Consider the following 54463-nt stretch of genomic DNA (forward strand, 5'->3'; position numbering starts at 1 on the left):
AGAATGTAATCCTGCAACCGTCCAAAAAGCATTAAAAGTTCTTGAGAAACAGGGGGTGATTGTTAGTCTTGGAAGTAAAGAATTTTTTGTTATTGAAAGTGGGAAGAAAATAATTGAGTTAAGAAATCAGAATTTTAACAGGCTAACAAAAATATTGTTTGAAAAACTATATGCCCTAGGATTTTTGGATTCTGAGATTATCAAACTATTTGATAGAATAGAAACTTAAAAAATGAATAAAAATCAATTATGTGTGAAGAAGATAAAGATACTGACTATTTAGATTATTGATAAAATGGAGGAAACGAATATGGAAGAATCTAAACATCTAATGTTAGAAATACCAAAGAAACAAAATATTCCTCTTTTATATAATCTCTATAGTAGGTTATTGTTTCAGATGCAAGCTGAAATACGCAAGTGTAGATAAAGAAGTATTCTTATTCTTCCGTTTTAGAGGACTTCGTATGCCTAAGTGTAGAAGTCCTTCTTTTTTTGCCTGAAAAACAGTCGGTCAAAAGAAACGGAGTACTTCAAAATGAAAAAAGAATATTATCTATATGTAGGCGGACAAAAAGTCAAAGTCAGTGAGGATATATACAAAGCCTACTGGTGGAAAAGAGAACATGAAAGTATTTAGAGCAGGTGGACAGGAAAAACCACTTGCTCTTTTTTCCGTCCTTGGATCAGGATGGGCATTTTGCAGATAATATCATTGATGAAAGTGTTGATGTCGAAAAGATTGTGGAAACACAGATGATGATTGAGACCGTCAGAAATGCTATATCACCGGAAACCACATCATCTCTTAGTATAAAACTAATTTTACGAAGTATAAAGATAGAATTAAGATTTTTAAAAACTGGAGCTCTTTTAACATTATAAAGAGAATTTAAAATAATGTAATAAAGTTAGACAAATATCTTTTCATGATTACTTAGTCTCAACTTAAGTTCTAGTTAAAAAAATAGTTTCAACTTAAATTCCAGTTTTTTATTTGAACTGGAATTTACTTTGGAAATTAATACATCATTCACACAGCTCCAATAATCCATCATACATTTGACAAATTTCTTATTATGGTATATAATATTGATAATTTGAATAACACATCTTTAATGTGATCCAGAGAGGTCAGCAAAGATTTATTAATTGGAAAACCAAGTTTATTTATGCTGTCCTGCTCAATAGAGTAGGCTATTTTTTTGAGGTGAAGTATGAAAAAACGAATTCTTTTCGACGAAACAATGATTTCTAGAATGATTACTAGAATTGCTAATGAAATTATCGAACAAAACAAATTAGATGATATAGTTTTAGTAGGCATTCAAACTAGAGGGATTCATATCGCCAAAAGATTGAAACAAAAAATCAAAGAAATTGAAAATACTAATATTCCAGTAGAAACACTTGATATAAAATTCTATCGAGATGATCTAGAAAAAATAAGTGAAGAACCTGAAATAAAAGTTCCACGTTTTAAACTTGATTTGACAAACAAAGTTGTAATTATTGTAGATGATGTTCTTTATACAGGAAGAACCGTTAGAGCAGCGATAGATGCTATTATGGATGCTAGTCGTCCAAAAGCAATTCGCCTTGCGATTCTTGTAGACAGAGGACATAGAGAGCTGCCAATTAGAGCAGATCATATTGGAAAAAATATTCCTACTTCAAGAAAAGAAAATGTACAAGTTCATTTAAATGAAGTAGATGATGTTGAAGAAATATTATTAATTTAAATATAAAATCTTTTTAAGGTAGTCCAGAGAGGCTAACAAGGGATTGAATTTAAAGTTTATACTTTATTTGAGGATAGCTATATTTGAGTATAACTATGCCCAGATAAAAACTTGAATTTAATAGTTGATGAACAGTCATACCTTGTAGCCAAATGGATACAAGGTATTTTTTTATACAAAATGGAGGAAGCACTATGAGAAATATAGTAAAAATGTCGGATTTAACAAATGAAGAAGTTTATCAGCTGATAGAAAGAGCTTTAGAGTTGAAAAATGGTAAACAAGTAGAGCCAAGAGAAGACTTATATATAGCAAACTTATTCTTTGAAAACTCAACTAGAACGAAACATAGTTTTGAGGTGGCTGAGCACAAACATAGATTAAATGTTATAAACTTCGAGGCTGCAACATCATCAGTAAATAAAGGGGAAACTTTATACGATACTTGTAAAACATTAGAAATGTTAGGTTGTAACATGTTGGTTATTAGACATGGGCAAGATGCTTACTACAATGAACTGACTAACTTGAATATTCCGATTTTAAGCGGAGGAGATGGAAGTGGAGAACATCCAAGTCAATGTTTACTTGACTTAATGACGATGTACGAGAAGTTTGGAACGTTCGAAAATCTTAATGTAATCATCGCAGGGGATATTAAAAATTCTCGTGTGGCAAGAAGTAATTACAACATGCTTACAAGATTAGGAGCAAGAGTAAGATTTGTTTGTCCAGATATTTTCAAAGACGAGACGCTTGGAGAAGTAGTAGACTTCGATAAAGTAGTTGGAGAAGTTGATGTTTGTATGCTACTGAGAGTTCAACATGAAAGACATGATTCTAAAATGGGACTAAGTAAAGATGAATATCATAATAACTTTGGATTAACTAAAGAACGCTATGAAAGATTAAAAGAATCAGCAATAGTGATGCATCCAGCACCTGTTAATAGAGATATGGAAATAGCTTCGGAACTAGTTGAAGCACCTAAATCGGTAATTTTTGAACAGATGAAAAACGGAATATTCATGAGACAAGCTATGATAGAAAAAATAATTAAAGATAATAATTTATAAAGAGGAGAAGCATATGTTACTTTTAAAAAACGGTAAAATTTTAGAAAATGGTGTATTAGTAGAAAGAGATATTTTGGTTGAAGATAAGAAAATCGTAAAAATCTCTGAGAACATCGAAGAAAGTGGAGTTAAGGTACTAGACTTAGAAGGAAAATTTGTTTCACCAGGATTTATAGATGTTCACGTACACTGGAGAGAACCAGGATTTGAATACAAAGAAAACATTTATCATGCTTCAAGAGCAGCAGCACGTGGTGGATTCACTACAGCAATGCCAATGCCGAACTTAAATCCGGTACCAGACTGTTATGAGAATTTAAAATTACAATTAGACATTATCGAACGTGATTCAGTAATCAGAGCGATTCCTTTCGGAGCTATTACAAAAGGGGAAGAAGGGAAAGAATACGCTGATTTCGAAGAATTAGCCGAACATGTGTTTGCCTTTAGTGATGATGGTAGAGGAGTACAAGATGCTAACATGATGTATGAATCTATGATGGTTGCTGCTAAATTAAATAAAGCAATCGTAGCTCACTGTGAAGATAACTCATTAATCCGCGGTGGATGTATGCACTGTGGACGTAGAAGTCGTGAATTAGATTTACCAGGAATTCCTTCAGTATGTGAAAGTGTTCAGATTGCACGTGATGTTCTTTTAGCTGAAGCAGCAGGATGTCACTACCATGTTTGTCACGTATCTACTAAAGAATCAGTTAGGGTAGTAAGAGAAGCGAAGGCAGCAGGAATTAAAGTTACTTGTGAAGTATGTCCTCACCACCTAATTAGTGATGAAATGGATATTCCAGAAGATAACGGAATGTGGAAAATGAATCCACCTTTAAGAGCACGTGAAGATAGAAATGCTCTTATCGCGGGTCTATTAGATGGAACAATCGATGTAATAGCAACAGACCACGCGCCACATGCTACTCATGAAAAAGACTTATCTATGAGAAAAGCTGCATTTGGAATTGTTGGAAGTGAGACAGCATTCAGTCAACTTTATACGAAATTTGTAAAAACTGGAGTATTCTCACTAGACTTACTAGTTAAACTAATGACTGAAAAAGTTGCAGATACTTTCGACCTACCATATGGACGTTTAGAAGAAGGTGGTTTTGCAGATTTAGTAGTAATCGACTTAGAAAAATCACTTAAAATTGATCCGGAAAAATTCTTATCAAAAGGTAGAAACACACCTTATGTTGGAGAAGAAATTTATGGAATTCCAGTACTAACACTATGTGAAGGTCAAGTTGCATACAAAGATAGCGAAGTATTTGAAGTTTAAAAAATAAAAAACTTAGAAAGAGAGAACAAAGATGTACAGTTACGATAGACAACTAATTTTAGAAGATGGAACAGTATATAAAGGATATGGATTCGGTGCTAACAAAGCACTAGCAGGAGAGGTAGTATTTAACACAGGTATGACGGGTTATCAAGAAACACTTTCTGATCCATCATACAATGGACAAATAGTAACATTCACTTATCCATTAATCGGAAACTATGGAATTAATAGAGATGATTTTGAAACAATTAATCCAAGTATTAAAGGACTTATTGTTAGGGAAGTTTGTAAAAAACCTTCTAACTTTAGAACAGAATACAGTTTAGATGAAGTGCTAAAAGAACTTAACATTCCAGGGATTTCAGGAATCGATACACGTAGTTTAACAAGAAAAATAAGAGAACACGGTACAATCAAAGGAATAATTACTGACCTTTGCATGGATCCAGAAGAACAATTAGAAAATCTTAGAAAAACTGACTTACCAACGAACCAAATTGAACAAGTTTCAACGCAAAAAGCATTCTTATCTTCAGGAAATGGATATAGAGTAGTACTAGTAGACTTCGGTATGAAATCAGGAATACTAAGAGAACTTAATGAACGTAATTGTGACATCGTTGTTGTACCTCACAATGTAACTGCTGCGGAAATTTTCAGACTTAATCCAGATGGAATTATGTTAAGTAATGGACCTGGAGATCCAGAAGATGTACCAGAAACAATCGAGATGCTTAAAGAAGTTATGCCAAAAATTCCAGTTTTTGGAATTTGTATGGGACACCAACTTATTTCATTAGCATGTGGAGCAAAAACATATAAATTGAAATTTGGTCACCGTGGAGCTAACCACCCAGTTAAAAACTTAATCACTGGTAAAGTTGATATTACTTCGCAAAACCATGGTTTCAGTGTTGATATCGAATCATTAAAAGATACAGACTTAGAGCTTACACACCTATCTGTAAATGATAAAACATGTGAAGGGGTACGTCATAAAAAATACCCAGTATTTTCAGTACAATATCACCCAGAAGCATCACCAGGACCACACGATCCTAACTACTTATTCGATCAATTTATAGATAATATGAGAGAATTCAAAGAAAATAAATAGGAATTAACCTGAAAACTATCAAGTATCAATGCAAAATTAAGGAGAATAAAAATGCCAAAACGTAATGATATAAAAACAATACTAGTAATAGGATCTGGACCAATTACAATAGGTCAAGCAGCAGAGTTTGACTATGCTGGGACTCAAGCGTGTCTGTCTTTAAGAGAAGAAGGGTATGAAGTTATCTTAGTTAACTCTAACCCAGCGACAATAATGACAGATAAAGAAATTGCAGATAAAGTTTATATGGAACCTTTAACTCTTGAGTTTGTAAGTAAAATTATCAGAAAAGAAAGACCTGATGCATTACTTCCAACATTAGGAGGACAAGTGGGGTTAAACCTTGCGGTTGAACTTCACAAAAGTGGGATCTTAGATAAATACGGAGTTGAATTACTAGGAACGAAATTAAGTTCAATCGAACAAGCAGAGGATAGAGAATTATTCCGTAACCTAATGAATGAACTAAATGAACCAGTTCCAGAATCAGCAATTATTACAAATTTAGACGAAGCTAGGGATTTCGTTGCTGAAATAGGTTATCCAGTAATCGTTCGTCCTGCCTTCACTATGGGAGGAACAGGTGGTGGTATCTGTTACGATGAGAAAGATTTAGAAGAAATCGTAAGTAGTGGATTACACTATTCACCAGTTACTCAATGTTTACTAGAAAAATCTATCGCAGGATTTAAAGAAATTGAATACGAAGTAATGCGTGACTCTAACGATACAGCGATTGTTGTTTGTAACATGGAAAATATTGATCCTGTAGGGATTCACACAGGAGACTCAGTAGTAGTAGCACCTTCTCAAACATTAACAGATAGAGAATACCACATGTTACGTAATGTATCATTAAAAATTATTAGAGCTTTAAAAATTGAAGGAGGATGTAACGTGCAACTTGCACTTGATCCAAATTCATTCAAATACTATATTATCGAAGTTAATCCAAGGGTATCACGTTCATCAGCCTTAGCTTCAAAAGCAACAGGATATCCAATTGCGAAAATCGCAGCGAAAATTGCTGTAGGATTAACTCTTGATGAAATTATAAACCCAGTTACACAAAACTCATATGCTTGTTTCGAACCAACGCTTGACTATGTAGTAAGTAAAATTCCACGTTTCCCATTTGATAAATTTGAAAATGCGGATAGAAAATTAGGAACACAAATGAAAGCTACTGGTGAAGTAATGGCGATGGGTAGAACTTATGAAGAAAGTTTACTAAAAGCTATTCGTTCATTAGAATATGGAGTGCACCACCTAGGATTACCTAACGGAGATGATTTCACATTAGAAGAAATTATTGACAAGATTAAACAAGCTGGAGACGAAAGATTATTCTTTATTGGAGAAGCTTTAAGACGCGGACAAAGCACAAAAGATATTCACGATATTACAAAAATTGACATGTTCTTCCTAGAGAAAATGCAAAATATCATTGATATCGAACATGAGTTAAAAGACAATGTTGGAAATGTAGATTTACTAGAATATGCTAAGAAATACGGATTCTCTGATAAGGTAATTGCTCACAGATGGGGAATGACAGAAGATGATATCTACAACCTTCGTCAAGAAAATAAAATAACACCAGTATTCAAAATGGTTGATACATGTGCAGCTGAGTTCGTTTCAGAAACACCATACTTCTACTCAAGTTATGAACAAGAGGAAGAATCAATCGTTAGCGATAAGAAAAAAATTGTTGTACTGGGATCTGGTCCTATCCGAATCGGACAAGGTGTAGAGTTCGACTATGCTACAGTTCATGCGGTAATGGCGATTAAAGATGCAGGTTATGAGGCAATCATTGTTAATAACAACCCAGAAACAGTTTCTACAGACTTTACAATCTCTGATAAACTGTACTTCGAGCCATTAACTGAAGAAGATGTGATGGCGATAATTAATCACGAAAATCCACTAGGAGTTGTAGTGCAATTCGGTGGACAAACAGCGATTAACCTAGCAGCTAAATTAGAAAAACATGGCGTGAAAATTCTAGGTACAGCTTTAGAAGAAATCGATAATGCAGAAGATAGAGATAAATTTGAAGAATTATTACATAAACTAGACATTCCACAACCACTTGGGAAAACTGCATTCGATGTAGAAACAGCAGTTAAAAATGCAGAAGAAATTGGATACCCTGTATTAGTAAGACCTTCATACGTACTAGGTGGACGAGCTATGGAAATAGTTTATGAAGAAGCTGAATTACGTCGTTATATGAAGACAGCTGTAAAACTTACACCAGAACACCCAGTATTAACTGACAGATATTTAGTAGGTCGTGAGATAGAAGTAGATGCTATTAGTGATGGAGAAACAGTAATTATTCCAGGTATTATGGAACACATCGAAAGAGCAGGGGTTCACTCAGGAGACTCTATAGCAGTATATCCACCTCAAACACTGACAGAAGATGAAAAAGCTAAGTTAATAGAATATACAATTAAATTAGCAAAAGGATTAAACATCGTTGGATTATTAAATATTCAATATGTAATCAGTAAAGGGGAAGTATTCGTACTAGAAGTTAACCCACGAAGCTCAAGAACTGTACCATTCTTAAGTAAAATAACAGGAGTACCAATGGCAAAACTTGCTGCTGGAGCTATCATTGGAGAAACTCTAAAATCTAAAGGATATGAAACTGGATTATTACCAGAAGCACAGAATGTTTACACTAAAGTACCGGTATTTAGTTTCCAAAAACTAAAAGATGTTGATACTACTCTTGGGCCTGAGATGAAATCAACTGGAGAAGTAATGGGAAGTGATAGAACTCTAGAAAAATCACTATACAAAGGACTACTTGCAGCAGGAATCAAGGTAAGTGATCAAGGAAATATCTTATTCACAATTAGTGACGATGATAAAGAAGAAGCATTAAATATAGCAAAACGATTCTTCGACTTAGGATACAACTTATTAGCTACAGAAGGAACAGCTAAGTACCTAGATGAACACGGATTAAGAGTTACTCCAGTAGGAAAAATTAACCAAAGTGATTACAGTGTACTTGATGCTATATATAATGGAGATGTGGATGTAGTAGTAAATACTACTTCAAAAGATAAAGATGTAACAAAAGACGGATTCAAGATTCGCCGTGTAGCGAGTGAGCAAGAGGTTGTATGTTTAACATCATTAGATACAGCAGATGCGCTACTAAAAGTACTAGAATCAATTTCATTTGATATATTACCACTATAGGAGTAAAAGTATGGATTATGTAGAAATCTTGAAATATGGCAATAAAATTATTATCACTTTTAATATTGAACATAATAAACCATTTAATATTGGTGAAAGAATGAATGAACTTTGTGAAGATGCTTATATGAATGGGTATAACTGGGGGGCATTTTTCAATTATTATCTTGAGAAAAATTATCCAGAAATATTAGAGGGGATAAATTTTGATTCAGAAGCAGGGATGTTTACAGCTTACTGCGATTATTCACCAGAAAATGAAATTAAAGCAGAAAAGTTCAAAGAAATAATAAGAGACTTAGTAGAAAATGAAGAGAAATTATATGAAGTTATAAAAGTAGAAGCTGCTAATATAGAGTGGGATTAATAGCTATAAAAATTTAATGAAAAGGGGAGAAAGTTAACTTGATAGATTTGATTTTATAAAATCAATATGTAAAGTTATCTTCTCCTTTTTCATGAGAAGGAGTGTGTAGATGGATACTTATTTAGCAACAGTAGTTAGTAATGAACAAATTGCAGATAAAATATTTAGAATTGAATTACAAGGTGACGTAGTTGAAGAAATGAATACACCAGGACAATTCGTAAATATTAAAGTTAGCAATAGTTATGAGTTTTTATTAAGAAGACCTATTTCAATTTGTGAAATTAATAAAGAAAAAAATACATTTGTGATGATTTATAGAGCAGATGGAGCAGGTACTAAGAAAATATCTGAATTAGAAACAGGTAATTTAGTGGATGTATTAGGACCATTAGGAAAAGGATATGATGTTTATACGCTAGAAGAAGGACAAACTGCATTGCTAGTAGGTGGAGGGATTGGAGTTCCACCGTTATATGAACTGGCTAAGCAATTTAGAAAACAGGGGGTAAACACAGTACATATTTTAGGTTTTAATAATGTGAAAGATGTATTTTATGAAGAAAAATTTGCAGAGCTTGGTACAACTTATGTTGCTACAGCTGATGGAAGTTATGGAGAAAAAGGTTTTGTTACTGATGTTATAAAAAATTATGAAGTTGACTATGATAAGTATTATAGTTGTGGTCCATTTGCAATGTTAAAAGCATTAACTAAGATGGATGAAGAAAAGATGGGGTATATTTCTTTAGAAGAAAGAATGGCTTGTGGAGTAGGTGCATGCTACGCATGTGTTTGTGAGAAAATTGATGGTTCTATATCTCGAGTATGTTACGATGGCCCTGTTTATGATTCAAAAGAAATAGCATTATAGGAGGAATTTATGAGCGAAAGATTACGAGTGAAACTACCAGGATTAGATTTAAAAAATCCTGTAATGCCTGCATCAGGATGCTTTGCATTTGGTTTAGAATATGCTAACTTTTATGATTTAAGCAGACTTGGAGCAATCATGATTAAGGCAGCGACTAAAGAACCACGTTTTGGGAATCCTACACCACGTGTAGCGGAGACTTCCAGTGGGATGTTAAATGCAATAGGTCTACAAAATCCTGGGGTTCATGAGATATTAGAAACTAAATTAAAAGAATTAGAAAAATATGATGTTCCTATTATTGCTAATGTGGCAGGATGTGAAATAGATGATTATGTCTATGTAGCGGAGCACATAAGTAAAGCACCGAATGTTCATGCATTAGAGTTAAATATATCTTGTCCTAATGTTAAGCATGGAGGAATTCAGTTCGGAACAGATCCTGAAACAGCAAAAAACTTAACTAAAAAAGTAAAAGAGGTATCTAGTGTACCTGTTTATGTGAAACTTTCACCTAACGTTACCGATATCGTAGCGATGGCAAAAGCTGTCGAAGAAGGAGGAGCTGATGGTATTACAATGATAAATACCTTAGTAGGTGTAAGATTAGATAAAAAGACAGGAAAACCAATAATTGCGAACGTAACAGGTGGATTATCAGGACCAGCGGTGAAACCTGTAGCTATAAGAATGGTTTATCAGGTGAGCCAAGCTGTTAACATTCCTATTATAGGTATGGGAGGTATAATGGATGAGTGGGATGTGATTGACTTTATCTCAGCTGGAGCAAGTGCGGTAGCGGTAGGTACAGCAAATTTTGCAGATCCATATGCTTGCCCAAAAATTATCGATAAGTTAGAAGCGGCGCTTGATGAACTAGGTGTAGAACATATACTAGAACTTCGTGGTCGTGCATATAAATAAAAAGGAGAAATATTATGAATAAAGATGTAATAATAGCGTTAGATTTTCCTACTTTGGAAGACACTTTAAATTTTTTAGAAAAATTTGGTGAAGAAAAATTATTTGTAAAAGTGGGGATGGAATTATACCTGCAAAATGGACCTGTTGTTATTGAAAAAATTAAAGAATTAGGACATAAGATATTCTTAGATCTTAAACTACATGATATTCCTAATACAGTTTATGGTGCGACAAAAGGATTAGCAAAATTCAAAGTTGATATTCTTACAGTACATGCTGCAGGAGGTTATGAAATGCTTAAAGCAGCAAAACGAGGAATGGTTGAAGGCGGTAGTGTAGATACTAATGTAATAGCAATAACACAATTAACTTCTACATCAGAAGAAGCGATGAAAGACGAGCAACTAATTGCTGTATCTTTAGAAGAGAGCGTAATTAATTATGCTAAACTAGCTAAAAAAGCAGGACTTGATGGAGTAGTTTCATCAGTTTGGGAAGCAAGATTAATTAGAGAAAACTGTGGAGATGACTTCTTAAAAGTAACTCCAGGAATAAGATTAGAAACAGATGAAGTAGGAGATCAAAAACGTGTAGCAACTCCAGCTGTTGCTAACGAAGAAGGAAGTACACATATCGTGGTTGGTCGTTCTATAACTAAATCAGAAAATCCACTTGAAGTTTATAACTTAATTAAAAATCAATTCATAAAATAATATTAGATATACAGCTAACATAAAGGAGAAGAACATGGCATTAGAAAGAAAAATAGCAAAACACTTATTAGATATTGAAGCAGTAGCATTAAGACCAAATGATTATTTCACTTGGACATCTGGAATTAAATCACCAATTTACTGTGACAACAGAATTACAATGTCTTATCCAGCGATTCGTCGTGAAATAGCTACAGGTATGAGTGAAGTAATTAAAGCTAAATTCCCAGAAGTAGAAGTAGTAGCTGGTACTGCAACAGCAGGTATTCCTCACGCTGCATGGGTAAGTGAAGTACTGGATTTACCTATGATTTACGTTAGGGACTCAGCTAAAAAACACGGAAAAACAAATCAAATCGAAGGAAGATTACTAGAAGGACAAAAAGTTGTTATTATTGAAGATTTAATCTCAACTGGGTTATCTTCATTAAAAGTAGCCAAAGCTTTAGAAGAAGCTGGTGCAGTAGTCTTAGGAGTAGTGGCAATATTTAGTTATGAACTTAAGAAAGCACAAGATGCCTTTGCAGCAGATAAAGTAGAGTACTACACTTTAACTAACTACAACTACTTAATCGAAGAAGCGGTAGCAAGTGATTATATCAAACAAGAAGATGTAGAAAAACTTCTTGAGTGGAGAAATAATTTGTAAGAAAAGTTCTTAATCGAATTGAGATTAGTTTCAAAGAAATAAAGTAATAATAAAGATGTAGCTTAGAAGAAAGTTTTAGGATACATCTTTTTATATTGGCTATTTGTCAAGTACGATTGATTTAGAAATATAAGAAGGTTAATATAATTTATTTCCATCAAAAATTAGAATTTTTTAAAGAGATTTAAACAACTTGTGATTTCAAGAGAGAATATGAAACATTGATATAGTAATGTTTGTGTAATTTAATGTTACTATATTTTTTAGTACAACAACTATTTATCCAAGTATTTTATATAATTTTAAGTACTTCTAATTATCTTCTTAGTGTTTTTCTATTTTAAATATAATTCACTGGGGAACCCTAATGAATTCAATACCTTAGTAGCATGATTTTTATTGTCCATACTGTTATAAAATTTTTCTATCAGTAAAACTAATCGATCTTTTAAGTTAGTGTATTCGATAATGTTAAAAAAACATTTAAAAGTTAAAATTGTACTATATACTGTTTGTCTAGATTCTCTTTTGTCTTGATTATGTAATTCATTAATATATTTTATGTTATTTTTACATTTGAAATTAATTAATCTATTGTTATGAGCTACTACATTTCTAAGTTGTCTAATGTTTTCAAGTATAGAAGAAAATACAGCTACATCTAATCTAATAATTTTATCCTTAGAAGATAAGTTTTTATTTATATGATTTCTCACTATTGTATATTTCAATGTTGGAGTTAATGTATTATAAAAATATATACTTTGTCCTAAAGTTAAAAAGCTAGATAATACCCATAAAGGAACATCATTGTGGTTATTTATATAGTGTTTGATAGCATTAGCTTTTTTATCATTACTGTAAAAATTAATTATATTTGTGTATGTACTAATTACACTGAATGCAGAAGATAAGTTTTTCTTATCATAGTTCCTTACATTTAAAAATGCATATTCTTCTTGATACTTGTTACAATATTCATAAATTAACATAGCCTTAAATATACTTTCTATTTCAGTAAGATATTCAAATAATATTTTCTTTAGTTCTCTATCTAGATTTTGTACCATAAGGATATTTTCAAAATAAGTATTATCTTCATAGGTATTAAAACTATTTATCATAAATTTACTGTAATTATTAATAAGATTATAATAATTATTTTTTAATAATATTTCTCTTGCTTTTTCTTTATCTTTAAATTTTAAATTTCTTTTTTCTAATAAGTCAATTTGTTGATCTATTGTTCTAAAAGGTTTTCCCATATTTCTCACCTCTTTCATATAAAATAAAACACGGCTTACAAATAAATGTAAACCGTGCTTACGCTACTAGAAGTCCGCAGTACATTCTAGTGCTATACCTTATTTACATTTTAGCATTTTTTGTTAATATTTTCAAGATATTTTTATTGATAATTTAAAAACAGTTTCCATATTTTCTTGACACACTTTGATATAGAATAGCATGGGAGTGATTCAAAAATCGTGATTTTGGAGAAACAAGATTTTGTAGAGTTGCTATCGCACAGTTCATTAGATATCTAAAAAGTTTTTTCTAAAGCGAATTTAGATATCAATAAACCACTGCGTCTATGAGTATGAACTTTGTTAAATTTTAGGACTTTTTGGTCAGTTTCATTCTGATTAAAACTCTTTCTCGTTATGTTTATTATATTATATTTTTTAGTATAGTGTCTAGTTTTTAAGTGTGACTCTAAGTTAAATTAAAAGAAATAAAGTATATAAAGTAATAATAAAGATGTAGCTTAGAGGAAAGTTTTAAGATACATCCTTTTATATTATCACTTTAATTTGATAGCGATTATCAATGGCTTATGATATAATTATATTAATAATATAAGGTAGTGAGGTAATGAGAAATGGATAATATTATTGATGTGAGTATACCAGTTGCACAAGTTGTTGATAAACACCCAGAAGTATTGGATATTTTAGTAGATTTAGGGTTTAAGCCTTTGGCTAATCCTATTATGAGAAATACTGTAGGTAGAAAGACTTCACTTAGAATGGGTTCGAAATTGGCAGGAATTAAACTTGAAACAATTATTGCTACATTAGAAGCTAATGGATATGAAGTAGTAGGACTAGACTAATGGCTACAAAGAGAATTGAAGTTTTACGCGATATATTATTACGACTTCATAAAGGTGAGTCTGCCGAATCTGTTCAAGATGAATTCAATGAACATTTTTCTGGAGTATCTGCTATTGAAATATCTTTAATGGAGCATGAGCTTATGAATTCAGATTCTGGCGTAACTTTTGAAGATGTTATGAAGTTATGTAATGTACATGCTAATTTGTTTAAAGGTGCGATAAAAACTGTAGAAGTTGAAGATAGTGAGCATCCAGGACATCCAGTTCAAGTGTTTAAACAAGAGAATTTAGCTTTAAGAGCTGCGATTATTCGAGTACGCAGAATTTTAGACAATTATGCTAAGCTCGATGATGGTGATACAAAAGTAGCAGTTTTAAAAGGATTGCTTCGTCAGTTGCAATTATTAGGGCAATTTGATATTCATTATAAACGCAAAGAAGAACTTATGTTTCCTATAATGGAGAGATATGGACATGATGCACCACCTAAGGTTATGTGGGGTGTTGATGATGAAATAAGAGATTTGTTTAAACTAGCAAAAGAAGAAGCGGAAAAACTACCAAATGTAGAGATAGATGTAGTTAAAGAAAAGTTTGAAGTTTTTGTTAAAGAATTTGAGGAAATGATCTTTAAAGAAGAGTCGATTCTTCTTATGATATTATTAGAAACATTTACTCAAGATGATTGGTTGAGTATAGCTAAAGATAGTGATACATACGGTTATGCAATAATTCGACCTCAAGAAGAGTGGATACCTCACAGAGAAGATTTTGAAACTAAAATTACTAGTGATGACAGTGAGGTAATGGAAGTAAAAGAAGGGGAATTAACGAAAGTAATACAAACTCCTGAAGGAGAGTTCACTATTACTTACAAACCGAAAGAAGTTAAAAAAGAAACTTTCAATAGGGAAACACCTCAGAAAATAGGAAATGGTTATCTATCATTAAATCAAATTGATTTAATATTAAATTATCTGCCTATGGAAATTACCTTTGTTAATAAAGACGAAGTTTTTCAGTATTATAATAATCATTGTTCAGAAGAAGAGATGATTTTCAAACGCACGCCAGGACAAGTAGGAAGAAATGTTGAACTATGTCATCCACCTAAGTATCTAGAAAAAGTTAAAACTATAATGCAGAACTTGCGAGAAAGAAAAAAAGACAAGTATGAAATGTGGTTTAAATCAGAATCAAGAGGGAAGTTTGTTCATGTCACTTATGCAGGTGTTTATGATGAAAATGGTGAATTTCAAGGAGTATTAGAATATGTTCAAGATATAGCTCCTTATAGAGAAATAGACAGTGATTATTATAGGGGAATAGAATAATAAAGTAATTTAAAAAGAGAAAACTTATTTTTAAAGTATCTATAACGTTATATACAGACCTAAAATAATATAAAATATTTCAAAATAAATTAGAAGTTAAACCTGCAGGGTGGATGAAATTTTGGCTCTTTGTCAAGTGCGGTTGATTTAGAAAAATAGGGAGGAAGCTACGCTATATTAAGCAACCTAGATTTTTCACTATTTTTTCGTTTTAACTTTATTGTTTTCTTTTTAGCGAGATTTGAGTTATATTATAATGAAAAATCTTATAATAGAATAACTGAAAAGAAAAACAATTATTCTATGGAAACTAAATATATACTTATGGTATTTAAAATAAGAATAAATCTTAAAGAAACTAAGATAAGTAGTTCAATGTAATTGATTTATCTAATATATTAGATAAATATCAAAGGTAAATGTCAATATCAAATTATTTTTAAAAAAATTATAGATAGACACTATTCGTCCACCAGATATGGTAAAATATAATTGTTGAAAAAATCAATAAATAAAAATAGAGTGAGGTTAAAGTTATGTCAGAAAATAATAAAGAATCAAAACTTTTAAAAGATGTTATAAAAGAAGTATTTGAACATGAGTTACTAGAAAAAGGAAGGTCTAAAGATAGATTTGATGAAGTAATAAAGGATAAAAATATTTTTTTAGGGATATTTAGTCCTTGGCACCAGGATAAAGGTGAAGAGCTAATTCAAGGTTTTGTAAATAATGTCAAAGGTGATAATTCTACTAATGATTTTTCTTGGTTAGATATTTTAGATGATGATAAGAGATGGAAAGAATTTCCGGATGATAAGTTAAAAAAAGAAATAAAAGAAAATAAAAAGAAATATACGAATATGCGTTACCAAATTCCATCTCATTTCCATGGTGATATTGATAATGCAGTGCTCTTCTACTGTATGGAAAATCCTAGAGGGTATTTAGGTGATTATAAAGATAGTTATATTGATAAAGAATTTCAAGGCGAAACACTAAATGAATTTTATCTTTATTCAGCTAGTATACGTAATGAAAAAAGTAAAACATTAAAAGAAATAATTAGAGAACGATATCAATTAGAGAAAAGTTCAATAGAAAAAAATTTAGAGAAGGAAATTATTAACATCATTTATAGCCATGAAGAAAGTGCTTTAGGACGTGAAATTGAACATATTTATAAACAAGATAAAAACAACAAATATTATAATTTTGATTTTGAAAGTAAGGAAAGCAAAACTAAATTATTAAAAGATTATTACTATTTTAAAGAATATTATTCTCAGCTAATTCAGACAGATCAAAATTTAGACTTCAAAAAATTAAAGAATGAGAAAGAAGCTGTTAAAGAAATTGCTGATAAAATTTGTAATGTAGAAATTTATCCTTTCTCATGTGCTCAACCAAATTTAGGAGGAAATGGTATTGGAGGAAAAATTCTTCGCAATTCAGATTTATCTCGTTTGGGAGCTTACATTGTATTGAGAAGAATTTATAAGTATTTACAAGAGGTAGAAAAAGGTAAAAAAGATGCCCAAAAACCAGTTATTATTTTTCGTAAATATGACAGTGCATGGAAAGAACTGTTTAAAAAAATATTTGATGAAGTAAAAGATTTTGATAATAAGTTAGTTCTAGAATTGTTAGAAAAAGGTTTCTTTTATTGCCAACTAGCCCAACAGGGAGGGGGTATTACATCTGGTAATGTTATTTCAGTTCCTAATTATAAAATACTTTTATCTATGAAAAAAGATGCTTTTAAAGAAATTTCTGACCTATTACCACGAATTGATATTGATAAAATTAGTGTAAAAGAATCAGGTAATGAATGATGAATTCTCAAGAAAGACTAATAACAATTTTTCTTCGCCTACAATCTGGGAAACGATTATCTAAAGCACAATTAACTAGTGAGTTTTCTGTGAATCCAAAAACTATTCAACGTGATATAAGTACACTAAGGAGAATAATAGAAGAACAGCATCTTTCAAATTGTGAAATAGTATTTGATACTTCTGATAATACCTATCGTTTTTTAGGGGAGACTACTTTTAATAAAAAATATATCTTGATTATTTCAAAGATACTTTTAGAAAATAGAGCATTGAATAAATCAGAGATGAATTCGTTGCTAGAAAGCCTTTTAGCATTACTTTCGAGTGAAGAAATGAAAGAGGTTAAATCTATTATAGAAAATGAACATTTTAATTATAAATCATTGACAAATGAAAAAGATAGGATTGAAACTGTATGGTTTATATCTGAGGCAATTCGGAGTAAACAAATGTTAGAAATAGACTATAATGCTCCTCTAAAAGAAAAGAAAACTCATATTATTTTTCCGGTTTCTTTATACTACGATGCTCATTATTTTTATTTAGTTGCTTATCATCTAAAATATGAAAACTATACAACCTTTCGAATTGATAGAATAAGTAGTTATAGTAAATCTAATGAAAAAAAACCAAATATATCCTATGGGAAAATTTATAAAGATGGAGATGTTCGTAATCAAAAAGTTGATGCTTTTGAAGGTAGTAGGGTTAGAATTACTTTGATATATAAAGGGAATTCAGAAATTATTTTAGACAAATTTCCAAATCATACAATTCTTTCGGCAGAAAAAGATGAGATGAAGATTCAAATCGATACACAATATACTCCAGGACTCAAAAGATGGATTTTAGGGCAAGGTGGAGAGGTGACTGTATTAACTCCTCAAAAGTTAGTTGAAGAGTTGCAAGAAATACTTGAAAAAACATTAAAAAATTATAAAAAATAAACGAGGTAGACAAAATAAGTCTACCTCGTTTTTTATAATAGAGATATAAAAAGTGAAAGAAGGAAGATAGAATGAGAAAAGTAGAAATAGAAAAAACTTTTGAAATTGAATTATTAACTAATATGAATGAAGTAATAGAATTTCATAATAGACATTATGGAGGACAGATGATTGTATTATCTCTATCAGATATAAAAGAATTGGTTGAAGGAAAATTTTTTGCTTGGTCAACTGGGCAAGGGGAATATTCGGAAGTATTATATTTAGATGAAGAAGTGAAGGAAGTAATTAAGAAAATAGTATAAGGAGAATTTTCATGTCGAAAAAAAATATTATAGATTACAAAGTTAGCCGTCAACTAAAACTTGCATTAGAAGTACTAAATAATCGTATTCTTGAAAAAGAGTATAAAGTTATTGAAAGCCAAGATATTTTATTCAGCATACTAGATGTTTGTGATACAGGTATGGGTTATGCTTTAGGGTATTATTCTTTAACAAAAAGTAAATTGTTAAAGGAGTTTTCTAACGGGAAAGTTATTGATGGAAGAAATCGATCTTCTATAGAAGTTGATGAATTAAATATACTTTCTAGAAGAAGGACAATTAACGATATTATTGTTTCTTCACCAGTAGAAATCATTAAAGAACCGTCTTCTTCATATTACCTTACAGAATGTAATGCTTTTCCAATATCTGAACACTTGAAATCTATTTTTGACTTTGCAGAGGAGATGCGTTTACAAAATTCACCTGATGGTGTTATTGATTCATATTGGATACTAAATGGAATTTCTCAAGAAAGGGAAACAAATGCAAATCAACTTATTTATAAACAATATCTATTAACAGGAAACATTCACACAGAAGAATTTTTACTAGGTGTATTTAAAAATTCTAAGTTTTTATATAAGGATTTTTCTGATGGCAAGCTTGAGAGGGAAAAAGCTTCAAAAATAAAAAAAGAGTCTCAAATTTCTGTTAAGTTATCTAACCCAGATTATTCATTATTAAATGATATTGCTACCGATATAACTTTAAAAGCTAAAAACGGTGAATTGATGGATGTTATTGGACGAGATGAAGAAATTCGTAAAGTAGAGATGGTTCTCACACGTAGAGATAAAAACAACGTTGTTTTATTAGGAGATGGCGGTGTAGGTAAATCGGCAATAGTTGATGGGATAGCAATGCGTATTGCTAAAAATGAGATTGTATCACTTAAAGGGAAGAAAATTTTGCAATTTAGTCTAAACGATTTAAAAGCTAAAATTGGAGGAGTTAGTAGTGAAGGAATTATTAAATTCATTGAAGAGATGAAACGAGAAAAAGATGTAATTTTATTTATTGATGAGATTCATATGTTAGGAAGGGTTAAACATATAATGGATGCATTTAAACCTTTAATGGCACGTGGAGATTTTCGAATTATTGGTGCTACAACACCAATGGAATGGAAATTATATATCTCAAGTGATACTGCACTAGTCAGACGTTTTGAAAAAGTAATAGTAGATGAACCAAGTATTGAAGAAACTATCAATATTGTTAAAAATGTATCGTCAGTATATGAAAATTTTCATCGCGTAAATTTTGAGGAGGATACTATTGAGTTAGCGGTAAGATTAGCTAAGAAATATCTAAAGGGAGAGAAACTGCCAGATTCTGCCTTTACAGTAATCGATAATGCAGCGGCTTTAGCTCGAATTGAAGCGAATCAAGACATTGTTATGATTAGAGATTACAGAAATGAAGTAAATAAATTAAAGAAACAACTAAAAGAAGCGGAATCTATAGAATATAATGAAGCTGCTGTTGATGATATAAGAAAAAGACTTGAACTTAAAGTTAGAGATTTTCAAAAAGAACGCAATAATTTAACTTTTAATAATTATGAATTTAAAATTACAAAGGAAGATATAAAAAAAGCAGTAGAGCAAAAAGTCGGTGTTAAAATTAGAGAGCAAGATTTGAAAGTTGGTAAAGATGCAGATGAGGAAGAATTAAGTAGAATTTCTAATTTGAAGAGTATCTTAGCAACAAAAGTTATTGGACAAATGGAGGCTACAAATACCATAGCAGAGGCTGTTATTCGTTCAAAAACAGGATTTAGAAATCCTAAACGTCCTATTGGAGTTTTCTTATTTTTAGGTACTAGTGGAGTCGGAAAAACAGAAACAGCGAAAGTATTATCGGAAGAATTAACAGGTTCAGTTGATGATCTTATTCGTTTAGATATGTCGGAGTATCAACAAGAACATGAAGTAGCAAAATTAATAGGTGCTCCTCCTGGTTATGTAGGTTATAGAAATGGAGGTATTTTGACAAGGGCTGTAAAAAATAATCCAAAATCTGTTGTATTGTTAGATGAGATTGAAAAAGCACATCCTAGAATATATGATTTAATGTTACAAGTTTTTGATGATGGAATTTTAACAGATGGTATGGGTGAAAGAGTAGATTTTACAAATACAATTATTATATTAACTTCAAATTTAGGTTCAAATTTAATTAGAGAGGAGAAGAAAGTTGGCTTTACAAAATATGGAATGGAACAGATAATTCAAGAAAAAACCATGAGAGCAATTAAAAATTTTTTCCGTCCAGAATTATTAAATCGTATAGATGAAATCGTAACCTTTAAATCCTTCACAGAAGAGTCAATATTTAAAATTACTAGCTTATTACTTGAAAAAGAAGTAGAAATCATTAAGGAAAGTGGCTATGAATTGAAGTTTACGAAGGAGGCAGTTAGATTTCTTGTTAAAACAACTTATGATTCAGAAAAAGGAGCCCGAGCAATTCGGCGAGGAATTACTAAGCTAATAGAGACACCTTTATCAGAGTTGATTATCAATAATTGTATTAATAAAGGAGATAAGGTAGTTATAGATTCCGACGGATTTGAATTGTTATTTGAAGTTGTTAAGTAAAGGAGGATAATTATGGGACTTTCTTATGGACCAAAGTATACGTGGACAAATCACTTTGAAAAAAGAGCTCAAGAACGTTTTGGAGTAAATGAGGAACGACTATCAAAGTGGATTGGTAGACAAATCGGGAGTCTAACAGTTTATGATTCTAATGTAGAGCAACGACCTGAAGAAAGAAAATATATTTCTGACTATGGAGTTATTTTTGTATGTAATACAGTTGAACAAAAATTTATCACTTGTTATGAAGCGAAAGATATAATTTTAGAAGGGAAGAAGGTAACAATTCATGATTATAATGTAGATTTATTTAGGGATGAAGTAGAAAATCTAGCAAGAAAATATTGCTTAAAAGATGCTAAGGAAATGTTATGTAGTGTAGAGGATCATCTACATAAGTTTCAGGAAATTTCTCAAAAATTAATCTCAGGAAGATTGACAAATTATAACTATAATCTTATTACTAACTTAATTGATGAGTTTCATGTAATTAAGTCTGCAATGAGAGTTATAGAAACAAAACGTGGTGATTTTAAAATTTAATTTATACATTTGAGTTTTCTAATGGCTATTTTAAATCTGGTATTTGAAAAGAAATATACATTAGTTTGCTAATATGTTATAATTATAAAAAAATAAAATGGATGTAATCTTTTTAAGGAGAAAAAATTAATGAAGGATTTTAAAAGTATTTATCAAGAAGAATATGAAAAACTTAATAAACAACAGAAACAAGCAGTCGATTCAGTAGAAGGTCCAGTGATGGTTATTGCTGGTCCTGGTACAGGGAAAACCCAAATTCTTTCTCGTCGTGTTGCGAATATCTTAACTAATTACCACACAAATCCAGAAGAAATTGTTTGTTTAACATATACAGAAGCAGGTGCATCTGAAATGTTAGATCGACTAGAAGGATTGATTGGAGAAGATGGACGCAAAGTAAGAGTATCGACTATCCACGCTTTTTGTAGTGAGTTGATTTTAGCGAACTCTAAGTTATTTGGTGAAGAGTCTAAAATTATCACGACTGCAGCTAAGTATGAGATACTTAAAGAGATTATGGATGAGTATATTACAGAAGATAGTCCGTTTTATAAGAATTCTGGCAATCGTTATTCTTCTAAAGACCAGTTATTAGAACTTTTTACAAAAATAAAACGTGAGAATATAGATAAAGATGACTTTAAAATAAAGGTAGATGAATACTTTAAAATGATTGATTTATCTGTACCTGGAGAAGAATTGTATAAAAAATTCAAGTATGCTAAAAAGTTTAAAGAAAAAAAACCAGGTGATTTTAAAGCTGAGTATGATAAAGAACAACAAAGAATGAAAAAATTACTTGCTGGGGTTGAAATAGTTGATAAATATAAAAAAGAAATTGATAAGCATAATTATTTTGACTTTGATGATATGATTCTATGGGTCATTAAAAAATTAGAAGAAGATAATGATTTTCAAAGTAGTGTATCTAATTCTATAAAATATTTATTCGTTGATGAATTTCAGGATACTTCGATTGTTCAGAATAAACTTGTAGATTTATTAGTAAAAGGGAAATCTAGTCCAAATATTTTTGTTGTCGGAGATGATGATCAAAGTATTTATAGTTTTCAAGATGTTAGTGCAAATAATATTCGAGATTTTGATAAGAAGTATCATCCTAGAAAAATAGTTCTTGAAGAAAATTATAGATCTTCCCAGGCTATCATTGCTGCTTCAAGGCAACTAATCAGTTATAATTCAAGAGAAGAGAAAGTTCTTGTTGCGGCTGGTGATAACAAGTATTATAACTATCAATTACCTATCTTGAAATGTTATCCAGATTCAGAAGCTGAAATGTTTGGTGTACTGAGTGAGATTAAAGATCTCATTTATTCGGGTGTATCTCCTCATGAAATTGGAGTTATATACGGAAGAAATTCCTATGGAGAGGAGTTTGCAAAAATTCTTCGTGATAATGGTATTTTCGTTCAAATAAAAGAAAAACAGAATTTATTTGCGGATCCCTTCTTTAAAAAAGTATTATCTATTTTAAAATATATTTGCCAAAATTCGAGTGATGTTAGGCAGTTACGCAAAATTATATATTTTGATTTCTTTGAAGTAGAATTATCTGAAATTGCAACAATACGGAATCTTAAGAAGGATGAAAAAATTTCAATTCCTGTTATTGCAGAAATTGATAAAAAATTAGAAACTATTCGTAGCAAGGTTAGTAATTCAGAAATATATTTATCGCCCATGGATGTTCTAAGCTATTTATTGAAATCTTTAAAGATTGATGAATATATCATGAAATCTAAAGAAAAATATCACTTAGTTTCTGTTTTAAATGAACTTAATAAATTGATGTTAACTGAATGTCAAATCTATCCCAAATTGACTATAAAGGAATTTTTAAATAAAATATCAGCTCTGCAAGAAATGAAAATTAATCTTCCAATTGAAACTATTTCAGCCTCTCCAAGTAACTGTGTTCAATTAATGACTGCTCATGCTTCCAAAGGATTAGAGTTTGATCATGTATTTATGATGAAGTGTAATGATGGAAAGACAACTGAAAAATGGCCAGGAGGTGAAAATAAATCTGATAAGCTTACTTATCCACCAGGTTTAGTTTTGGAGGATGAGAATGAAAAAATTCTAAAAATAGAAGAAAATCGTCGCTTATTTTATGTTGCTATGACTCGGGCAAAGAAGGCTCTTCATCTCTCATACTCCAAGGATTTCCCTAAAACTCACTTTATTAATGATTTATCGGGTATTATTGATGAAGTTGAAGTAGCTGAGTTACCCAAAAAAACCCAATTTAAGGAAGAAGTAGTTATATCAAAATTGCCTAAGTATATTATTGACGAGATAATGGGCGGTTTTAGTCTAAGTGTTAGTACGTTAAATGCTTTTCTTAAATGCCCTTTGAGCTTTTATTTCAACAAGGGATTAAAAATGCAATCTGAAACGAACGAGGCTATGATCTTTGGCAGTATAATTCATGAAGTCTTGGAAAAAATATTTATATCTAAGGATGCTTCTCATAGTTCAGAATTAACAGAAAAAACGGTTCTATCTTTAAAGGAAGCTTTAAAATTATTTGAAACAATATTTGAAGAAAAATCATGGCAATTCACTTCAAATAGAATAAAGAGAGATAATTACGGTAGAGGTAGAAAGATAATTGAAAACCTTTATAATAAACCTGGGTATTTCAAAGAAAGTGTAATTGCAGTTGAACACGATATTAAGGGTGTTAAGTTAGGGGATATATTAGATAATTTAGAAGATTTATCTAATATGGAGTTAAATGGAAAAATTGATAAAATTGAGTGTGAGGATGATATAATCCGATTAATTGACTATAAGACAGGAAACGCAAAAAATGCTAAAGAAAAATTAGCAGAACCAAACGAAAAAGAACCGATTGGTGGAGATTATTGGCGTCAAGCAGTTTTTTATTATATACTTTTTACAAATTCTGGTTTTGATATATCAGATAAAAAAGTGGTAGTTAAGTATGTATTTATTGAGGATTCAGATACAGAAGAGGGATTTACTGAGACACCAGATATTTTAATTTCTAAAAGAGATATAGATTTAGTCTTGAAACTAGTAAAAGATGCTTTTATAAAATTAAAGAATGGTGATTTTAATAAGGGATGTGGAATTGTAAAAAAACAGAGTCAAGTTTATCCTTGTGAGCACTGTATTCGAGTATTAGATAATACATTTCCTAAATTTGATAATATCAAAGAATTTGAGGTTGCCACATATATAAAATCGCTAAATAAATACAAAAGTTTAAGTGTAAGTAAATTGAATAAGTTTTTAAATTGTCAGAAAAGTTTTTACTTTGATAATGTTCTCCAATTGACGATTCCAGCAGGTTTAGCTACTAACTCTAATGAAAAAAAATCGAAAAGCACTTCAAGAAACGTTTCGACTGGTCCTGTTTTTGGTATAGTTATTCATAAAACACTTGAAAAAATTTATAAAGATGACCTACAACTAGAAGAAGCACTTAATTACTACAATAATTCTCTACAACACCACCAAGAAGAAATTAGTGGTGTAGTGTCTGTAAACGAATTAAGAGAATATGGTCAACAACTACTTAAGAATCTTTACGAGAACTATATCCCTAATAGTTTAAAAGGTGAAAATGTTAGTTTAGAGAAAGAGATTAATGTTAGGTTAGAAGGAAATTACTTAATTAATGGTATTATAGATAAATTAGAATATGATAATGATATAATCAGAGTAGTAGATTATAAGACAGGTTCAGCAGAACGAGGATTAGAAGAACTTGTGTTTGGTCGTAGTTATTGGCGTCAAGCCGTATTTTATACTATTTTATTAGAGTACTCGACTGAAATAGATACAAAGAATAAAAAAATTGAAATCCAATATATATTTCTTGATGATACAACTGACGATAGAGGTTACTCAATCCATACAGTAAATGTTACAAAAAAAGATATGGATATAGTTCTTTCACAAATTCATAACTTTTGGAAACTTTTAAATGCAGCTGATTTTAAAGACGGCTGTAATAAAGATGGCTGTGACTATTGTCGTTTAGCTAAGTTTGTTGATTTTAAATTGCTGAAAGGAAACTTAGCTAAAAAACAGAAATAAAATAATAGGGTAATTATCTTGTTTTTATAAAAATAATTTTAAAACCAATTTGAATAGTAGAATGAGTAATAGCAGCTATACTTATAATAGTAATGTATAATTTATATTTCTTGAGTTTATATATTAATATTAACATATAAAATTTACAGGGTTTTATTCACAATCTTCAGAGAAACCTTATTTTTAAAGTATCTATAATGTTATATACAGACCTAAAATAATATAAAATACTTTAGATACTCTTTAAAATAAATTAGAAGTTAAACCTACAGGCTGGATAAAATTTTCTTTCTTGTAGGTTTTTCTATACAAAATATAGTCTAGTATAATTATCTATGGTATAATTAAAAAATATAATAAATAATGATAAGGGAAAGATATTTATGAACGAGAGAGAATTGAAGGTAGGATTCCTTACATTACAGCAACAGCGAACAATAATGGAATAGGGTATTTTATTTCTAATAAAAATACAACATTGCAAGAAAAATGTATATCGGTTAACCGTAATGGTTCGGTAGGATATTCGTTTTATCACTCATATTCTGCACTTTTTGGAAATGATACTAGAAAACTAATTCCAAAATACAGTGATGACTATGTGGCGAAATTTATCTCATTTATGATTTCTAGTCAAAAAGAAAAGTATGGGTATGGTTATAAGGTGGGAACAGCACGCTTGAAACGTCAGAAAATATTATTACCTATAAATAAAGATGAATCTATAAATTATGATTTTATGAAGAAATATATATTAATTCAAGAGATAATTTCTATATATTCAATTTTAGATTGTTATAGATAAAATTAGTATATGTACTAAATTAAACTAAAGAGCACTTTTCTAATTATAGAGTAGTGCTCTTTAGTTTATGAATATATTTTGTCGAATACATTTTTTCTTAATTTTCTTGTTGCAAGGATCAACAGTACAATTAATATTAGAGAATATATTATTCCTACTATATTTGCTGATGATGGCAGCATAGCAATTAAGAAAAATGTCACGACATTAAGTAGTACCAACAGGAAAATAGCTCCGAAAGCTAAAATAGTTAATAGTACCTGATTTATTGAACTGCGATTAGCTAGATCAGTGATAGTGTTCCAATTTAGATATAATTTTTTATAGTCGCTTGTATAACTATAGAATGAAAAGACAAGACTTGAAATAATATAAGATATTATTGTTACAATTGCTAATAAGATTGGTGTTTTAGTTATAAATAACATCATAATCAGAGCAAATAATCCAAAGCAAAGTTGTAAACAAGTGGCGATTGCTAATTTGATTTTTAGGTATTTTTTAAAATCTAATGGAAGAGATTTTAAAAAATAGTAATCTTGTTTTTCTAGTGATATTGCTATACTTGTAAAATTCATAGGATTAGAATTAATGTACAATGCTAATGTAAATCCTATAGTCATAGCCACTGGGTAGAATATAGGTGGTAGTGTAATACCTCCGTGTTTTCTAATTTCTATAATCGGAATTACAAATATACCAAGTGTAATTATAAGATTAGTAAATACAGTTGTGGAAATTGTACTGTTTAACAATAATTTTAAATTTCTCTTAATTAATTTAGAAAATAGTGTAGTTGATGTACTATTAGTATTTTCTTTGATTTTTACAGCTTTAGAACTAGATGTGTATGTATTACCAGATATTCTATATAAGTCTTTCATATATTTTCTTATTACAAATATATATGTAGTAAAGAAAGAAATAAGTGCTAAGATAATAACTACTATTAAGTAAGTATAAGTCTTAGAAATATCTAATACGAGTATATTTAAAAATAAATCTCCTGAATAATCAGAATCAAAACTTTTAAAAGTATGAGCAAAATTAAATATGTATCCTGTGAAGAATATCAACGCAATTAATATTGTAGCTGCATTAACTTTCCCTTTATTCTTCTTAAAATTTGGGATATAAGTAATAAATGAAAGTAGTGTCATAATAGAACATATTAAAGTAATGATAAATGCAAAACTATATACTAATACGAAGAAAAGTTTTTGAATTGAAAACTCTGCATTTAATCCAATAATTAAGTTTATAACTATTAAAGGAGTAAAATTACTAATAACTTGTGAAAGTAGAGTAAACAATTTACTAAAAAATATTTCAGATCCTGTAACAGGTAAGTGAATAATTGCTAATGTATCATCACTTTCGTAAAACATATTGATAAAATTATTTAAAATCTGAATAAACACTAATAATAAAATAAAGAAAAGTATATTTCGATATCCCGATCCAGAAAAGTTAAAACCACGAGAAAATATTGAAAATAAAAATAAAATATGTAAGAAATTGAAAAAATTAAGCATTAAAACATTTCTAAAAAGATTATGTCTTATATCGCTCTTTCCACTGAATTTTTTTCTGTATTTTATTCTTTGAGGTGAAAAACTATAAAGAAGATTCGTTAAGAATAACTCTTTTATTACACTAAATCTCATATTTAATCACCACCTAAAATATTTGAATTTGAATTTTTTACTATATTAAGATAAATTTCTTCTAAATTATCTCCCTCAAATTGTTCTTTAAGCTCGTTAAGTGTACCGATAAAAACTAGTTTTCCTTTGCTGAGGATACCTATTCTATCGCACAGATGTTCAGCGACCTCCAAGACATGAGTAGAGAATAAGACACTATTTCCTTTTGAAGCGTGCTCTTTCATTAAGTTTTTCAAGTCAAATGCAGCTTGTGGATCTAATCCAGTCATCGGTTCATCCATAATCCAGAATTTAGGTTCTGATAATAGGGCACCAATTACGAATACTTTTTGTCGCATACCGTGAGAAAAAGAACTAATTTCTTGATGTTCAACTCCTGCCATATTAAATAATTTGCAGTACCTATTAAGAATATCATCTCTTGTTTTATTATCAATTTCATATATGCTAGCGACTAAAGACCAATATTCAAAGGCTGATAATGTAAGAAACATATCAGGAGTATCGGGAACATAGCCAATTTGTTTTTTACATTCTAATCTATTATTTTTTAAAAGTAGGTCATTGAAGTAAATCTCTCCTGAAGTAGGTTCTAATATACTAACTAGAGATTTGATTGTAGTAGACTTACCAGCTCCATTATGCCCGATAAGTCCGAATATTTCTCCATCATTGATTGTAAAACTTAAATCATCAACAGCACACTTTGTATCAAATTTTACGGTAAGATTTTTAATGTTTATCATAAGTATCCCTCCAATGTTATCTATAGCTATATTATACTTGAAATCGATTTATTCAACAAGAGGGATGGATAAATTATTTCTATAAATTATGATAATAGAAATATATATAAAATATAATTTTGTAGTTCGTATGTGGAACACCTGGAAAAGTGAGCTAAAACTCTATATATGATACACCTGGAAGTGTTTATTTATAAGTTAAAAATGATACACCTGGATAAGTGTGAAAATAGAATGTGATAATGACAAGTAAAAAAGATATAAAAAAATTTTAAAAAAGTGTTGACAAGAAAAAATAAAAGTGGTATTATTTAGTACGTGAGTGTTACGGCACTCTGTGTAAAGCCACTAAGGCTTATAAAAAATTTAAAAATGTGATACACCTGGATAGGTGATTCACAAATAAACAGGGAAGGAGGAAATCAGGAAAATGCCAACTATTAACCAATTAGTTCGTAAACCTCGTAAATCAAAAGTATCGAAATCAGATTCACCAGCACTTAACAAAGGTTACAACTCTCAAAGAAAGAAAGAAACTAACATTTCTTCACCACAAAAACGTGGAGTTTGTACTCGTGTTGGGACTATGACACCTAAAAAACCTAACTCAGCTTTACGTAAATATGCACGTGTTCGTTTATCAAACCAAATCGAAGTAACAGCATATATCCCAGGTATCGGACACAACCTACAAGAACACAGTGTTGTACTTATTCGTGGAGGACGTGTAAAAGACTTACCAGGGGTACGTTACCACATCATCCGTGGAGCTTTAGATACTGCAGGAGTTAACGACCGTAAACAAGGACGTTCACTATACGGTGCTAAAAGACCAAAAGAGAAAAAATAATAAAAGATAAAATTTGATAAAAAGAATTCGTGAAAGGAGGCAGACACTATGCCACGTAAAGGTCCAGTTGCAAAACGTGACGTTTTGCCAGATCCAATTTATAACTCAAAATTAGTTACAAAATTGATTAACAAATTAATGCTAGATGGGAAACGCGGTACAGCACAAAGAATTTTATATTCTGCGTTTGATTTAATTAAAGAAAAATCAGGACGTGATGCTATGGAAGTTTTCGAAGAAGCATTAAACAACATTATGCCTGTGCTTGAAGTTCGTGCTCGTCGTGTTGGTGGTTCTAACTACCAAGTACCAGTAGAAGTACGTGCTGAAAGAAGAACTACATTAGGTCTACGTTGGTTAGTTAACTATTCTCGTTTAAGAGGAGAAAAAACTATGGAACAACGTTTAGCTAATGAAATTTTAGACGCAGCAAATAACACTGGTTCAGCTGTTAAGAAACGTGAAGATACTCACAAAATGGCTGAAGCTAACAAAGCATTTGCTCACTATCGTTGGTAATTATAGGGTGAATATCAAGCTATTTCATAGCTTGAGTTTTTCACTATAAAAGACAAATTACTAAAATCATTTAAAAAATTATGAAAGGAGAAAATTGACTCATGACTAGAGCATTTTCTTTAAAAGATACTCGTAACATCGGTATCATGGCTCATATCGACGCAGGTAAAACTACTGCAACAGAGCGTATTTTGTTCTACACTGGGAAAATCCACAAAATTGGAGATACTCACGATGGTAACTCACAAATGGACTGGATGGAACAAGAACAAGAACGTGGTATTACAATCACATCTGCTGCAACAACTGCTGAGTGGAAAAAACACCGTATCAACATCATTGATACACCGGGACACGTAGACTTCACAGTTGAAGTTGAACGTTCACTTCGTGTACTTGATGGATCAGTAGCAGTATTAGATGCACAATCAGGTGTTGAACCACAAACAGAAACAGTTTGGCGTCAAGCTACAACTTATGGAGTTCCTCGTATTGTATTTGTTAACAAAATGGATAAAACAGGAGCAGACTTCTTATACTCTGTAGGAACAATCCACGACAGATTACAAGCTAACGCGCACCCAATCCAACTTCCAATCGGAGCTGAAGATTTATTCGAAGGTGTAATTGACCTAGTTGAAATGAAAGCTATCTACAACGAAGGAAGCGTTGGGGAAAATCTTGTTGTAAAAGAAATCCCAGCTGACTATCAAGATCAAGCTGAAGAATACCGTGAAAAACTTATCGAAGCTGTTGCAGAATTTGATGAAAACTTCATGGAAAAATACTTAGGTGGAGAAGAAATTACAATTGACGAGCTTAAAGCTGTAATCCGTAAAGCTACTTTATCAGTAGAATTCTTCCCTGTAGTATGTGGATCTGCATTCAAATATAAAGGTGTACAACCAATGCTAGATGCAGTAGTTGACTACTTACCATCTCCATTAGATGTACCAGCAATTAAAGGTATTGATCCAAACACTGATGAAGAAACAGAAAGACACTCTTCAGATGAAGAGCCATTCTCAGCCCTAGCTTTCAAAGTTATGACTGACCCATTCGTAGGGAAACTTACTTTCTTCCGTGTGTACTCAGGTATTTTATCATCTGGTTCATACGTTAAAAACTCAACTAAAGGTAAACGTGAACGTGTAGGACGTATCCTACAAATGCACGCTAACACTCGTAACGAAATCGCTGAAGTTTATGCTGGTGATATCGCTGCAGCTGTTGGTCTTAAAGATACTACTACTGGGGACACACTTTGTGACGAGAAAAACGAAGTTATTCTTGAATCAATGGAATTCCCAGAACCAGTTATCCAACTTTCAGTTGAACCAAAATCAAAAGCTGACCAAGATAAAATGTCTACAGCTTTACAAAAATTACAAGAAGAAGACCCAACATTCCGTGCTGGAACTGACGAAGAAACTGGACAAGTTATCATCGCAGGTATGGGTGAGCTTCACTTAGACATCATCGTTGACCGTATGCGTCGTGAATTTAAAGTTGAATGTACAGTAGGTGCTCCAATGGTATCTTACCGTGAAACATTCAAACAATCTGCACAAGTACAAGGTAAATTCACTCGTCAATCTGGTGGACGTGGACAATACGGGGACGTATGGATTGAGTTCACTCCAAATGAGCCAGGTGCAGGATTTGAATTCGAAAATGCTATCGTTGGTGGGGTAGTTCCTCGTGAATACATCCCAGCAGTAGAAGCAGGATTAAAAGACTCTATGGCAAACGGGGTATTAGCTGGATACGAATTAATCGACGTTAAAGCTAAATTATTCGATGGATCATACCACGATGTTGACTCATCTGAAATGGCGTTCAAAGTTGCTGCATCATTAGCTCTTAAAGAAGCTGCTAAAAAATGTAACCCAGTAATTTTAGAACCAATCATGAAAGTTGAAGTTGTTATGCCTGAAGAATACTTAGGAGACATCATGGGAGATATCACTTCACGTCGTGGACGTGTTGAAGGTATGGAAGCTCGTGGTAACGCTCAAGTAGTAAGTGCTTCAGTACCATTATCTGAAATGTTCGGATATGCAACTTCTCTACGTTCTGCAACTCAAGGACGTGGTACTTACTCAATGGTATTTGATCACTACGAAGAAGTACCTAAATCAATTTCTGAAGAAATTATCAAAAAAAATAAAGGATAATAAAAATTATTCTTTATAGTTGCAATTTTTGTTGTAACATTATAAAATATAGTTATCATAGAAATGCTATGTGACTAATTATTAAAAAATAAAATTTTATTAACTTGAAGGAGACATTTTTAAAATGGCAAAAGAAAAATTTGACCGTAGTAAAACACATGCTAACATTGGAACAATTGGTCACGTTGACCACGGTAAAACTACTTTAACAGCAGCTATCGCTACTGTATTAGCAAAAACTTATGGTGGAGAAGCTAAAGACTACGCTTCAATCGATAACGCACCAGAAGAAAGAGAACGTGGTATCACAATCAACACTTCTCACATCGAGTATGAAACTCCAAACCGTCACTACGCACACGTAGACTGCCCAGGACACGCTGACTATGTTAAAAACATGATCACTGGTGCTGCTCAAATGGACGGAGCTATCTTAGTAATCGCTGCTACAGATGGACCAATGGCTCAAACTCGTGAGCACATTCTATTATCTCGTAACGTTGGAGTACCAAAAATCGTTGTATTCTTAAACAAATGTGATATGGTTGATGATGAAGAGTTATTAGAACTAGTTGAAATGGAAGTACGTGAACTATTATCTGAATACGGATTTGATGGAGACGATCTACCAGTAATCAAAGGTTCTGCTCTTAAAGCTCTTGAAGGGGATGCTGATGCAGAAAAAGCTATCATCGAATTAATGGAAACAGTTGACGAGTACATCCCAACTCCAGAACGTGATAACGCTAAACCATTCATGATGCCGGTTGAGGACGTATTCTCAATCACTGGTCGTGGTACAGTTGCTACTGGACGTGTTGAACGTGGACAAGTTAAAGTTGGAGACGTAGTAGAAATCGTTGGATTAACTGAAGAACCAGCTTCAACTACTGTAACAGGTGTTGAAATGTTCCGTAAATTATTAGATTACGCTGAAGCAGGAGATAACATCGGTGCATTATTACGTGGTGTTGCTCGTGAAGATATCGAACGTGGACAAGTTTTAGCAGCTCCTAAAACAATCACTCCACACACTCAATTCGTAGCTGACGTGTACGTATTATCTAAAGAAGAAGGTGGACGTCACACTCCATTCTTCACAAACTACCGTCCTCAATTCTACTTCCGTACTACTGACGTAACTGGTGTAGTTACTTTACCAGAAGGTACTGAAATGGTAATGCCTGGGGATAACGTATCAATCAACGTTGAACTTATTTCTCCAATCGCGATCGAAGAAGGAACTCGTTTCTCAATTCGTGAAGGTGGACGTACTGTAGGTTCAGGTGTTGTAACTTCAATCGTTAAATAATAATTGAATTGAAACACATTAAGCAAGGTGAATTTCACCTTGCTTTTTTTATATACTTAATATTTATTTACATAATGTTCATATTTAATTAGAGATATTTGATAGTTTTAGTACATTATATGTATTAATATTGTATTTTTAATGTAAAATCATTATTTTTTGTAATTTTATTAGAAAATACGTACTATTTTTAATAAATCCTTGCAGAAAAACAGTAAGAGGTGTATAATATGTTTAAAGGTAGTATAGGGGAAAATAATATTGTAAATTCAAATATTTATGTATATTATTAGATATAATCAAAGTTACTCTAGGGATATTGAGTAATATTTTGGAATCGAGGTTAAGAAATTAACTTCGATTTTTTATTAATAAAAAATATAATTGTTTAATGGAGATAAGTTTTAAGTAGTTGTTTAGAAAAATAATTGTATAAAGTATATTAATGTGATATCCTATGTTAGGATAGTCTATAGTATTCTCATTATACCATTTATGAGTAATATATTAACTAATATTTTTAAATAAGGTCAAAATAGTATAGAAAGGAAGAAAATGAAGAATTTAAAGCTTGATGGAACTCAGTTAAAATATATAGCAATAATTGCTATGACAATTGATCATTTAGCATGGCTATTATATCCAGGTTTAGTTAAAGAAACAATACCAGTACTTATGCATATAGTAGGGCGTTTAACAGCACCGATTATGTGGTATTTTATCGCAGAAGGATGTTATTATACAAAAGATATTAGAAAATATTTCTTTAGAATTATGAGCTTTGCTATTATCAGTCACTTTGCTTTTTGCTTTGGTTTAGGAATACCATTTGATATAACTACAGGAAGCATATTTAATAAAACAAGTGTCTTATTCCCATTAGCGATGTCGGTTTTATTAATCGCAATCTTTAGAAGTGAGAAGATAAGCAATACATTAAAGATTTTAGCAATTATTGTTTTCTGTTTATTAACATTTGTAGCGGATTGGTCTGCAATTGCTCTTATGATGCCATTTTTTCTATATAATCATAGAGGTAATAAAAAACAACAAATACTCGACTATGTTATCTGGATAAGTGTTTATGCAGCTATTTATATTATCTTTATAGATGTATTCTATGGAGTATTACAGTTTGCAACTTTACTTTCGTTACCATTATTAATGAGATATGATGGTACTAGAGGAAAACATACTGGTTCTAAGTGGTTCTTCTACTATTATTATCCAATACATTTGGCAATTATAGGTATTTTTAGAATTATATTATATGGAAATATACCATTGGTTTTTTAGAATTAGTGTGGACTTAGCAAATCAAAAAAACATGATTAAATTTAATACAACAAAAACTAATGTAGAGGTTCCTTATTAAGATAAAACTTAATAAGGAACTTTTTATACAGTTCGATATTAATATGTAGTAAAAAAGTATAAGATATAATATGGATATTAAAAATAAACTGTTTTCGAAAGGATAAAATGAATAGTAAAGAAGAAAGAGTTCAATGTCAAAAGTTATGGGCAAGAAATAAATATCTTGTTTTAAGTCACTCAAGTAAAATATATTTAGAGATACGAACGTATTTAAAACAAGAAGAAGTATCCCTGGGTAAAGTGAGTGAGCTTATAAAACAAGCTGTAAGTTTATCTGAAGATAAAGGTCAAGTAACGAATTCTTTTCATCATGTTTGGGGATATTTTAAAAAATATGCGACAAAAGAAGAAAAAAATCATTTTTTTTAAAATGATTGAAGAATATCATAGTAATAAATACAAAAAAGAAGATTTGATAAAAGAAGTAAAACATCTCCTAAAGAAATATCCAAATAAGTATTTGGAAGAATCTACTTTTATCAATGGAGGACAAGATGAGACTTTGGCATGAAGAACTAATATTAAAACTACCACGGCAACAACTTTTAGGTCAACATAGAGAATGTTGTGCATTAAGAGGAAATGGTTGGGGTAAGAAACATGCAACAGTAGATTATGTATTTGAACACAAACCATTTTTACTTTTTAAGTATCATGAATTAATCATGCAGGAAATGAAGAGTAGAGGATATAATGTTAGTGAAGAATGGCTAGATAAAAATTATAGAGGAAAAATTTGTATTCCTCACAACAATCTAAAAGAATGTAAAATCAATAAGCCAATTTATAAAGAACATGATGCAGCATACTATGATGAGTGTATTGAGAATTTAGGTCAAAAGGATATTTTTATCTAGTAGTAATAAGAAAAGATTGTTTTATTGACAATTAATATTAAAAGTAGTAATATTAATTTACTTGCAAATGCAAGTAAATTAAGAGGTGACAAATGAATAATGATGAATTAGTAAATAAATGGATAGCATTTCATAGTAATATGAAACAAATAAGTACTGAATTAGAAGATGCCTTATCAAAAGGAGAGCATCCAATAACATTAAATGAATACTATAGCTTACATTACTTGAATGAAACCGAAGGAAATATATTAAGAATGACAGATTTAAGTACTAAGATTTCATTAAGTTTAAGTGCAACATCAAGAATGTTAGCTAAATTTGAGGATACGTGTGGTGTAATAGAAAGATTTTCGTCTGCTGAGGACAAGAGAGGTGTATGTATAAAATTAACACCTAAAGGAAAAAAGTACCTAGAATACACTACGAGTATAGTTACAGATGTATTAAATAGAAATAGTGATAAAATATAAAATCAGAATTTATTATTTTGATTTTATATTTAATCTATATACTTGTTTGTGCAAGCAAATATTTTCCAATAAAAGTTTAGGAGAATTAAAATGACAAAATTAACAAATCAACCAGTAAAAGATAGAGCAGAACATAACGCATATTTTCCATCAGATTATTCTTTGAGTATATATACAAGTCCTGTGACAAATTTTGATGGTTTTAAATTTAAAAATACATTTAGTGGTGAAAAGAATAAAATTTTAATGATAGCAACAGATGAAAGATACTTACAAATGTCTAATGGAAAGTATTTTTCAACGGGTAATCATCCTGTAGAGACATTGTTACCAATGTTACATATGGATGCTGCTGGATTTGAGATAGATATTGTTACTTTATCAGGAAACTCAGTAAAATTAGAGATGTGGGCAATGCCAGAAAAAGATGAAAATGTCATGAAGCTTTATAATAAATATATAGAAAAATTTGAGAATCCTGTTAAATTAGATATAATTTTGGAGGATATTATTTCAGAAAATTCACTTTATTCGGGAGTCTTCATACCAGGTGGTCATGGTGCAATGATTAACTTACCTGAAAGTAGAGAAGTAAAAGAAGTTCTTAAATGGGCAATTAAAGAGAATAAAAAAATTATAACACTTTGTCATGGACCAGCTGCATTAATTTCAGGAAATATTGATGAATCAGAGTTCTTATTTAAAAATTATGAAATGACTGTTTTCCCAGATAGTATAGATGAGGGAGCGAATCAAGAAATTGGATATATGCCAGGAAAATTAAAATGGTTATTAGCTGAAAAACTAGAAAGTTTGGGTGCGAAAATATTAAATAAAGCAATAAGCGGTCAGGTTCATATAGATAGAAACTTAATAACTGGAGACAGTCCTCTTGCAGCAAATCAACTAGGAATTGTAGCTGTAGATGAGTTGTTAAAAATGGTAAATAAATAGAGGTGATAACTATGAAAATTTCAATTTTAAATTTAGCTCCATTAAGACAAGGAGAAAATTTTAAAGATGCAATAGATGCAATGATTAGATTAGCTAAAAAGGCTGATGAATTAGGATATGAAAGATATTGGATTGCAGAACATCATAATACAAAAAGTGTAGCTAGTAGTGCAACGCAGTTATTAATCCAACGTACACTAGATAACACTAGTAATATTAGAGTAGGTTCGGGTGGTGTGATGTTACCTAATCATAGTCCATATATAGTTGCAGAACAATATGGAACTTTGGAAACTTTATATCCAGGTAGAGTTGATTTAGGTTTAGGGCGTGCACCGGGTACTGATTATAACACTGCACGAGCTATTAGAAGAAATACAAATAGAGAGATGGATTTTAAAAAAGAGGTCGTAGAGTTATCTGGGTATTTTAAAGATACAAGACCTGTTCATGCATATCCAGCTGCAGGACTTGATGTTCCGCTATACATATTAGGTTCAAGTACTGATAGTGCATATGTAGCTGCTGAGCTAGGCTTACCTTATGCATTTGCATCGCATTTTGCTCCAACTATGATGGAAAATGCAGTAGCAATTTATAGACATTACTTTAAACCATCAGAAGTTTTAAGTGAGCCGTATGTGATTTTAGGTGCTAATGCAGTTGTTGCAGATACTGATGAAGAAGCAAAAAGATTATCAACAACTCAGATTCAATCATTTTTAAATATCATTACAAGTAATCCTCAAGGCATGGTTCCTCCAGTACAATCGGAAGAAGCGGTATGGAAAAATTATATCGCTACAACTAAAGTTCCACATTTTGGACCAATTGCATTTGAACATGATGAGATAGTTGATCATGAGAAAGCTGTCGTTGATCAGATGACAAAAATCTCATTTATTGGTAATAAGGAAACTGTGAAAAATCAGATTATCGATTTAAAACGTAGGGTAGAGTTCGATGAATTAATGATAAATTCATATATTTACGATGAAGAGGCTCAACACCATTCATATGAATTATTAAAAGAGGTTGTAGATGAAATTAACGACTAGCTTAGTGATGAATTGTAGAACTATAAACTTCTTATAGACCTTATAATTTTCTTGAAAACTAAATTGATGACAAAAGTAGATAATTAGTGTATTATGAAATTAAATAAACTTAATAATAGTAAAAAAGAGGTAAATTATGGAAAAATATCTAATTAACGACGAATTTGTCAATGTAAAATCAAGAGTAGATGAATATTTAGAAAAAAATAACATTCACCAATTTTTAAATATAAACCAAGGTGAATATGCAAAAAATGTTGATTTAGAATTAGAGGATATTCAATATGTAGTATTTGGTAATCCAAAAGTAGGAACATTACTAATGCAAGATGACTTATATCTAAGTTTTAACCTACCACTTAAATTATTACTTATTAAGAGAGAAGATAAGACAGAAGTATTATATGAAAAACCTACTTCTTGGTTAAAAGAAGATCATTCTGATAGAATAAAAGAAATATTACCTAAGATGGACAATTTGTATTTAGATATAATTAAGCATCTAGAAGCATAATTAAGAATTGTTTATTTTAGATAAGAAAATTAAAGAAGGAGAATTGGGGCTAATCTAAAAGTACTAGATTTTAAAAATAGTTTACATGAAAACTCATAGACGTAGTGGTTTATTGATAGCTAAACTCGCTTCAAAAAGTTTTTAGATATCTAATAAACTGTGTGGGGGTGACTCGACAAAATCTTGTTTCTTATGAAATCACGATTTTTGAGTCGCTCCCAATTTTTCTTTTTTATGTGAATATAAATCTAAAACTAGTTTTATCAATGGTTATTGGGAGTGTTTTGTGATAAACTGTTATTAGTATACATAGGAGGTATGAAGAATGTTAAAAACTAATTTTTTAGATGTAGAATTATCTAATCCGTTAATGAATGCATCAGGTGTTCATTGTATGACGACTGTGGAGCTAGATGAATTAGCAAATAGTGAAGCAGGGGCTTTTGTTACAAAAACTGCAACTCGTGATTATAGAGAAGGTAATCCTGAGCCTAGATATTATGATACTGCTTTAGGAAGTATAAATTCAATGGGGTTGCCGAATAATGGTTTAGATTATTATTTAGATTATGTTATTGAACGTCAAAGAGCAGGTGCAAAATTACAGTTTTTATCGGTAACTGGTATGAGTTATGATGAAAATATTGCTCTATTAAAGAAAATTCAAGAGAGTGAATATGAAGGAGTTACTGAGTTTAACTTATCGTGTCCAAATGTACCAGGGAAACCTCAGATTGCTTATGATTTTGAACTTACAGATAAATTATTAGCTGAGGTATTCACATTCTTTACAAAACCTATTGGGGTAAAACTACCTCCGTATTTCGATATTGCTCATTTTGATGAAATGGCTAAAATTTTAAATAAATATCCATTAACGTATGTGAATAGTGTAAATAGCGTCGGGAATGGTTTATATATTGATTTAGATAAAGAACAAGTAGTTATTAAGCCAAAAGGTGGATTTGGCGGACTAGGTGGAGAATATATAAAACCAACAGCATTAGCTAATGTTCGTGCATTTAGAGAACGCTTGAATCCTAGTATAAAAATTATTGGAACTGGTGGAGTTGTAAACGGTAAAGATGTATTTGAACATATTCTATGTGGTGCCGATTTAGTTCAAGTAGGAACAACTCTTCATAAGGAAGGAGTTTCAGTTTTCGCTAGACTTACTAAAGAACTAGAAGAAGTGATGAAAGAAAAAGGATACTCAAGTTTAGATGACTTTAGAGGTAGATTGAAGGTAATAGAATAAATAATTATCATTCATATAGTATAATTTTAAATTAACGATAAAAATATAAAAGAAAAACAGATAACACTTGAAAATCATTTTGAAAATTGTTATTATATATTGTACAGACAAAATATAGCACATATAAAGGCAAGAATATGGCTTGCAAGTTTCTACCATCAGACCGTAAATTTGATGACTATGGGCATTCTTATTATAATGTTATTGGAGTTGGCCCAAAAATCCTAGATTTTAAAAAAGTTTACAAGAAAACTCATAGACGCAGTGGTTTATTGATATCTAAAATCGCTTTATAAAAGCTTTTTAGATATCTAATAAACTGTGCGGGGGTGACTCGACAAAATCGATTTCCCCGAAATCACGATTTTTGAGTCACTCCCAACTATTTGTAGTAGAATTTTAAATCGCCTATAAGTAATTATAGGTGATTTTTTGTATTTATATAGTTATATTTGTCAAAAATAATATATAACTAAGGAGAAAAGAATCTTGAAAACTTTTATTTTAAGTTTACAGCACGTACTAGCAATGTACGCAGGAGCGGTAATTGTACCGATAATTGTTGCTGGAGGTCTAGGTCTTTCAGCAGAACAAACAACTTATTTAGTGTCAGTTGATATTTTTATGTGTGGGATTGCTACATTTTTACAAGTGTATAAAGGGAAATTTACAGGAATTGGGTTACCGGTTGTTCTTGGATGTACTTTCACAGCAGTAGCGCCAATGATAGCAATTGGTAATAGTGCAGGATTAGCAACTATGTATGGAGCAATTTTTGTTTCTGGATTAGTTGTAGTTCTTATAGCGCCATTTTTTGCCAAGGTGGCTAAGTTATTCCCACCAGTAGTTACAGGTAGTGTTGTAACAATTATAGGTATTACATTAGTACCAGTTGCGATGAACTATATTGCAGGTGGACAAGGATCGAAAGATTTTGGAAATCCCAAAAATATCGTATTGGCGTGTATTACGCTTGCAATTATTTTAGTAATTTATAAATTTACAACTGGTTTTATACACTCTATAGCAATTTTATTAGGTTTAGTATCAGGAACTGTTATTGCTAGTTTTATGGGAATTGTAAGTTTAACAGAAGTGTCTCAAGCTGGGTGGTATCAACATCCAACACCATTTAAATTTACAGGTTTTGAATTTAATATTAGTGCAATTTTAACATTTACAATCGTTGGTATTGTAAGTATGATAGAGTCAACAGGAGTGTATTATGCCCTAGGAAATATTTGTAATCAAGAAGTAAAAGAGCCTGACTTAAGAAGAGGTTATTTAGCAGAAGGTTTAGCGGTTATGATTGGTTCATTAGTAAATGCCTTTCCGTATACTACTTATTCTCAAAACGTAGGACTTGTTCAAATTTCTGGTGTTAAAAGCAAAAAAGTTATGTATGTTATGGTTCTATTATTATTGGTATTTGGATCTATACCTAAAATAGGAGCTTTAGCAACAATCGTACCTCAACCAGTACTAGGTGGGGCAATGATTAGTATGTTTGGTATGGTACTAGCTTACGGTGTGAAAATGTTAGGAAATACTGATTTTACTAAACAAGAAAATCTTATGATTATTGCTTGTTCTGTTGGTTTAGGATTAGGTGTGACAACAGTTCCTACTGCATTTTCTCAACTACCAAGTTTTGTTCGTATGTTTACTGATAGTGGAATTGTTTTAGGAACAGTTGTGGCAATCGTAATGAATTTAATCTTTAATAGGAAATCAAAATTAAAAAGGGCTCTAACCCAAAAGGCCTAAAACTTAACAAAGTTCATATGATAACTCATAGACGCAGTGGTTTATTGATATCTAAATTCGCTTTATAAAAGCTTTTTAGATATCTAATAAACTGTGCGGGGGTGACTCGACAAAATCTTGTTTCTTAAGAAATCGCGATTTTTGAATCACTCCCATAGAAACAAGTATTTTTAATCAAGGTATTTTTATTAGAAAATAGAATTATAAAGGACGACTTAATAATATAGATTTTCATAAAATCATAATATTGTAGTCGTTCTTTTTTTGTCTGTATATGCTGAAAAATCAATGTTTTTTATATACAAAATATTCTATATGTAGTATAATTTAGTAAAGGTCAATTTTAGTCAATAAAGGAGGTGCCCTTATTATGAATAATAATATGACAGATATACTTGAACAATATATTAAGAGCTTATTTAATGAAGCTACAGAGGATCATATAATTATAAAAAGAAGTAATGTCGCACAAAAATTTGACTGTGTACCATCTCAATTAAATTATGTTATAAAAACTAGATTTACACCAGAACATGGCTTTATTATTGAAAGTAAACGTGGTGGTGGAGGATTTATCAGAATTACAAAAATAACCCTTCACGCAAATAAAGACTATATAGATTATTTAATTGAGACTGTAGATAATGAAACAATTGAAGTAGAAGAAGCTATAAGATTGGCTAAAATTTTACTTGAAAAGAATTACATAGATAAATTTGACTACAATCATTTTATAGATAGTGTTGAAGTCATTACATCTGTTCATAATCAATTTTTAAATCATATTGATGAGGATAGTGTTGAAGAAATGATTCATCAAACAAAATCGAATTTGAAGGATTTAACTGTAAGATTTTTAACAAATATAAAATATAATAAGAGAGGATAAGGTTATGTACATAAGATTTAATGAGACGGCGCTTATGGTGCTAACTACAGCGAAGGAAGAAGCAAATGATTTTGGTGTTAAGGCTGTAGGAACAGAACATCTATTATTAGCTATGTTAAGTATGAATAATACATTGGCATGTAAAGTACTAAATAAAAATGGTGTATATTATGATGATTTTAGAAAAAGCGTAGTAGAATTTTATGAAACGGAATTAGAAGGTACTGATTTTTATCGTAATGTTTTAATGAAGATAGATTATACTAATGGTGCGGTTAGAACAATAGAAAATAGTCAAAGGGTTGCTGATAGCACGTCTAGCTTTGTTGTTACTAGTGAGCATTTATTATTATCTTTGCTAGAAGAAGAAACTGGAACAGCTGTTCGTTTATTAACTGATAAATTAGGTGCAAATGTTGATCAAATATTTGATGAATTAACTGATTTAATGAAAAAAAGTCAAAGTCTGATTTCTAAATTATATGAAGGTTTCAAAAAAATAGAAGCAGCTGAAGATAGTTCAGCTAAAACTACGACATTGAATTCATTAGCAAAAGATCTTACTAAAGATGCATTTAATAATAAATTAGATCCAGTTATAGCTCGTGATAAAGAAATCACACGTATGATTGAAATATTAAATAGGCGTACTAAGAATAATCCGGTGCTAATTGGAGAACCTGGGGTTGGGAAAACAGCAATTGTAGAAGGTTTAGCAGAGAGGATAGTTTCTCAAAATGTACCTAGTAACTTATTAGGAAAGAGAGTAATGGTATTAGATATGGGAACATTAGTTGCCGGAACTAAGTATCGTGGTGAATTTGAAGAAAGATTAAAAAATATTATCGCTGAAATTGAAGATGCAGGTGATATAATATTATTTATAGATGAAATTCATACAATTATCGGTGCAGGTGGAACAGAAGGAAGTGCAGATGCATCGAATATTCTAAAACCAGCCTTATCACGTGGTTTGATTCAGTGTATTGGGGCTACAACAACAGAAGAATATAGAAAATATTTTGAAAAGGATGCTGCTTTAGAGCGCCGATTCCAACCAATTAAAGTTGAAGAACCAAGTACTGGAGATTCTATTAAGATTCTTGATGGACTACGTCATAAATATGAAGAACACCACGATGTAGAAATTTTAGATGAAGCTATTGAGTCAGCTGTAAAACTAAGTACAGCATATATTACGGATAGATGTTTACCTGATAAGGCGATCGACCTTATTGATGAAGCTTGTTCTAAAGTTAAATTAAGATTTTATAAATCACCGGAAAAATTAAAAGAATACGAAGAAGAATTAAACCGTTTAAATAAAGAAAAAGACAGAGCGGTAATTAATCAAGAGTTTGAAATAGCAGCTAAAAAACGTGATGAAGCTAATAAAGTAATTAATAAAATTGAAGAATTTAAAATTTCTTGGCAAGACAGCTTATCGAAAGATAAAATTAAGATTACTTCTGAACATGTAGCTGAAGTTCTTGCTGCTTGGACTGGAGTTCCAGTAACTAAATTAACGGAAACAGAAAGTGAGCGACTTCTGAAATTAGAAGAGATATTACACAAACGAGTTATCGGTCAAAATGAAGCTGTAGTAAGTTTAGCTAAGGCAGTTAGAAGAGCAAGAAGCGGATTTAAAGCCCCGAATAGACCAATTGGAAGTTTTATCTTCTTAGGACCTACAGGGGTAGGTAAGACAGAACTTGCGAAAAGTTTATCAGAAGCACTATTTAGCTCGGAAGATAATATGATTCGTATAGATATGAGTGAGTATATGGAGCCACATTCAATTAGTAGATTAGTTGGTGCGCCTCCAGGTTATGTTGGGCATGATGAAGCGGGACAATTATCTGAACAAGTTCGTCAAAAACCGTATTCTGTAGTACTATTTGATGAAATTGAAAAAGCTCATCCATCAATCTTTAATATACTATTACAAGTTCTAGATGATGGACGTTTAACAGATGCTTCAGGGCGTGTGGTAGATTTCAAAAATACTATTATCATCATGACTTCAAATGTTGGGGTAAGTGAACTAAATGATCAAAAATTTGTAGGATTTGGTGGAAGTGAATCAATAAAAAATGATTACAAAAATGTTCAAAATACTATGATGGAAGCATTGAAAAAACAATATCGTCCTGAGTTCTTAAATAGAATAGATGATATTATTGTCTTCAAGACTCTTGAAAAAGAAGAATTAGAAAAAATCTCTGAGTTGTTAATAGATGGTTTATCTAAGAGATTAGAAGATAGAAACATTACTATTAAACTTACGAAAAAAGCTATGGCTAAAATCGTTGAAGATGGTAGTATAAAAGAGTACGGTGCACGTCCATTAAAACGTAGTATTCAAAAGAATATTGAAGATTTATTAAGTGAAGAATTATTAAGAAATCCTGAGTTATCTGGAACTATTAATATTGACTATAAAAATGATGAGTTTGTTGTAAAGAAAACTAAGAGGTAGCTATGGCAAAGGTAAATGTTAAGTATGAATGTAATGCCTGTGGTTATCAGAGTTTGAAATATATGGGGAGATGTCCAAACTGTAAAAAGTGGGCATCTATGGAGGAAGTAGTTGAAGCAAAAAAAGCTACGAAGCATACAGAATTTGAAGTGAAAACAAACGATACAGAACGTGTAGAAGCTGGAAAATTAAAATCAGTTTCTACTCAGGATGTACCTCGAACTCTAACCGATAGTGAAGAGCTTAACAGAGTTTTAGGAGGTGGAGTCGTAGGTGGTTCGTTAGTTCTTCTAGGAGGAGATCCCGGAATTGGTAAATCGACACTACTTCTTCAAATATCAGCATATCTGGCAAAAGAACATGATGTCCTATATGTAACCGGTGAAGAATCTGTTAGACAGGTAAAAATAAGAGCTGATAGATTGAGAAATGATACTGACGAACTTTTTGTGTATGCACAAACTGATTTAAATTTAATTTATCAGGTAGTAAAAAAAATAAAACCACAGTTTTTAGTTATCGACTCAATTCAGACAATATATAATCCAAATATGGAAAATTCACCTGGAAGTATTACCCAAGTTAGAGAATGTACACAGCAACTTATGAAGATTGCTAAAAGTTTAAATATAGCTATTTTTATTGTAGGGCATGTTACTAAGGAAGGAACTATAGCAGGACCTCGAATGTTGGAACATATGGTTGATACTGTGTTATATTTTGAAGGTGAAGGCCAACATAGTTATAGAATTCTTAGAGCGGTGAAAAATCGTTTTGGTTCTACGAATGAAATTGGGATTTTCGAGATGAAACATAGTGGGCTAGAAGATTTAGCGAATCCTTCTCAGATGTTTTTAGAAGAGCGTAGTAAAAACCTTGCTGGTGCAACGATAATTAGCACTATGGAAGGTAGTAGACCACTTCTTGTAGAAATTCAATCATTAACAACCCCAACAGCATTTAATAACCCACGAAGAATTTCTACCGGACTAGAATATAACAAATTGATCTTGTTAATGGCTGTTTTAGAGAAAAAGGCTGGTTATTTACTCCAACAACAGGATGTTTACGTTAAAGTCTCTGGAGGGGTTAAGATTGATGATCCTGCAGTAGACTTAGGTGTTATTATGGCGGTGGCTTCAAGCTTTAAAGACATAGCGGTCGATATGAATGATTGTTTCATTGGTGAGGTTGGATTAACTGGTGAAGTTAGAAGAGTTAGCAGAATCGAACAAAGGATTAATGAGGCAAAAAAACATGGATTTAAACGCGTAATAGTTCCAGTTGGAAATATGAAAAATTCTGATTTCCCAGAAGGAATTGAAATAATACCGGTAAAAGATATACGAGAATGCTTAGATATAGCATTTGGTAATGTATTTTAATAAAAATTAGAGATGAATAGTTGAGAATCGATATGATTTTCCTATTCATCTTTTTGTATTATAATTTTAATCTATGAAGAATTCCAAAAGATATCAAATAAATTTATCTTGAAGTTAGAAGGAATATACTTTTTTAGTTTTTTATTTTATAGTGATTAAGTAGTTTTGTAAATAATAAAATTAAAAAAAAAATAATATTTGGAGTATATTAAAATAATTTTGTTGATTAATATTTTAGTTGATTATTGCAGATTATTATTATGGGCGACTTGACATATCTATTTATATAAAAAAATATAAGTATTTAAAATGAAAATAAGAAAATCTGTTTGAAGTGTTGGTGTCAATTGTTTTGATAGTATAAATTTTTATGGTAAAATATAAAGTAAATTTTAATTTATTTGACTATGGTCAAAAAATATAGCAAAAGGAGAAACCTAAATGGTCGGAAAAAACAACATAAAAAAGCAACACGAACGCCGTGGTGAAAAAGTAGAAACATATTCCATAAAAAAGTTCAAAGTAGGAGCAGCGAGTGTTCTAATTGGGGTAGGTATATTTTTCGGAGCTGGTGTTGTAGAAGCTAGTGATAATGGTACTCAAGCACGAGAAGCTACTAATAGTCCAGATGAAGGAGTGGATACTGCTAATATCGTTTCAGAGAATTCTGTAAAACCAGCAGCTAATAAAATTGAGAATACTCATGAGAAAGTAGCTACAGCAGTTGCAGAAAAGTTAGTAGTTCAATCAGGTGAAAATAGTCAAGAGGAAAGTACAACAAAAGAAGTTGACAAGTCGCTTCTTAATAAAAAAATCGAAGAATTAAAAGCTCAACTAGAAAGAGTAAAAAATAATACTAAACAAAAATCACTGATAGATGAAGCAACTAAAAAGCTTGAATCAGCAGAAACATTATTTGAAAACAATTCTACGCAGGAAGAAGTAGATGCTAAAACAAAAGAGATTAGTTCTTTTATGACTATCTTAAAATCAATTAAAGCTGTGGAAACATCTAAAGAAAACAAAAATCAAGATAGCCGTAATGGTAAAAAAATAGAAGAAGGAACTGGCTTCCGTACAGGGGTGACAGACCAAGCTTTGACAGGGTCAATTCATTTTGATACATCAAAAGGACCAACAGAAAAACGAATTCCGGTAGCAAATAATGGAATGGGTGAACGTGTCATTAATATGGCGATTACTTATTCAGCTTCTTCAAATGATACAGTTACAGATGGTAAAGTACGTGTAACTATTCCAAAGGCTTTTCTTCATTCTAACAAAAAACCAGTATTTACAAATTCATCTTTTGTTAAAAGTACAGATGACCGTTCTACAGCTACTGATTATGTTTATGATTTAAATTTAAATCCAATGTCGGGTGGATCTGTTGCGGAAAGTTTATTAAAACTTTATGTAGGAACATCTATAAAGAATGCACCATCAAAAGATGATTCACTACCAGTGAAGACAGAGTTTATCAGTGGTGAAAATGTCTTATCTACAAAAACAGCAACAGCTACTTTTGATTACTTATCAGAAATTATTTATCGAGAAAACGATACAAGAGAAAAATTAGTGAAAAATTATTTACCACAGGAACAACGTGAATACAAACTCGGTTCTGTTGTTGATGGTAAATTAACTCCTGTAAAAACTCCTTTTAGAATTCCATTAATTATGACAAATGATCGATTCTTCAATAATAGAGAAGCTGATGAGTTTAATCAAAATGGTAATGGTCGATTAACAAGTTATGATTATACAATTAGTGGAATTCCAGAGTTTTTAGAATTAGATCCTACTTCGCCTAAGAATTCAAAATGGACATTAGAAAACGGTGTAGCTACATTACATCCGGATCAAACTCGTGGAATTGACCAAATGTTATACTATGCAGGTCCTGTATTAAGATTAAAAGAGGGAGCCTTAAGTACCCCTGAAGAAATTGCAAAAGTTATTGAGACTAATGGAACAAAAGGTTATAGTGCTAAAATTGTTTATAATGCTGTAGGTCATAGACCAGACGGTTCATCATTCATGCAATCTCTAGAAAATCCAGATGGTTTTAGAATCTATGCAGGTGATGGAGCTCCTGCAATTGGAATGATGGAAGATCGTATTAATGCAACTACAGATCAAAGGTTATTCTCAAATGCCAGTAATGTAGATACATTCGGAACGACTTATAGACTTCCATTAAATAATTTAAAAACTGATGGAGGAACGTTACCAAGTCAATATTTAAGCTATTTTATTCCTAAAGATCAAGAAGGAAATTACTTTACTAAATTTAAATTAACACAGATTTTTACAAATGAGTCAGAAAATGGAAGTTCTTGGGTAAGAGGATATCATTCAGGATATAAAGATGTCCGTAGTCAATTCAAAGAAAACTTTCAATTATATGGTGTAAATGAAAATAATCAAGCCGAATTAATTAAAGATTATACAACTATTGATGAATTATTTAATGAGACTATTATAAATTCAGATAAAAGATATCATCATTTAATTTTAAAAACCCCTGGAATTGTTGATGAAGTACAAGATAAAGGGCAAGCCTCTAAAACAATTCTTGGACTAACATCAGATTTAGATGTAACGGTAGGTACTTGGAAAGAAAAAGCAAAAGATCCAACTATTCAACGTTATGAAAATAAAATTTCTCAAGTTTTATCTGCTAGTAATACGATTGAGAGTGCTATTGCTACTGAACGACCAAATACTGGTAGTAGTACCCCTGCTGTTCATACTAAAAAACCAACAACTTTAAGTTTAGGAATGCAACAAATTGGAGACCAAGAGTTAACAAAAGATAACTTAACAAGAGGAAAGAATATACCAATTGCAGTTCAATATACAGCAACAGATTATTTTAAATTAGCAGAATCTGAAAAAAATGGTATTAAAGTTTATGATTTAGATAAGCTAGATTCTAATATTAATAAAACAAGTGTAATGTTACTAGCTGATCCAAAGCTACCTTTAAAAGATTTCAGATTAACTGCTGATAATCGCTTATTATCGAAAAACACCTTATATTTTGGTGGGGTAAATGGTAGTGCTGCAAAAGATGCCTATAATCAGATTAAAGAATCTTATGATACTGTTAATCCAACACGTATTATTGAAAATTATAAGGGAACAGGTAAGCGCGCTTATATTTTTGAATCAAAAGATTTAGGGTTATCTAGTTATGATTTAAATAGAGATGGATGGATTAAAGGTGGAACATATAATCCAGTAGCACTGACTTTTGAAGTAGAAAATAATGGTCAAATCGAAAGTGGAACTTATAATATTGAATCTTATCTTGTATGGAATAGTGATTCTGAAACTTTATTTGGTAATGATCGTTCTTTAAATGCAAATTATGTAGAAGGACATGAACCTGGTTCAACGATTACAAAATCAAATATTAATGTTACGATGAATAATGTTATTGAGTATTCAACATCATTAACAATATCAAAACCAGGGACAACAGGTACACGTGGAATTATTGATGTGAAGAATGGACAAGAAGTTATTCTAACACCTCAAGTTGAGAACTTAACAGATGCACCTCAAAAAATCAAAGAAGCAGTTGTTTTAATTCCTAAGAGTGAAGCAGTAACGTATTTAGAAGGACCTATTGTGGAGAATTCAGATGAGTATGATGTAGAATATACGACATCAACTGCGACTGACAAAACTACAGGAACTTATGTAACTGCAGATAAAATCACAAATTGGAAAGATGTTACTGCTGTTAAATATGTATTTAAAAAAGATTATACTGTAACAAAAGAACATGCCTTTACGCATAACTTTAATCTTAGAGTTGATGCTGATAATCCAAACTTTGTAGAAAGTACATCGCAAATTTTCTTGAAGAATAATCAAAATGTATGGTTAGAATCGAATACTGTTGGATTGAGAACAGAAGACACTCGTGGTAAACTAGAAGTTCGTTATATCAATAATAGAAAAGACGATATTCTTCCAAAAATTACTGAAAAAGAATTTGCAGGGCAACCATATACTACGACAAAAGAAGATATTATTCCTCGAGGTACTTGGTCAGGGTTACCGTATTTATTTAAAGAAATCCAAGCTGATTCAGTTTCGGAAACAGGAACTTATGAAAGACAAGTAACGAAAAAAGTTACTTATGTCTATGAGGAAGCAACATTTAAAGAAGAAAGCAAAACGATTACTCGTACAATAAATTATCTTGAAAAGAATAATGAGAGTAATGTAGTTGCTAATCCTGTTGTACAAAATATTACAGTTAAGAGAAAAATTTATACAGGTAAAGAAACCGGGCGAGTGATAAAAGGGCCATGGGAATATAGAACAGATGCTTATCAACCAAATTGGCCAACAACAAATTCACCTAGAGTAGCTAATTTTGAAGCTCCAGATAGAGAAGTTATCGATAGAGTATTGGTTTCTCAAGACCTAATTAATAATGGGAACGTAGTTGAAAATGTTTATTACGAAAGAATTATGCCTATAGGTGGAGATGTAGTAGCAAAATACGTTATTGAAGGTACAACAACTGAATTAAAAGCAGCAACAGATGTTGCTAAGGGATTAAAAGTTGGGAAAAACTATACTTCAACAGCTCCAGTAACAGGTGAAGAATTAACAGCTAATGATGGGAAAGTTTATGTATATAAAGGACATAAAGGTACATCAGCTGCAGAAACGGGTACAGTTACAGCAGATAAACAAGAAGTTGTTTATGAATACGTACCAAAACAAGGTGGAAATGTTATTGCCAAGTATGTTATCAAAGGAACGACAACAGAACTAAAAGCAAGTACGAATGTCTCAACAGGAGCACAAGTGGGAAGTGACTATACAGCAACAGCACCACAAGCAGGAGAAGTACTAAAACAAGGTGAGTTAGAATACGTCCTAGAAGGCAGAAAAGCAGATTCAGCAGCAGAAGCAGGAAAAGTAACGGCGGATACCCAAGAAATCATCTATGAATACGTACCAAAACAAGGTGGAAACGTCGAAGTTAAATACGTAATTTTAGGAACAGAAACAAACCTAAAAGATCCAGTAACACTAGTAACAAACGGACAAGTAGGAAGCAGCTACACTGCGACAAAAGAAAACACACTAACAAAAGACGGATTAGTCTATGAATTAGTTAAAACAAATAATGGACTAAAAGAAGGTTCAGCTACAGAAACAGGTAAAGTAACAGAAGCGAAACAAGAAGTAGTTTATGAGTACGCACCAAAAGTAGGTGGAAACGTCGAAATTAAATATGTCATTGCAGGAACAGAAACAAACCTAAAAGATCCAGTAACATTAGTAACAAATAGACAAGTAGGAAGTGACTATACTGCGACAAAAGATATAACTATAAGAAAAGAAGATGGAAGAGTTTATAAACTTGTTAAAGCAAATAATGGACTAAAAGAAGGTTCAGCTACAGAAACAGGTAAAGTAACTACAGAAAAACAAACAGTTATTTATGAGTATGAGTTACAAAATGGTGACGTAACTGTTAAGTACGAAGACGAAAAAGGAAATGCGATTTTAACACCAAATGAATTGAAAAAAGGTGTAGAAACAGGAACAGTATACAATACAACTTCAGAAGAGGTTAAGAAACCAAGAATTCAAACAGAAGATGGAAAAGTATATAAACTGAAAGAGAAAAAAGCAGACTCAGCTCCAGAAGATGGAAAAGTAAGTGATACACCAGCGGTAATCACATACGTATACACATTACAAAATGGAAACGTAACTGTTAAGTACGAAGACGAAAAAGGAAATGTGATTTCAACACCAAATGAATTGAAAAAAGGTGTAGAAACAGGAACAGTATACAATACAACTTCAGAAGAGGTTAAGAAACCAAGAATTCAAACAGAAGATGGAAAAGTATATAAACTGAAAGAGAAAAAAGCAGACTCAGCTCCAGAAGATGGAAAAGTAAGTGATACACCAGCGGTAATCACATACGTATACACATTACAAAATGGAAACGTAACTGTTAAGTACGAAAATGAAGCTGGTGAACCAATCAAACCTGATAACCACTTGAAATCTCAAGGTCCAACAGGTGATGACTACAATACTACAACTGTAAAAGACTTAACTATCACGAAAGATGGAAAACTTTACAAACTTGTAGAGAAAAATGGTGGATTAAAAGAAGGTTCGTCAAAAGAGAATGGTAAAGTAAGCGAAACTCCAGCTGTCGTAACTTATGTTTACTCTGAAGTTAAAGGTGAAATTATCCAAAAATTTGTTGATGAATCTGGAAAAGAAATCAAAGATCCAACAAATACTGGTAAGAAATCACTAAATGAAAAAGTAAACTTAGAATATCCAAAACGTATTACAGATAAAGATGGTAAAGTTTATGAATTTGTAAGAGTAGATAAAATTCCAACAAACTTTACTGAACAACCTCAAACAGCTACTTACACTTATAGAGCGGTTAAAGGTCAAGGAGTAACAGTATCTTATGAAACAACTACTGGAGTAATATTAAAAGAAACTCAAACAGTACAACCAAAAGATACTGTAGTGGGAACAGATTACGATACTTCAACATCAAACTTTAAACCTGAACGTATCGAAAAAGATGGTAAAGTATATATTCTTGCTGAAAAAACTAAACCAGGTTCAGCTGAGGAAAAAGGTAAAGTAAGTGAACAACCACAAAATGTTACTTACGTTTACAAAGAAGTACCGGAACATGAAACAAAACAAAAATATGGTAATGTAATTGTTACTTATGTTGATAAAGCTGGTCGTCCATTATCAGGAACTACTGAAACTGGTGTTAAAGTTGATAAATCAGTAATTGATACTCCAGCGTCACTAGTGAAAACACCATATGACACAACAGATAATAAACCAGAAATTATTAAAACAGCTGAAGGTAAGGTCTATAAATTTGTAAAAGTAACTAAACATTCAGATGCTGAAAATTCAGATGTAAAAGGTAGAACATCAGTCATTACTTATGTATATGAATTACAAAATACTACAGAAGAATTACCAGAAGCACATATTGGATTTGTAGTTGTTAACTATGTAGATGAGAATGGATTACCAATTTCAGGTACATCTGAAGGTAAAGAAGTTCCTACAACAGTGATGGATGTTAATGGTGATTTAGTTGGAACTCAGTACAATACAACTGATCATAAACCAGCAACAATCATTACTGAAAATGGTGATGTATATGAATTCGTTAAGAAATCAGAAACATCAGATCCTGAATCAGGAGAATTAAAAGAAGGTGTTACAACTGTAGAGTATATTTACCGTAAAGTAGTAACAACATTTGTTGATGAAGAAGGAAAAGAAATTAAACCTTCAGAAAAAGGAACGAAGGATAAGAAAGACATTCCAGAGTACATTTACAAAGAAACGAAGAAAGATGAAAAAGGAAATACAGTCCACGTATATCGTCAAGTCGTAACAAGTTATGTAGATGAAGAAGGAAAAGAAATCAACCCTTCAGAAAAAGGAACGAAGAATAAGAAAAATATTCCAGAGTACACGTTCAAAGAAACTAAGAAAGACGAAAAAGGAAATACAACGCATGTATACCGTCAAGTC

General features: G+C 31.2%; 40 protein-coding genes, 2 pseudogenes and 1 riboswitch. Of the genes and pseudogenes, 39 read left to right on the forward strand and 3 right to left on the reverse strand.

The genetic code is table 11. The annotated features are described in order from the left end of the window. From RWQ74_RS03440 to pyrE, 12 genes and pseudogenes are all read left to right on the forward strand, one after another. Positions 1-229 (forward strand): annotated as a pseudogene (locus RWQ74_RS03440) (GntR family transcriptional regulator); the annotation flags it as partial. A gap of 309 nt (positions 230-538) precedes the next feature. Next, a pseudogene (locus RWQ74_RS03445) lies at positions 539-789 on the forward strand (sigma-70 family RNA polymerase sigma factor); the annotation flags it as partial. Positions 790-1217: 428 nt separating this feature from the next. Beyond that, entirely contained in the window at positions 1218-1742 is a 525-nt protein-coding gene (gene pyrR, locus RWQ74_RS03450) for a bifunctional pyr operon transcriptional regulator/uracil phosphoribosyltransferase PyrR (RefSeq protein ID WP_204641508.1), read from the forward strand. Between the two features lie 194 nt (positions 1743-1936). After that, positions 1937-2818, forward strand: coding sequence for an aspartate carbamoyltransferase catalytic subunit (locus tag RWQ74_RS03455; RefSeq protein ID WP_314396822.1), 882 nt, complete (start codon positions 1937-1939; stop codon positions 2816-2818). Positions 2819-2831: 13 nt separating this feature from the next. Continuing rightward, the gene (locus RWQ74_RS03460) at positions 2832-4112 is read left to right on the forward strand and encodes a dihydroorotase (protein WP_314396824.1); all 1281 of its coding nucleotides are present in this window, start codon (positions 2832-2834) and stop codon (positions 4110-4112) included. Positions 4113-4143: 31 nt separating this feature from the next. Next, entirely contained in the window at positions 4144-5232 is a 1089-nt protein-coding gene (carA, locus tag RWQ74_RS03465; RefSeq protein WP_314083969.1) for a glutamine-hydrolyzing carbamoyl-phosphate synthase small subunit, read from the forward strand. Positions 5233-5283: 51 nt separating this feature from the next. After that, positions 5284-8460 carry a carbamoyl-phosphate synthase large subunit gene (gene carB / locus RWQ74_RS03470; RefSeq protein WP_314396826.1) on the forward strand — a complete coding sequence of 1059 codons (3177 nt, stop codon included), beginning with the start codon at positions 5284-5286 and terminating at the stop codon, positions 8458-8460. A gap of 10 nt (positions 8461-8470) precedes the next feature. Further along, positions 8471-8827 (forward strand): Imm51 family immunity protein, encoded by a 357-nt coding sequence (locus RWQ74_RS03475; RefSeq protein WP_314396827.1) that lies wholly within the window; start codon positions 8471-8473, stop codon positions 8825-8827. A 109-nt stretch (positions 8828-8936) separates the two neighbouring features. Beyond that, the gene (locus RWQ74_RS03480; RefSeq protein ID WP_314396829.1) at positions 8937-9701 is read left to right on the forward strand and encodes a dihydroorotate dehydrogenase electron transfer subunit; all 765 of its coding nucleotides are present in this window, start codon (positions 8937-8939) and stop codon (positions 9699-9701) included. Between the two features lie 9 nt (positions 9702-9710). Beyond that, a complete protein-coding gene (locus RWQ74_RS03485) occupies positions 9711-10625 on the forward strand; it encodes a dihydroorotate dehydrogenase (RefSeq protein WP_314083963.1) in 915 nt (304 codons plus the stop codon). A gap of 14 nt (positions 10626-10639) precedes the next feature. After that, positions 10640-11338 (forward strand): orotidine-5'-phosphate decarboxylase, encoded by a 699-nt coding sequence (gene pyrF, locus RWQ74_RS03490; RefSeq protein WP_314396831.1) that lies wholly within the window; start codon positions 10640-10642, stop codon positions 11336-11338. 34 nt (positions 11339-11372) lie between these two features. Then, positions 11373-11987: an orotate phosphoribosyltransferase gene (gene pyrE, locus RWQ74_RS03495; protein WP_314396833.1), complete on the forward strand. Its 615-nt coding sequence runs from the start codon at positions 11373-11375 to the stop codon at positions 11985-11987. A gap of 335 nt (positions 11988-12322) precedes the next feature. Here the strand turns inward: pyrE and RWQ74_RS03500 are convergent, their stop codons facing one another. Further along, a complete protein-coding gene (locus RWQ74_RS03500) occupies positions 12323-13252 on the reverse strand; it encodes an Abi family protein (protein ID WP_314396835.1) in 930 nt (309 codons plus the stop codon). A gap of 617 nt (positions 13253-13869) precedes the next feature. On the opposite strand from RWQ74_RS03500, the gene RWQ74_RS03505 reads away from it, so the two are divergent. The 9 genes from RWQ74_RS03505 to RWQ74_RS03545 all read left to right on the forward strand — a co-directional run bounded on the left by RWQ74_RS03505 (position 13870) and on the right by RWQ74_RS03545 (position 26594). Continuing rightward, positions 13870-14103 (forward strand): DUF1858 domain-containing protein, encoded by a 234-nt coding sequence (locus RWQ74_RS03505; RefSeq protein WP_003144696.1) that lies wholly within the window; start codon positions 13870-13872, stop codon positions 14101-14103. Continuing rightward, positions 14103-15440 (forward strand): DUF438 domain-containing protein, encoded by a 1338-nt coding sequence (locus RWQ74_RS03510; protein ID WP_314396836.1) that lies wholly within the window; start codon positions 14103-14105, stop codon positions 15438-15440. Before RWQ74_RS03505 ends, RWQ74_RS03510 begins: the two co-directional genes overlap by 1 nt. Before the next feature lie 536 nt (positions 15441-15976). Further along, complete coding sequence (locus RWQ74_RS03515; protein WP_314396838.1) at positions 15977-17272, forward strand: hypothetical protein; 1296 nt, start codon at positions 15977-15979, stop codon at positions 17270-17272. After that, positions 17272-18222, forward strand: coding sequence for a WYL domain-containing protein (locus tag RWQ74_RS03520; protein ID WP_314160586.1), 951 nt, complete (start codon positions 17272-17274; stop codon positions 18220-18222). Before RWQ74_RS03515 ends, RWQ74_RS03520 begins: the two co-directional genes overlap by 1 nt. Before the next feature lie 71 nt (positions 18223-18293). Next, positions 18294-18527, forward strand: a complete 234-nt coding sequence (locus RWQ74_RS03525) for a hypothetical protein (protein WP_299324995.1) — start codon at positions 18294-18296, stop codon at positions 18525-18527. Positions 18528-18538: 11 nt separating this feature from the next. Then, entirely contained in the window at positions 18539-21154 is a 2616-nt protein-coding gene (locus RWQ74_RS03530; protein ID WP_314396841.1) for an ATP-dependent Clp protease ATP-binding subunit, read from the forward strand. Positions 21155-21166: 12 nt separating this feature from the next. After that, on the forward strand, positions 21167-21697 hold the full coding sequence (locus tag RWQ74_RS03535) for a hypothetical protein (RefSeq protein ID WP_314396843.1): 531 nt from the start codon (positions 21167-21169) through the stop codon (positions 21695-21697). Positions 21698-21826: 129 nt separating this feature from the next. Continuing rightward, positions 21827-25789, forward strand: a complete 3963-nt coding sequence (locus tag RWQ74_RS03540; protein WP_314396845.1) for an ATP-dependent DNA helicase — start codon at positions 21827-21829, stop codon at positions 25787-25789. A 397-nt stretch (positions 25790-26186) separates the two neighbouring features. Further along, positions 26187-26594: a restriction endonuclease subunit S gene (locus tag RWQ74_RS03545; protein ID WP_314396883.1), complete on the forward strand. Its 408-nt coding sequence runs from the start codon at positions 26187-26189 to the stop codon at positions 26592-26594. A gap of 65 nt (positions 26595-26659) precedes the next feature. Here RWQ74_RS03545 and RWQ74_RS03550 read toward each other — a convergent pair whose 3' ends face one another. After that, positions 26660-27982, reverse strand: coding sequence for a hypothetical protein (locus RWQ74_RS03550; RefSeq protein WP_314396847.1), 1323 nt, complete (start codon positions 27980-27982; stop codon positions 26660-26662). Between the two features lie 281 nt (positions 27983-28263). Next, positions 28264-29007 (reverse strand): ABC transporter ATP-binding protein, encoded by a 744-nt coding sequence (locus tag RWQ74_RS03555; RefSeq protein WP_204641495.1) that lies wholly within the window; start codon positions 29005-29007, stop codon positions 28264-28266. Between the two features lie 430 nt (positions 29008-29437). On the opposite strand from RWQ74_RS03555, the gene rpsL reads away from it, so the two are divergent. From rpsL to RWQ74_RS03645, 18 genes are all read left to right on the forward strand, one after another. Then, positions 29438-29857, forward strand: coding sequence for a 30S ribosomal protein S12 (gene rpsL, locus RWQ74_RS03560; protein WP_060914140.1), 420 nt, complete (start codon positions 29438-29440; stop codon positions 29855-29857). A 48-nt stretch (positions 29858-29905) separates the two neighbouring features. Further along, positions 29906-30376, forward strand: a complete 471-nt coding sequence (gene rpsG / locus RWQ74_RS03565; protein WP_003144697.1) for a 30S ribosomal protein S7 — start codon at positions 29906-29908, stop codon at positions 30374-30376. Between the two features lie 101 nt (positions 30377-30477). After that, positions 30478-32553 carry an elongation factor G gene (gene fusA / locus RWQ74_RS03570; protein ID WP_314396851.1) on the forward strand — a complete coding sequence of 692 codons (2076 nt, stop codon included), beginning with the start codon at positions 30478-30480 and terminating at the stop codon, positions 32551-32553. Positions 32554-32677: 124 nt separating this feature from the next. Beyond that, positions 32678-33865: an elongation factor Tu gene (tuf, locus tag RWQ74_RS03575; RefSeq protein WP_314396854.1), complete on the forward strand. Its 1188-nt coding sequence runs from the start codon at positions 32678-32680 to the stop codon at positions 33863-33865. A gap of 555 nt (positions 33866-34420) precedes the next feature. Then, positions 34421-35161, forward strand: coding sequence for a TraX family protein (locus tag RWQ74_RS03580; protein ID WP_314396856.1), 741 nt, complete (start codon positions 34421-34423; stop codon positions 35159-35161). A 186-nt stretch (positions 35162-35347) separates the two neighbouring features. Continuing rightward, positions 35348-35611, forward strand: coding sequence for a DUF1722 domain-containing protein (locus RWQ74_RS03585; RefSeq protein WP_314396858.1), 264 nt, complete (start codon positions 35348-35350; stop codon positions 35609-35611). A 1-nt stretch (position 35612) separates the two neighbouring features. After that, entirely contained in the window at positions 35613-35753 is a 141-nt protein-coding gene (locus tag RWQ74_RS03590) for a DUF1722 domain-containing protein (RefSeq protein WP_314396860.1), read from the forward strand. Continuing rightward, positions 35737-36099 carry a TIGR02328 family protein gene (locus tag RWQ74_RS03595; RefSeq protein WP_314396862.1) on the forward strand — a complete coding sequence of 121 codons (363 nt, stop codon included), beginning with the start codon at positions 35737-35739 and terminating at the stop codon, positions 36097-36099. The genes RWQ74_RS03590 and RWQ74_RS03595 overlap by 17 nt, the downstream gene beginning before the upstream one ends. 92 nt (positions 36100-36191) lie before the next feature. Further along, positions 36192-36572, forward strand: a complete 381-nt coding sequence (locus RWQ74_RS03600) for a MarR family transcriptional regulator (RefSeq protein WP_314396864.1) — start codon at positions 36192-36194, stop codon at positions 36570-36572. A 90-nt stretch (positions 36573-36662) separates the two neighbouring features. Next, positions 36663-37526 (forward strand): glyoxalase III HchA, encoded by an 864-nt coding sequence (gene hchA / locus RWQ74_RS03605; RefSeq protein ID WP_314396866.1) that lies wholly within the window; start codon positions 36663-36665, stop codon positions 37524-37526. 11 nt (positions 37527-37537) lie between these two features. Further along, positions 37538-38584, forward strand: a complete 1047-nt coding sequence (locus RWQ74_RS03610) for an LLM class flavin-dependent oxidoreductase (protein WP_314396868.1) — start codon at positions 37538-37540, stop codon at positions 38582-38584. Between the two features lie 136 nt (positions 38585-38720). Further along, complete coding sequence (locus tag RWQ74_RS03615; RefSeq protein WP_314396870.1) at positions 38721-39098, forward strand: DUF302 domain-containing protein; 378 nt, start codon at positions 38721-38723, stop codon at positions 39096-39098. Positions 39099-39423: 325 nt separating this feature from the next. Then, complete coding sequence (locus RWQ74_RS03620; protein WP_314396872.1) at positions 39424-40356, forward strand: dihydroorotate oxidase; 933 nt, start codon at positions 39424-39426, stop codon at positions 40354-40356. Positions 40357-40455: 99 nt separating this feature from the next. Continuing rightward, positions 40456-40557, forward strand: a riboswitch (purine riboswitch). A gap of 288 nt (positions 40558-40845) precedes the next feature. Beyond that, a complete protein-coding gene (locus tag RWQ74_RS03625; RefSeq protein WP_314396874.1) occupies positions 40846-42123 on the forward strand; it encodes a nucleobase:cation symporter-2 family protein in 1278 nt (425 codons plus the stop codon). Between the two features lie 370 nt (positions 42124-42493). Further along, the gene (locus RWQ74_RS03630; RefSeq protein WP_314396876.1) at positions 42494-43012 is read left to right on the forward strand and encodes a CtsR family transcriptional regulator; all 519 of its coding nucleotides are present in this window, start codon (positions 42494-42496) and stop codon (positions 43010-43012) included. Between the two features lie 4 nt (positions 43013-43016). After that, positions 43017-45491, forward strand: coding sequence for an ATP-dependent Clp protease ATP-binding subunit (locus RWQ74_RS03635; RefSeq protein ID WP_314396878.1), 2475 nt, complete (start codon positions 43017-43019; stop codon positions 45489-45491). A 2-nt stretch (positions 45492-45493) separates the two neighbouring features. After that, the gene (radA, locus tag RWQ74_RS03640) at positions 45494-46876 is read left to right on the forward strand and encodes a DNA repair protein RadA (RefSeq protein WP_314396880.1); all 1383 of its coding nucleotides are present in this window, start codon (positions 45494-45496) and stop codon (positions 46874-46876) included. Between the two features lie 441 nt (positions 46877-47317). Further along, positions 47318-54463 (forward strand): MucBP domain-containing protein (locus tag RWQ74_RS03645; protein WP_314396881.1); only part of this gene is annotated, 7146 nt, incomplete at its 3' end.

The organism is uncultured Gemella sp., from assembly GCF_963525165.1.
GTDB lineage: Bacteria > Bacillota > Bacilli > Staphylococcales > Gemellaceae > Gemella.

What these genes read in the sequence shown, in the direction of transcription:
- pyrR (WP_204641508.1), top strand. Translation starts at nt 1,218, where the DNA reads ATGAAAAAACGAATTCTTTTCGACGAAACAATGATTTCTAGAATGATT.
- RWQ74_RS03455 (WP_314396822.1), top strand. Translation starts at nt 1,937, where the DNA reads ATGAGAAATATAGTAAAAATGTCGGATTTAACAAATGAAGAAGTTTAT.
- RWQ74_RS03460 (WP_314396824.1), top strand. Translation starts at nt 2,832, where the DNA reads ATGTTACTTTTAAAAAACGGTAAAATTTTAGAAAATGGTGTATTAGTA.
- carA (WP_314083969.1), top strand. Translation starts at nt 4,144, where the DNA reads ATGTACAGTTACGATAGACAACTAATTTTAGAAGATGGAACAGTATAT.
- carB (WP_314396826.1), top strand. Translation starts at nt 5,284, where the DNA reads ATGCCAAAACGTAATGATATAAAAACAATACTAGTAATAGGATCTGGA.
- RWQ74_RS03475 (WP_314396827.1), top strand. Translation starts at nt 8,471, where the DNA reads ATGGATTATGTAGAAATCTTGAAATATGGCAATAAAATTATTATCACT.
- RWQ74_RS03480 (WP_314396829.1), top strand. Translation starts at nt 8,937, where the DNA reads ATGGATACTTATTTAGCAACAGTAGTTAGTAATGAACAAATTGCAGAT.
- RWQ74_RS03485 (WP_314083963.1), top strand. Translation starts at nt 9,711, where the DNA reads ATGAGCGAAAGATTACGAGTGAAACTACCAGGATTAGATTTAAAAAAT.
- pyrF (WP_314396831.1), top strand. Translation starts at nt 10,640, where the DNA reads ATGAATAAAGATGTAATAATAGCGTTAGATTTTCCTACTTTGGAAGAC.
- pyrE (WP_314396833.1), top strand. Translation starts at nt 11,373, where the DNA reads ATGGCATTAGAAAGAAAAATAGCAAAACACTTATTAGATATTGAAGCA.
- RWQ74_RS03500 (WP_314396835.1), bottom strand. Translation starts at nt 13,252, where the DNA reads ATGGGAAAACCTTTTAGAACAATAGATCAACAAATTGACTTATTAGAA.
- RWQ74_RS03505 (WP_003144696.1), top strand. Translation starts at nt 13,870, where the DNA reads ATGGATAATATTATTGATGTGAGTATACCAGTTGCACAAGTTGTTGAT.
- RWQ74_RS03510 (WP_314396836.1), top strand. Translation starts at nt 14,103, where the DNA reads ATGGCTACAAAGAGAATTGAAGTTTTACGCGATATATTATTACGACTT.
- RWQ74_RS03515 (WP_314396838.1), top strand. Translation starts at nt 15,977, where the DNA reads ATGTCAGAAAATAATAAAGAATCAAAACTTTTAAAAGATGTTATAAAA.
- RWQ74_RS03520 (WP_314160586.1), top strand. Translation starts at nt 17,272, where the DNA reads ATGAATTCTCAAGAAAGACTAATAACAATTTTTCTTCGCCTACAATCT.
- RWQ74_RS03525 (WP_299324995.1), top strand. Translation starts at nt 18,294, where the DNA reads ATGAGAAAAGTAGAAATAGAAAAAACTTTTGAAATTGAATTATTAACT.
- RWQ74_RS03530 (WP_314396841.1), top strand. Translation starts at nt 18,539, where the DNA reads ATGTCGAAAAAAAATATTATAGATTACAAAGTTAGCCGTCAACTAAAA.
- RWQ74_RS03535 (WP_314396843.1), top strand. Translation starts at nt 21,167, where the DNA reads ATGGGACTTTCTTATGGACCAAAGTATACGTGGACAAATCACTTTGAA.
- RWQ74_RS03540 (WP_314396845.1), top strand. Translation starts at nt 21,827, where the DNA reads ATGAAGGATTTTAAAAGTATTTATCAAGAAGAATATGAAAAACTTAAT.
- RWQ74_RS03550 (WP_314396847.1), bottom strand. Translation starts at nt 27,982, where the DNA reads ATGTTTTACGAAAGTGATGATACATTAGCAATTATTCACTTACCTGTT.
- RWQ74_RS03555 (WP_204641495.1), bottom strand. Translation starts at nt 29,007, where the DNA reads ATGATAAACATTAAAAATCTTACCGTAAAATTTGATACAAAGTGTGCT.
- rpsL (WP_060914140.1), top strand. Translation starts at nt 29,438, where the DNA reads ATGCCAACTATTAACCAATTAGTTCGTAAACCTCGTAAATCAAAAGTA.
- rpsG (WP_003144697.1), top strand. Translation starts at nt 29,906, where the DNA reads ATGCCACGTAAAGGTCCAGTTGCAAAACGTGACGTTTTGCCAGATCCA.
- fusA (WP_314396851.1), top strand. Translation starts at nt 30,478, where the DNA reads ATGACTAGAGCATTTTCTTTAAAAGATACTCGTAACATCGGTATCATG.
- tuf (WP_314396854.1), top strand. Translation starts at nt 32,678, where the DNA reads ATGGCAAAAGAAAAATTTGACCGTAGTAAAACACATGCTAACATTGGA.
- RWQ74_RS03580 (WP_314396856.1), top strand. Translation starts at nt 34,421, where the DNA reads ATGAAGAATTTAAAGCTTGATGGAACTCAGTTAAAATATATAGCAATA.
- RWQ74_RS03585 (WP_314396858.1), top strand. Translation starts at nt 35,348, where the DNA reads ATGAATAGTAAAGAAGAAAGAGTTCAATGTCAAAAGTTATGGGCAAGA.
- RWQ74_RS03590 (WP_314396860.1), top strand. Translation starts at nt 35,613, where the DNA reads ATGATTGAAGAATATCATAGTAATAAATACAAAAAAGAAGATTTGATA.
- RWQ74_RS03595 (WP_314396862.1), top strand. Translation starts at nt 35,737, where the DNA reads ATGAGACTTTGGCATGAAGAACTAATATTAAAACTACCACGGCAACAA.
- RWQ74_RS03600 (WP_314396864.1), top strand. Translation starts at nt 36,192, where the DNA reads ATGAATAATGATGAATTAGTAAATAAATGGATAGCATTTCATAGTAAT.
- hchA (WP_314396866.1), top strand. Translation starts at nt 36,663, where the DNA reads ATGACAAAATTAACAAATCAACCAGTAAAAGATAGAGCAGAACATAAC.
- RWQ74_RS03610 (WP_314396868.1), top strand. Translation starts at nt 37,538, where the DNA reads ATGAAAATTTCAATTTTAAATTTAGCTCCATTAAGACAAGGAGAAAAT.
- RWQ74_RS03615 (WP_314396870.1), top strand. Translation starts at nt 38,721, where the DNA reads ATGGAAAAATATCTAATTAACGACGAATTTGTCAATGTAAAATCAAGA.
- RWQ74_RS03620 (WP_314396872.1), top strand. Translation starts at nt 39,424, where the DNA reads ATGTTAAAAACTAATTTTTTAGATGTAGAATTATCTAATCCGTTAATG.
- RWQ74_RS03630 (WP_314396876.1), top strand. Translation starts at nt 42,494, where the DNA reads ATGAATAATAATATGACAGATATACTTGAACAATATATTAAGAGCTTA.
- RWQ74_RS03635 (WP_314396878.1), top strand. Translation starts at nt 43,017, where the DNA reads ATGTACATAAGATTTAATGAGACGGCGCTTATGGTGCTAACTACAGCG.
- radA (WP_314396880.1), top strand. Translation starts at nt 45,494, where the DNA reads ATGGCAAAGGTAAATGTTAAGTATGAATGTAATGCCTGTGGTTATCAG.